Genomic DNA, 57,671 nt, shown 5'->3' on the forward strand with positions numbered 1-57,671 from the left:
TCGCTGTGCGTCGCGGCGCCTGTCCCCCCCCCGCCCCCGCGCGGCCCCGCGCGCGCCCCGCGGCGGCCGCCGGCCCCGCGGGGGCGGCGGGGGGCGGGGGGGGGGGGGGCGGCGCCTGGGCCGGGATCCGGTACGGTCACGGCCCCGGTGTACCGGATCAGTGCGCGGCGACGGCGGTTCGTGCAACCGGACGCACGCCGGGGTGCCGCGGTGCCGGCGCCGAAAGGCCGTGCCGGGCGCGAAGGGTCGCCCCGTTGCGGTCGCCCAGCGCCTCACGCAGGGCCCGCAGCGCGTTGTGGGTGCGCGACTTGACCGTGCCCTCCGGGACGTTGAGCACCTCGGCCGCGTGCCGCACCGGCTGGTGCAGGAAGTAGACCTGGGCCAGCACCGCGCGGTGGGTGGCGGACAGCTCGGCGAGCGCGGTGCGCAGCACCTGGCGGTCCAGGACCTGCTCCAGCGGCTCCGCCGCCACAGGTATCGACTCCAGCGGATCGTCCTCCACCTCGGTGGGGCGCGAGGAGCGGGCCCGCAGCATGTCGATCGCCAGCCGTCGCGAGACCGTCAGCAGCCAGGGCCGTACCGCGCGCGGGTCGTCGGGCAGGATGTCGAGATGGCGCCAGGCCCGGAGCATCGTCTCCTGGACGAGGTCCTCCGCCGTCTGCCGGTCGCCCTGGGTCCAGCCGAGCAGACTGCGCATCAGGGAACCCTTGTTGACGTCGTAGATCATCCGCATCTTCTGCTCCGCGGACCCCGGGGTGGGGTACGCCTGCGGTGCGGAAGTGTGTGCCTCGGGTGCCAGTGCCGTCGTCATGAGCTGCCCCATCTGTTGCCGACCGATGGAACGAGCCTGCGGCAGCGCGGATACGGAGACATCCGTGAGCCTCACTGAGATCCCGGAGGCTCCGGGGACCACCGACTCAGTGAGCCGGGGGAGCACCGAGTCGGTGAGCCGGGGGCGGCCGTGTGAGTGAGGCCGCAGTTTCCCCAGACGTCATCTGAATCGGAGTGGGACCTCACAGAAAGGCTCTAGAGTCATGAGCATGCTCGGGCAACAACTGCACCCGGTGATCGGGCGGGAAGCGGAGCGGGCCACGTTGGAGCGCTTGGTCTCCGACGTCGCCGCAGGTCGCGGCGGAAGTCTGCTGATCGAGGGTGAGCCGGGTATCGGCAAGTCGACGTTGCTTGCGCACGCCCTGGCCAAGGCCCGCGCGGCCGGTTGCGAGGTCTCGACCGGCCAGTGCGACGAGCTGGGCCGGCGGCTGCCGCTCTCCGTGATGACCCGGCTCCTCGGGGTCGAGGCCGGCTCGCCCGATCCCCGTCGCGCGGAGGCCGCGCTCGCCCTGGAGCAGCCCCAGCAGGCGCCGGGCTGGACGATGCGCCTGCTCGCCGGGGACCCGGTGGTGGCGGCGACCGAGCAACTGCTCGTCCTGGTGGACCGGTTGTGTACGACCGGCCCGCTGGTGCTGGCGGTGGAGGACCTGCACTGGGCCGACGAGGCGAGCCTGCTGATGTGGCGCCGGCTGTGCCGGGCCTCGGTCCAGCTGCCGCTGCTGGTCGTCGGCACCTGCCGTCCGGTACCGGGGCGTACCGAACTGGAGCCGCTGCGGCGCGATCTGCGGTCCCGGGGCGGGCAGTTGGTCTCCCTCGACCGGCTGCCCGAGGAGCGGGTCGCGGAGCTGACCGGGCTGCTGGCGCGCGGTGAACCCGGGCCGGTGCTCACCGAACGGCTGCGCTCCGCGGCGGGCAATCCGCTCTACGTGAGGGAGTTGCTGGACGCCCTGGCACGGGTCGGCGCTCTGCGGTCCGCGGACGGCCGGGTGGAGCTGACGGCGGGCGGCCGGGAGGTGGAGAAGCTCACCGAGCTGCGGGACGTGATCGCGGACCGGCTGGCCGGGCTCTCCGCCGACACCCAGGAGGCGCTGCGCGCCGCGTCGCTGCTCGGGCCGGAGTTCTCGGTGCGGGACGTGGCGGCGGCGGTGGGCCTCGGCACGGGATCCCTGTTGGCCGTGGTGGAGGAGGCGCTCGGCGCCGCCGTGCTGGAGTCCGCGGGGTCCCGGCTGCGCTTCCGGCACGGCCTGTTGAGGGAGGTGCTGTACGAGGCCATGCCGCCCGCCCTGCGGACCGCGTTCCTGCGGCGCGCGGCACAGGAGCTGATGACCTCCGGGGCCCCCGCCGAGCGGGTGGCCGAGCTGATCCTCCCGGTCCTGGACACGGCCGAGGACCGGGAGTGGGAGTGGCTCGCGGACAACGCCGAGCGACTGGTCGTACGGGCCCCGATCGCCGCCGCGGAACTCCTCGAACACGCCGTGCGCCAGGCGGGCCCGGACGATCCGCGGCTGCCCGTGCTCACCGTGCAACTGGCCGCGCTCTACTTCCGCATGGGCCCCCTGGACCGTGCCGAGGAGCTGGCCCGGACCGTGCTGCGGCAGACGTCCGACCCCGAGGTGCTGGGACGGGTCAGATGGCTGCTCAGCACCATCGGGATGCGCACCGGCCGCTACGAGATCGTGATCGACAACTGGCGCGCGGCCACCGCGGACCCCCGGATCGGACCGGTCTGGCGGGCCCGGCTGCTGGCCCTGGTGGCGCTGGCCCGGCACGTCCTCGGGCAGATCGGCCGGGCCCGGCTGGCGATGGCGGAGGCGCTGGACGAGGGCAGGAAACTGAGCGACCCGATGGCCGTCGGATACGCCCTGAACGCCGCCTCCGTCATCCGCAGCTGGCACGGCGACCAGGCCGGCGCCCTGGCCCTGAACGACGAGGCGCTGGCGGAGGTCGGCAACGACCCGGACCTCGTCGACCTGCGGCTCATCCTGCTCGGTCACCGGGCCACCGACCTGGACGGCGTCGACCGTCTCCAGGAGGCGGAGGAGGCGCTCACCCAGGCCCGCACCCTCGCCGAACGGGCCGGCGCGACCCGGCTGTCGATGACCCTCGTCCAGGGGGCCGAACGGTACTACGAGCACGGGCGCTGGGACGACGCGCTGGCGGTGCTGGACGAGGTCACCGACCTGCCGCCGCTGTGGCGGCTGGCCCGCCGGGGCCTGAAGGCGCTGATCAGCGCCCGCCGCGGGCAGTGGGAGAAGGCGGCCGGCTTCGTCGACGCCCCGGGCGGCGGCCGGACTCCGGGGCAGGGCCCCGTCGCCGCCGGACATCTGCTGCTGGCCCGCGGCCTGGTCGCCGAGCGGTCGGGCCGGCTCCCCGAGGCCCTCGAGGTGCTCACGGAGCTGATGACCGACACCTACGCACACGACCTCGGCAACCACCCGGAGTGGCTGCCCGCCCTGGTCCGGCTGGCGCTGGCCGCCGACGACCGGCAGGCCGCCGCGGCGGCCACGCTCGCCGCCCGCCAGGCCGCCGACCGCCGGCCGCGGCCGCGCACCCAGGCCGCCGCCGACTGGTGCTCCGGGCTGCTCGACCAGGACCCGGCCCCACTGCTCGCCGCCGTCGGCTACCACCGCAGCGCCGACCGGCAGCCGGATCTCGGCAACGCCCTGGAGGATCTGGCCGTGGTCCAGGCCGGGTCCGGGGCCCTCGACGCGGCCCGTGCCTCGTTCGGCGAGGCCCTCGCGGTCTACGGCGAACTGGGCGCCGACTGGGACGCCCGCCGGGCCGCCGCCCGGCTGCGCCCCTCGGGCGTGCGTGCCGGCAGCCGGGCCGCACACGTGCGTCCGTCCGTCGGCTGGGAGGCACTGACCGCGACCGAGCGGCGCGTCGCCGATCTGGTCGCCGAGGGTCTGTCCAACCCCGACATCGCCACCCGGCTGCTGCTCTCGCGGCGCACCGTGGAGACCCATGTCTCGCACATCCTCACCAAGTTGCAGGTACGTTCCCGGCGCGAGGTCGCCGCCCCGGGCACCGGCCCCGCAAGACCGGACCGGCGCGGCTGAGAATTCACGCCGTTGACGAGCGCACCACCGGCAGCTCGTGAACGCCGTAGATCATCTTGTCGTGGCGGAAGGCCAGCCTGTCGCGCGGGACGGCGAGCCGCAGGGACGGGACGCGCCGGTGCAGGGTGCCGAGGGCGATCCGGAGTTGGGTGCGGGCGAGGTGGTGGCCCAGGCACAGATGTCGGCCGAAGCCGAAGGAGAGATGACCGCGGGCGTCTCGCTCGAGGTCCAGCTGGTCCGCGTCCGGGAACACTTCCTCGTCTCGGTTCCCGATGTTGGTGGCCACGATGACCCCTTCACCGGTCCGTACCACCTCCCCGCCGACGGCGACGTCCTCCAACGCCACCCGCCGACGGCCGAAGTGAGATACCGTCAGATACCGGAGCAGCTCGTCCACCGCCCGCGTTCCGGCGGCCGGGTCGTCGTTCTCCCGCAACAGGGCCAGCTGGTCCGGGTGTTCCAGCAGTGCCATGGCGCTCAGGGCGATCATCTGCTCGGTGGTCTCGAACCCGGCGATCAGCAGGAGCATCAGCGTCATCACCGTCTCGTCCCGGTTCAGCGCCCCGGCCGCCATCCCGCCGTGCACCAGCCGGGAGGTGACGTCCGCACCGGGGCAGGCGGCCTTGGCGCCGATCAGCCCCTCCAGATACGTCATGACCTGCGCCTTCATCGAGGCACCCACCGTCTCCGAATGGCCGGCCGACTGCATCGTCAGCGCCGCGTCCCGCAGGAACGGATGGTCCTGGAACGGGACTCCGAGGACCTCGAAGAGCACCAGCAGGGTCACCGGAGTGGCGAAGTCCGTCACCAGATCGAACCGCTCGGGTCCGCCGAGGAGACCGTCGACGCGCTCGTCCACGACCCGCTGGATCATCGGCTGAAGGGCGTCGATCCGCCGCGCCGCGAAGTCCGGGATCACCAGACGGCGCATCCTGCCGTGATCGGGATCGTCCGTGTCGATGAAGGCCCGCTTCCGTGACCGCATGGCCTTCGAACTCGCGCTGCGATGCGGGAACCCCGGCAGATCGGTGTTGGAGCTGAACCGGTCGCTGTCCAGCAGCACGGCACGCTGATCCGCGTGCCGGGTCAGCAGCCAGGCGACGCTGCCGTCCCACAGCCGAACCCGGCACACGGGCGCCGCCCGCCGCAGCCGGTACAGCTCCGGCGGGGGATCGAAGGGCCGTCCCGGCGCCCGGGGCATCGGGAAGGACGGGACGACTCTGCCATCAGCAACCATGACCCACTCGTCGGCTCGGCACCGCACTACGTGTCGCGCCAACCGGCCGTCGCGCGGCCGCAGTTCGCACTCCACAAAAGGTAGGAACAGGGTCTGGCCGCCCGACAGGTCCCTGTTCGGGGATCTGTGCCTGTCCTCGCGGTGCGGCCGTACGGTGTCGATGCGTCAGAAAGGCCGACCGCGCGCTCATCGACACGGATGCCGTCCCCGCGCGGGTCCGAACTACGCGCGCGTGGCACGGACTTCGCGCTCCGTCCTCCCGAACCCGCCCGTCACGGCAAGGCGCTTCAGGCCCCTGCGGCACCGCCCCCCCCCGGAACCGTGCACGCTCTCGCCCGCAGTACCCGGCGTGTATCCACGCCGCGGCCCACACTCAGGAGGTACCGCGTGACCAGCCCCCACCCCGAGGCCGTGACCCTCGACAGCGACGGCGGCAGACGCCTGTACGAGCAGGCCGATGAACTCCGTGCCGCCGGCCCGGCCGTCCGCGTGCGCATGCCCGAGAACGTCGTCGCCTGGTCGGTCACCCGCGGCGACATCGCCAAGGAACTCCTCATCCACCCGCACGTCTCCAAGGACGCGCGCAAGTCCTGGCCCGGACACCAGCCCGGCGCCGTACCGTGGCTCTATCCGTGGGTCGACGTGGTCAGCATGTTCACCTCCGACGGCGGCGACCACGCGCGGCTGCGGCAGCTGCTCGGCAGGGCGTTCACCCCCCGCAGGATCGAGGCGCTGCGGCCCGCGATCGAGGCCGTCGTCACCGGCCTCCTGGACGCCCTGGCGGACCGCGGCGCCGACGCACGCGTCGACCTGCGCGCCGGGTTCGCGCACGGCGTGCCCACCCGGGTCATCTGCGACCTGTTCGGTGTCCCCGCCGACCAGCGGCCCGAGATGCTCCGGATCATGGCCACCGTGTTCGCCACCGACGTCACGCCCGAGCAGTCCGCGGCCGTGGCCAACGACCTCTACGGCGCGATGCGGACCCTTGTCGACGCCAAGCGCCGCGCACCCGCCGACGACATGACCAGCGCGCTTCTGGCCGCCCACGAGGAGGACGGTGACCGGCTCAGCGAGACGGAGCTCATCTCCACCCTGATCGCGGTGATCGGCGGCGGCAGCGAGACCACCGTCGCCGTGATCGACGCCGCCGTACGCGAACTCCTCACCCACCCCGACCAGCTCGCCGCCGTCCTCGCCGAGCCGGCCCGCTGGACCGACGTGATCGACGAGACGCTGCGGCTGCACCCGCCGATCATGCACATGCCGCTGCGGTACGCCACCGAGGACATCGACCTCGGCGAGGGCGTCACCGTGCGGGCCGGAGACGCCATCCTCATAGGCTTCGGCGCCCACGGCCGCGACCCGGGCGTCCACGACGACCCGGCCGCCTTCCACATCGACCGCGCCGACAAGCAGCACCTGGCCTTCGGTCACGGCATCCACTACTGCGTCGGCGCCCCGCTCGGCAGGCTCGAAGCAGAGATCGCCCTGCCGGCCCTGTTCGACCGCTTCCCCCGGCTGACCCTGTCCATCGCCCCGGACGAACTGGAGCCCCAGCACTCGTTCATCGGCAACGACGTCGCCGAACTGCCCGTGATCCTGGGCCCCGCCGCATAGCGGAGACGACCAGCACAGACCACAGCCGGTACAGAACGGCGCCACCCCGGCCGGGCTCCCCACGGCCGGGGTGGCGCCGTTCTGTCAGGCGACCCGCGCCTTCAAGGTGACGAAGCCGCGCAACGCGTTGTTCAGAGCCGGCTCGGCCTCGATCGGCGGGTCAGACCGCCTTCGCCTCGGCGATGCGCATGGTGCCGGAGGTCTCGGTCACGCCGGTGAAGCGGAAGCCGGCGCCGTCGAAGAGCGCGGACAGCTCGCCCTCCGTGCGTTCCCGGCCGGGAGTGAGGGCGAGCATGATGACGTCCATCGTGAGCGCCGCCGGGGTCGGGTGTGCGTCGGGCAGCACGTTCTCGATGACGAGCAGGGTGGCTCCCGGCGCGGCCGACTTCCTTACCGTGGTGAGGATTCGCGCCACGTGCTCGTCGCCCCAGTTGTGCAGGACGTGCATCAGGATGTAGGCGTCGGCGGCGGGCACCGTGTCGAAGAAGTCGCCGGCCCGCAGCGCCAGACGCGGGTGGTCGGGGAAGGTCAGGGCCTCGATGACGCTCGGCTGGTCGAACAGGACGCCCTCGGCGTCGGGCACGGCGTCAAGGACGGCGCGCAGCAGGTGCCCGCGGCCGCCGCCGATGTCGGCGATCACCCCGAACGGCGTGAAGTCGTAGGCGTCGACGACCGCGGGGACGTCGGCGGCCGCCTTGGAGGTCATGGCCCGGTTGAAGATCTCGGCCTGGTCGGGGTGCTCGTCGAGGTAGGCCCAGATCCCGTCGGGCCGGAGCGTCTCGATGGCGGGCTCCCCGGTCAGCACGGTGTGCTGGAGCAGCGAGAGGCTGTCCAGATGCATCGGCAGACCCGTCAGCCGGATCAGGGGGCGTGCGCTCATCGGGTGGTCGTCGCGCAGGAGGCGGGAGGCGACGGTGTGCGCGTAGCCGCCGTCCCGCTCCTCGAAGACGTCGAAGGAGGCGAGCAGGCGCAGGATCCGGGTGAGCGTGCCGGGGTCGGCACCGCAGGCCGCCGCGAGCTTGCCGACGGGCACCGGTTCGTCGTCGATCCGGTCGGCGACCCCGATCTCGCAGACGACCTGGAGACAGCGTGCCGGGTAGGCGCCGTAGGCGAGCGCGTGGATGGTTTCGACAGGTTGCTGTGTCATGACGGGCGGGGCTCCCTCTCGTGGGTGTGACACGCCACGTCGACCCGGGTGCGGGCTCGGCGGCCCGGCGGAGCGGCAAGGACTCCGCGGCCGGCCGCGTCCGGGTCGCGTGGGACAGAAAGGTAGGAGCACGGCCGTGGCGGCCGACAGGTCTTCGTTCGGGGATCTGTCGGTGTCCCCGTGGTCCGGCCGTACGGTGTCGACCGGCATCACCTAAGGGCCGCGGCACGCTTCCGGGCCCGGGTCCCGGACCGAGAGGCGGCCGATGAGCTCGCACCGCAACGGGTTCGACCGCGGCACGGCGACGACCGTGCCCGCCGGAGAACCACCCCTGCACGAACCGGAGTTGTCCGACCCCGTAGGCGGCCGCCGGCTCCCGCTGTCCGGGCGGGGGCCGGCCCGTGCCTGACGACGCCCGGGTCCTCTTCGTCCCCGGTGCCGCAGCTTGGGGGCCGTACAACGCGCTGCGGGCGATGGCCGAGGTGGTCCGTGACCGCGGCCAGCGGCCGGTGTTCGCGATGGAAGGCAGCTTCCGCGGGGTCGCCGCCGCGCACGGCTTCGACGAGAAGGTGTACGACGCCTCGCCCCCGCCCGCCGACCCGGCCGAGGCCGGACCGGAGATGTGGGCCGCCTGGGTGCGCGAGAACGCCGTGCACTTCCGCGGCACCACCCTGGAACAGCTCGGCACCGTGATCCGGCCGCAGTGGGCCGAGCTGGCGCGGGCCGCCGAGTACGCCCACCCCCGGCTGCGCGCCATCATCGACGAGGTCCGCCCCGACCTGATCGTGGTGGACGACGTCGGCGCGGACCCGTCGGTCGCCGCCTCCGGCATACCCTGGGTGCGGTCGATCTCGGCGAACCCGCTGGAGCTGCCCGACCCCGAGCTGCCGCCCGCCTTCTCCGGCTACCCGCTAAACGACCGCTCCGGCTGGGACGCCTTCCGCGCCGAGTACGCGGCCCTGCACACCGGCCTGCACGCCGAGTTCGACGCCTACTGCACGGCCCAGGGCGCCCCGCCGCTGGAACCGCTGCGGTTCTCCCACGACTCGCCCTGGCTCAACCTCTACACCTACCCGAGCGCCCTGGACTACCCGCGCCCGGCGGAGTTCACGCAGCGCTGGCACCGGCTCGACACCGTGGTCCGTACCGGCGAACGCAGGTTCCGGGTGGCCGACCACCTGCCCGGCACCGGACCCGTCATCTACCTGTCCCTGGGCTCCCTCGGGTCCCTGGACACCCCGCTCCTCCAGCACCTGGTGGACGTCGTGGCCCGCACCGGACACCGCACCGTCGTCTCCATGGGCCCCTGCCACCACGAGGTGACGCTCGGCCCGAACATGTACGGCGAGCCGTTCCTGCCGCAGCCCAGTGTGCTGTCCGACTGCGACCTCCTCATCACCCACGGCGGCAGCAACACCCTGGGCGAAGCCGTCCTCACGGGTCTGCCGATGATCGTCCTCCCGCTGTTCTGGGACCAGTACGACAACGCGCAACGCGTCGCCGATCTCGGGTTCGGCGTCCGGACGGACACCTACGGCTTCGACCCCGATGCCCTGGTGGACACCATCGAGGACCTGCTCGCCGACGACGACCGCCGGCAGCGCCTCGCGGAGGTCGGCGAGAACATCCGCCGCGCGCCGGGCCGCGAGACCGGCGGCACACTGATCGCCGACCTCGCCGCCTCGCTGCCCGGGGCACGGCGATGAGAGCACCCGTCCGCGAACGAACCGGCGCGTCCCGGTCCGTGCCGTGGCGTTCCCGCGGACCGACACCTGAGGAAACCACACCGCCATGTCCCTCCGACCGGTCGCGCCGCAGCGCCTGTTACGCCTGCACGGCTTCCGCATGCTGCTCCTCGACCGTCTCCTCGCCCCCGCCGCGACGGCCGTCTCGATGGTCGCCGTCTCCTTCGCCGTCCTCGGTCTCACCGGCTCCGTCACGGACCTCTCGCACGTCCTGGCGGCGCAGATCGCCCCCGCGCTGGTCTTCATGCCGGTCAGCGGAGTGGTCGCGGACCGGTTCGGTGCCCAGTACGTCATCGCCGCGTCCTGTCTGCTCACCGCCTGCTGCGAAGGCGCCCTCGCCCTCCTGCTGCTGACCGGGCAGGCCCAGGTGTGGCACATCATGCTGCTGGAGGCCGGCACCGGCACCGCCCTGGCCCTGTTCCTCCCGGCCTCGACCGCCCTGCTGCCCCGTCTGGTGCCGGACGCGGAGCTGCAGCGGGCCAACGCGCTCAGCCGGCTCGTGATGAACGCGGCGACGGTGGGCGGCGGGGCGTTCGCCGGCGTGGCCGTGGCGGCCTTCGGCCCCGGCTGGGCGCTGGCGGCGGACGCGGCCGGGATGCTCGCCGCGGTCGTGCCCAACCTGCTGATCCGCACCGCCCGCGCGGCGCCCGCCCGGTCCCCGGAACCGCTGCGCGAACTCCGCGAGGGCTGGCGGGAGTTCCGCTCCCACACCTGGCTGTGGGTCATCGTCCTGCAGTACTCGCTCGTCTTCATGGCCTGCTCCTGGGGATACAGCGTGCTCGGCCCCGTGGTCGCCAGGACGAGCCTGGGCGGTCCGGCGGCCTGGGGCGAGATCCTCGTCGCCGAGTCGCTCGGCCTGGTCGTCGGGGGCTGCGCCGCGACCCGCTTCGCCCCCAGGCGGCCCATGCGTTTCGTGGCGCTCTGCGGAGCCGCGGTCGCCGCCCCCACCCTCGCCATGGCGCTGCTGCTGCCCCTCTGGCTGATCTGCGCGTTCTCGTTCACGACGGGAGTGCTGGTGGAACTGATGATGGTCCAGTGGAACGTGGCCATGGCCCGGACCATCCCCGCCGACCGGCTCGCCCGGGTCGGCTCGTACGACATGCTCGGCACGGTGGTCGCGACACCCCTCGGGGCGCTGCTCGCGGGCCCGCTCGCGGCCACCGTCGGCATCCGCCCGGCCCAGTTCGCCGCGGTGTTCCTGGCCGTCTCGGTGTCGGTCCTCGCCCTGGCACCGAAGGAGGTCCGTACCGAGGTGGGCTGGGCCGGGGGCAACGCCTGACCGGAACGGACCGGGTCACGCACCCGCGTCGCCATTCCCAATTTCTGGAACACGTTCTACGGTGTGCGCCGTCAGGACCGCCCGTCGGGAGCCTGGAGGCGCCGTGCACCTCGACCACACGCCCGAGCAGCAACGGCTGCGCACCGAACTGCGCGCCTACTTCGCCGGCCTGGTGCCGGACAACGCCTACGCCCGCTACGCCGACCCGGCCGCGCAGAAACGCTTCTATCGGGAGACGATCCGCCGGCTGGGCACGGACGGCTGGCTCGGCGTCGGCTGGCCGAAGGAGTACGGCGGCCGTGGCCTGACCGCCATGGAACAGTTCATCTTCTTCGACGAGGCCGCCCAGGCGGGCGTACCGCTCCCGCTGATGGCACTGAACACGGTCGGCCCGACGATCATGCGGTACGGCACGGACGAGCAGAAGTCGTACTTCCTGCCCCGCATCCTCTCCGGCGAGATCGACTTCGCCATCGGCTACAGCGAGCCCGACGCCGGCACCGACCTGGCCGCCCTGAAGACCCGGGCCGTACGCGATGGCGACGAGTACGTGGTCGACGGCCAGAAGATCTGGACCACCAACGGCGACACCGCCGACTGGGTCTGGCTGGCCACCCGCACCGACCCCGGGGCCCCGCCGCACAAGGGCATCACCATGCTCCTGGTGCCGACCTCCGACCCCGGCTACTCCTGCACCGTGATCAACACCCTCGCCTCGCACGACACCACCGCCAGCTACTACGAGCACATCCGCGTCCCCGTCTCCCGCCGGGTCGGCGAGGAGAACCAGGGCTGGCGGCTGATCACCAACCAGCTCAACCACGAGCGGGTCACCCTCGCCGCCCACGGCACCATGGCGATCCGCGCCCTGCACGACGTCCAGCGCTGGGCCATGGAGACCAAGCTCGCCGACGGCCGCCGCGTCGTCGACCTGCCCTGGGTGCGCCGCAACCTCGCCCGCACCCACACCCGCCTCGACGCCATGAAGCTGCTGAACTGGCAGATGGTGACCGCCGTCCAGGAGGGCACCCTCACCCCGCAGGACGCCTCCGCCGTCAAGGTCTACGGCTCCGAGGCCCGGCGCGACGCCTACGCCTGGCTGATGGAGATCGCCGGTGCGGCGGGCCCGCTGAAGGAGGGCTCGGCCGGCGCGGTCCTCCACGGCGACCTGGAACGCGGCTACCGCTCGGCGGTCATCTTCACCTTCGGCGGCGGCAACAACGAGATCCAGCGGGAGATCATCTCGTGGATCGGACTGGGGATGCCACGGGTCCGGCGTTAGGCTGCTGAGACCACAGACGCCAGTTGTCACATGCAAGTCGGCACTTCGCCACGAGCACGGGAAGCGCCGTCGACCCGGACTCCGCGGCGAGTGTGCCCACGATTCAAGCTCGAGAACTTACTGCCTGCCCCGCCGCGAGTTCTCCGTCGGCGCCCCGTCGGAGGTTGCCCGTGGGCGTACACCACTCGACGCGCGCGGTGCCGTCCACCGCGAATGGGTCCAGACCGCTCCACAGCAATATCAGCATTAATGCCGTCCCCAAAGGTCCTACGCCACAACGGAGTTGATGGCCGGTCCCCCCACTCTCGCTCCGCTACGCTCGGCCGCGTTCGAACAGATGACCGTCGGCGGCCCTTCCGCGCCAGTGGGCGCTGGCCGGCACAGTCGTCCTCGCGGCTGGTGTCGTGGGCGGTCTCTTCCTCACCGGCATACTGCCGCCCGAGGACGGCCCGATGACGACGACCGTCAACCAGGTCGTCGAGTCGGCGACCGGCTGGCAGAAGGTGCCAGGAGCCTCGGTCGCCAAGGGCGACCAGGTCACGGTCCGGTTCGTCGCCGGGGAATGGACGGCCGACACCCGGAACATGCCCATGACCGGGCCGGCCGGGTACGACGCGGAGACCAACCAGCGGCTCGACGGGGCGCAGGACTGCAAGGTCAAGGCCTCGGCTCCGTTCGGCACCCTGGTGGCGCGTCTGGTGGGCGACAAGGGGTTCCCCATGTACACGGTAGGAACGAAGGCGACGTTCCGGGCCACCGGGAACGGTGACCTGGAGCTGGGGATGAACGACACGGCCGGTTCCTGCTCCGCGGACAACAGGGCCTCGCTGACCGTACGGGTGAGCGTCACCCACGGGTCCTGCCGACGACGGCCGGCCGACCCGACAGCCGGCAGGAGAACAGGTCGATGACGGTCGCCAAGTACAGCTTGCCCTGTGGATACGACGAGGCGTCTTCGCCGAGCTCAAGCGGATCGTGCTGGAGTACTACGACCGGATCGTCGGCCTCGTCATCGATCAGATCGCCGTGGACAGCTGCATCACGAAGGCCCCCGGAGGTGGCGAGGTGGCCGGACGTTCCCCGGCCGACCGCGGTAAACAGGGCCTGAAACGCTTTGGCATGACGGACGGTTACGGCTTCTCCCTGGGCCGCAGCCCGTGGCCGGAGCCGACCGGCACGACTCCCCGCTACTCGTCCCCACCCCGGGACGCCGACGCCGACGCGCCCGGACGCCGGCCGACGCGCCCCGGACACCCCGGTGCACAGCGCGCGGTGGCAGCCTGGTCAGAAGCGGGCCAGTACCGCCACCTCCCAGCCGAACCCCGCCACCAGCCGACCGTCCGGAGTGACGGCCACCGCGTGAATCGGAGCCGGGAACACCAACTTCTGCCCGACGGGCCGGCCGGTGGCCAGGTCCCACACCCGCACTGTCCCGTCCAGGCTGCCGGTGACGGCGACCGGACGGCCCCCCACGGCCCCCGTCGCCACCGCCCACACGCCGGTGTCGCTGGGCAGGGGTTCGCCGACGGGCCAGCCGATGACCAGGTCCCACATCCGCACTGTCCCGTCGTCGCTGCCGGTAACAGCGACCGGGCGGCCCTCCACCACCGCCACCGTCACCACCCGGCCCCAGCCGGTGTGGCGGGTGATGGGTTCGCTGACGGGCCGGCCGGTGGCCAGGTCCCATATCCGCATCGTCCCGTCCCGGCTGCCGGTGACGGCGACCATGCGGCCCTCCACCACCCCCGTCGCCACCGCGTTCACCTCGCCCGTGTGGCCGGTGAGGGGCTCGCTGACGGGCTGGCGGGTGATCAGGTCCCATACCCGCACCGTCCCGTCCCAACTGCCGGTGACCGCGACCGTACGGCCCTCCACCACCGCCGTCGCCACTGCCGGCACCTCGCCGGTGTGGCCGGTGAGTGGTTCGCTGAGGGGCTGGCCGGTGATCAGGTCCCACATCCGCACTGTCCCGTCGTCGCTGCCGGTGACGGCGACCGGACGGTCCTCCACCACCGCTGTCGCCATCGCCAACACCGTGCCGTCGTGGCCGGTGAGGAGTTGGTCGACGGCGTGGCCGGCGGCCAGGTCCCACACCAGCACCGTCCCGTCCAGGCTGCCGGTGACGGCGACCGGGCGGTCCTCCATCACCGCAGTCGCCACCGCCGACACCAAGTCGGTGTCGCCGGGGAGGAGTTCGTCGACTGGCTGGCCGGTGGCCAGATCCCCTACCAGCGCCGTCCCGTCCGAACAGCCGGTGACCGCGACCGTACGGCCCTCCACCGTCGCCGTCGCCACCGCCGACACGCCGGTGTCGCTGGTCAGGGGTTCGCCGACGGGCTGGCGGGTGACCAGGTCCCACATCCGCACCGTCCCGTCGTCGCTGCCGGTGACGGCGACCGGGCGGCCCTCCACCACCGCGCGTCGCCACGGCCAACACCGTGCCGTCGTGGCCGATGAGGGCCTGCCGGAAGCGGTGGTCGACCGTGGTGCCGGTAGCCCACTCCACCCCCCACCGCGCGGTCGTCTCCCCGTCCACCGGAACGGCGGTGATCCGCGCCGACAGCCCCAGGTCCCCATACCGGGCGGCATCCAACGCCAGCAGCTGCCGCCGCACCCCCGCCCCGGCATCACGATGCAGATGCGCTGACGCCCGATACACCGCCCCCGCCAACCGCGCCGCAGGCCCCCGACGCCGCGTCCGCCAGCCTCAGCACCTCCCGTGGGTCGGCATGCACCAGGAACTCCGGATCCGCCAATAGTCCATCCCCACCCGCAAGCACAGCCCCGCCGACGTGCAGATCATCAGACATACCCGCATCCAACCAGCCACCACCGACCCCGACCCATCCCCAGAACCGAACCCCCTCCTCACCGCACGATTACGCAACCACTCACGCACTGCTACTGACCAAGCCTCCCGAAGCCCTCAGCAACCCAGACCCGCCCATCCGCCCCGCTCCACCAATTCGCGCGGGCTCTTACTTCCGCAACCCGCAGGATGCCGACGTGCCGGTTGCCGGCAGCGGCAACCTCGGCATCACGCACGGCGCTCGATCTTCCGCAACGGTGCTTCCGACTACTTCGACGCCACGGCCGCGGACATTCATCGATTCGCGACCGCGCTGTGAGTTTGGGGCCGGTTCCGGTGCCGCAGATTCCAGGGGCGTCATCGGGACCGGCCTGTTCTGGTGCGGGTTCGGTCGGTCTTTCCCGAGATGGGCCGCAGTCGGCGGAACAGCCCCTCCAAGTCGCGTTCTGGTTCCGGAGCGCGAGGGCAGGTGGAGTGGGGTGGGGGTGGGGCGCGCCCCTGACTCCCTCGAGACGGCGGCGCCTCGGGGGAGTGCAAGGGGCGGCGATGTCGGGTGTCTTCCGCCGGGATGTCCTGGCTAGCCGCCTGGTTCAGAAGGCGTGCGCCATCAGCTCCGCGAACAGCCTGTGCTCGTCGACCTTGAGGCCCCGCGAGCGGAACCAGCCGCAGATGTTGGCGCAGTCGCGCTGGAGGAAGTTCATCCCGTTGAGGTTGCCGACCAGGTCGACGATCTGTGGCAGGTCGATGATGACCAGCCGCTCGCCCGCCGCCAGGATGTTGTATGCCGAGAGGTCGCCGTGCACGAAGCTGTTCTGCACCATCGTCGCGAGCGCGTCGGTGAGTTGCTCGAAGTACGAGGCCAGCAGCTCGGGGGAGGGTCGAGTCTGGGCGAGCCGGGGCGCGGTTGCGACGGTGCCGTCCTCGTCGACGACGGTGATCCACTCCATCAGGATCTCGGTGCCGTCGATCTGGACCGGGTAGGGAACGGGCAGCCCGAGGTTCCAGAGCCGCACCAGCGCGCCCCATTCGGACACCGCCCACTCGCCGGCCGCGACCTGCCGGCCGAAGGTGCTCTTCCGCTTGACGGCCCGCTCGTCACGTGAACGCTTCATCGAGCGGCCCTCGGTGTAGGACGCGGCGCGGTGGAAGGTCCGGTGCTCGGGAGAGCGGTACCGCTTGGCCGCCATGACCACGCCGGCTGCGGGGTCGAGCGGATCGGCGCGCTCGACGAGGTGTACGTCGGCCTCCTTGCCGGTCTTGAGGACGCCGAGCTCGGTGTCGATCGCGCCCTGCGAGGTCACCACCCAGTCCGGGAGCGGCTCGGGGCCTCGGCTGAGGGGTTCGACGCTGAGCCAGGTCGACCAGCGCTGGCCGTCCTCGAGGTCGTCGTAGGCATGGAAGTCGAAGACGAACCGGTCGTCGACGTCGCCCAGGTCGGCCGGCGGCGGGACGTCGCGGGAGGGGGCGGTGATGAAGGCGTCAGCAACTGCCGGGTGCTGAGGGTGCTGAGGGTGCTGCGAGAGATTGTCGTGAGACATCGCTGGAGGTGCTCCATGAGGTGAGAGGGAGGCGGTCGGCGGGCAGGCCGAGGACAGTCGTGGTCACGGTCGTGCCTCCTCTCGTGGAGCACCGGGCGGCTCCCGGTGTCCCGCCCATGGTGAGGGGCGGATACGGGGAGCGGCAACCGAATAAAGTCGGCCCGCGTCGAGTGACCCCAGCGGTGCCGTGGGCCTCCGGTGTGATCTCCGTACCGGGCTCGTCCCGGCCCTGCTTGGCTTGACGTTGGCCAGGTTGTTTCCGCCGCCCACCATGGAACACTGCCGTGGTAACCGCCTCGCCGATGTCCCCCGGCCAGGGACAATGCGTCCACCGAGCCCGCCGAGGATCTGCGCGCACTGCGTGAAACCCTCGTCACCCGCACGCCCGCGGCCAGTGTCGCCGAATTCGTCACCGACCAGGTGCGCGAACCGCGCAGCGCCCTGGTCCACGTCTGTGTCCTGCAGCTGACCGACACGGACGACGGGGGACGCTACTGGTGGCAGCACGCCGCTGACGCCGGACACCCCACAGCCGCGTACTGCCTGTACCTGCACCACCTGGCCCTGGGTGAGAGAGCGACAGCCGCGCGTGGTGGCACCGCCAGACCGACGACGTCCAGCCCCCGCCCGAAGTACCCGGGCGCGCGCCCGCCTCCATGGCGCGGCCTGTCCGCTCCTGATTCGGCACGGAAGCAGGGGTCTTCGCCGCCTCGATCCTGCGCGCCCTGCTCGCTGTCACCCGGGAGGCGGCTCGGCCACGGACTGCGGCGGTCATGGAACTCACGGCCTACGTTCCCCTGGCGGTCGCTGCCGGCTACCTGCGCCAGCCCGTTGTGGAACTGCCGCTGCCCGGGACCGGGTTCGCCCGCAAGATCCGTCCCCTGCTCGCTACCGCCGCCAACAAACCGTGCCCGCCCGGTACTGTCCCTGTCCACCCGACCACCCACGACCGCACAGGACAGGATTTCCATCAGCCCCTGCCCGCGACACACACCGCCGGGAACTCAACAGCGGTCCCCTCCCAGATGGGAAAGACCGCACCGCATTGGGCAGGTTCCCCCGGGGCCCGGCCGCTCGGCGGGGCCCCGACCGCCGCATTCGCGTTGCTCTCCGGCCCGGTCCTTTCTAGTTCACATGACGTTGATGGTGGTGGACGGTGAGGCGCGGTCGCCGAGGGTGAACTCCACGTTGGTGGGGCCTGTGGGGGCGTCGTCGGAGGCGCTGACGCAGACCCACATGACCGCCTGTGATCCGTTTTCGGGGATTTTGAGGTCGATATCGCTGAAGGTCAGCGTCTGGCCGTTGTCGGAGACGCGTCCCATGTAGGGGGTGGTGTTGCCGGTGGCGTCCATGACGGTGAGTTGGTGGTCGGGGTTCTGTGGTGTGCCGAACCGCAGGCCGGTGTCGGCGGGCAGTGCCGCGGTGACGGTTTGAAGCGGGATGGCGTGCGATCCGTTGTTGCGTACCTGCACGCCCGGGTACCGGGGTGCTCCTCCCCGCTCGGCGGTCACCGGGTCGCCGCCGGGCGAAAGGGTGAAGCCCGGTGTGACGACGATGGTTGTGGAGGGGGAGGTCTTTCCTCCGACGGTGAAGGTCAGGCTGGTGGTTCCGAGGGGGGCCTCGTGGCCGGCGCTGCCGGCTACCCACATCACCGTGGTGCCGGGCAGGCCCGGGTCGACGTTCGTGAAGGCGAGCGAGGTTCCGTCCTCGGACAAGGTTCCCGTGTACCGGGTGGCTGCCTGGCCAGCCGTTTGGACGGTCAGTTGGTAGTCGGCGAGGGTCTGCGTGCCGAAGAGTAGACCGCAGTCGACGGGCAGGGCCACCGTCACCGTCATCGGCTCGAACGCCACGTCGGCTTCGACCCGCACTCCGGGGTACCCAACAGGGCCACCCCGCCTCAGCTCCACATCCGGCGGCCCACCCGGCGTCAAGCTGAACTCCGACCACTGCAGCACCACCTGACCACGGTTGCCCGCGTCACCGACGGGAGACTGGTACAGAGGATCGTCCTTGCCGCCCGCTCGGTGGCCATTGCCGGGCAGGGTGTATCCGTCGGTGACACCGGGGCCATTCACAAAGCCGCTGCCACCGCCGCCGCCACTGGCCCAGCCGCCCTCCGAACTGTGGACGCTGATCCCTCCGCCGCCCCCCGCGTAGCCGGCGCCTCCGCCTGTACTGCCGCCGCCGTAGCCGCATCCCCCGCCTCCCCCCATACCCGGGATCGGCACCTGGCCTCCAGGGTTTCTGGCGGAATCAGGACTGCCGTTCCGGCCGGTGTTTCCGCCGTGCCCTCCATGATTGCCGGGATTGGTCGCACCAGCGCCGCCCGTCGAACCTGATGCTCCGCGCGCCGGTGTCCCTGTCCACCCGCTTCCCTTCATGTCGGCCTGTCCGTCGGAGCCGCTGGTGCCGCCGCCGGCCCCACCGCGCGGATTGGTTTGGATACCCGTGCCCCCTCCGCCTCCTCCGGCGATCAGAAGGGTTTGCCCCAGCCGCTGGCTGAACAGGCCGCTCATGCCGCCCCCGCCGTACGCGCCTCCTCCCAGATCGACGACGACCCGCAGGGTCTCTCCGGGCACGACGGCGATGTTCCCGGTGGTGAAGCCGCCCCCGCCCCCGGACCCGGCTCCAGCGCCCCCGCCGCCCCAGCAGCGGGCGTTGATCGTGGTGACGCCAGGGGGAACGGTGAAGTTCTCGACGCTGCCGGAGTAGTCGAAGCGCCGGACGTGGGTGTAGGGGGTGAGGGGTGCGCTTGCAGTTTGCGCAAAGGCCGCGCGGGGCTCGATACCGATGGCGGGTACGGGGGCGGAGTCAATGGTGGCCTGCGTCATCTCAGGGCGTCCTTTCGCTGCAGACTGAGGGATTCCGATGGCTCGCACTGCAGGCAGACAGTTCCGCGTGGCAAATACCCAGCGCATGCCCGGGGATCTTCCGCGGCTGCCACAGCGCAAGCGGGTAATTGTCTTCGTGGGCGTCAGATGACTTCGATGCCGGTGGACGGCGAGGTGCGGTCGCCGACCGTGAACTCCACGCTGGTGGGGCCAGGGGTCGTGACGTCGGAGGCGCTCACGCACACCCACATCACCGACTGTGATCCCGCTTGGGGGATCCCCAGGTCGATGTCGGAGAAGGTCAGGGATTGGCCATCATCGGAGATGATTCCCCTGTACACGGTGGTGTTTCCGCCGACGGGCCACACGGTCAACTGGTGATCGGGGTTTCCTTGCGTACCGAACCGCATGCCGGCGCCGGCGGGAAGCACCGCGGTGACCGTTTGCAAGGGGATGGCCTGCATTCCGTTGTTGCGCACCTCAACGCCCGGGTACACGGGCAGCCCTCCCCTCTTGGCAGTCACCGGTACGCCGCCGGGTGACACGGCAAAGCCCGGTGTGACGACGACCGTCGTGGAGGGGGAGGTCTTTCCTCCGACGGTGAAGGTCAGGCTGGTGGAGCCGAGCGGGGCATCATGGCCGGCGCTCACCCCGACCCACATCAATGTGGTCCCGGGCAGCTTCGGGTCGACGTTCGTGAAGACGAGCGACGATCCGTCCTCGGACAGGGTTCCCGTGTACGGGGTGGCTGCTTGGCCAGCCGTTTGGACGGTCAGTTGGTAGTCGGCGAGGGTCTGCGTGCCGAAGAGCAGGCCGCGGTCGGCGGGCAGGGCCACCGTCACCGTCATCGGCTCGAACGCCACGCCGGCTTCGACCCGCACTCCCGGGTACCCGACCCGTCCGCCTCGCCTCAGCTCCACATCGGGCGGCCCGCCGGGCGTCACCGTGAACTCCGCCCATTGCAGGACCACCTGGCCGCGGTTGCCCGCGTCACCGACGGGAGACTGGTACAGGGGATCGTCCTTGCCGCCTGCCCGAGTGCCGTTGCCGGCCATGGAACGTCCCCCGCTGACGCCAGGACCGTTCACAAAGCTGCTGCCACCAGCCCCGCCGCTGTAAAAGGCGTTGGGCGAGGCGCCGATCGCGAGGCCGCCACCGCCACCCGCATAGCCGGCGCCCCCACCCGTATGGCCGCCGTAGCCTGCGCCCCCGCCTCCACCCATGCCTGCGATCGGCACCTGGCCCCCAGGGCCTCCTTTCACATGAGCGCCGCCGTTCTGACCGGTGCTGCCGCCACGGCCCCCATAACTGCTGGACGTGGAAATGGCCCCGCCGGCGCCGCCGGTTGAGCCCGAAGCTCCACGCGCCGGCGTCCCTGTCCACCCGCCGCTAGCGCCCGTCCCTGCGTCGTAACCGTTGGTGGTGCCGCCTGCACCACCGCGCGCATCAGGATCCGTCTCGCCCGCTCCACCGCCTCCGGCGATCAGAAGGGTTTGCCCCAGCCTTTGGCTGAACAGGCCGCTCATCCCGCCCCCACCGGAAGGGCCTCCTCCCAGGTCAACAACGACCCGCAGTGTCTCCCCCGGCACGACGGCGATGTCCCCGGTGACGAAACCGCCCCCGCCCCCCTGGCTGGTTCTAGCGCCCCCGCCGCCCCAGCAGCGGGCGTTGATCGTGGTGACGCCAGGGGGGACGGTGAAGTTCTCGACGCCGCCGGAATAGTCGAAGCGCCGGACGTGGGTGTGGGGAGCGACGGGTGCGCTGTCGGTTCGCGCAATGGCCGCACGGGGCTCGATGCCGACGGCGGGTACGGAGTCAATGGTTGCGTGGGTCATGGTCTACCGTCCTTTCGTTTCAGTTCGGACAGAGGTAGTCGTGGATTGCCTGTGCTCCGTAGCGCCGCGACCGGCACGCGTTCGGCTAGCGTGCTGTTGCGCGCCCGGGAAGGATCCGACCGCGATCGGAGCGGCCGGTCACCTGTTCGCCCTGATCGTCGTTCGCCACCGGAGTCTTCTTCTCAGTGGTCCTGGGGATGGGGTGGCGGCCGTTGCGGGGGAGGACGGTGAGGTCGTGTCGGAGGGCTGCGGGTGGGTGAGGGCCGGTGGTACGTCGGCCTCAGGCAGTGGACACCGGATGGGTGCGCGCGGTGGTTCGATGGTGATGGGGGTCCGCCGGCGCGTGTTGTGGAGCGATTCGACGGCCTCGCACCAGAGTTCGAGGTCGCTGGTTGCGCTGAGTTCGGCGGAACGTGTCCTGGCGCGGCGGGATGCTTTTTCCCAGGTGGTGGGGTCGCTGAGGGATCTGAGGGCGTGGGTCCAGGCGTTGAGGTCGTCGCGGTAGGCGAAGATTCCTGCTTCGCCGAGGGATTCGACCAGTCCGGGGGTGGGGTGGGCGATGACGGGGATGCCGGATGCGAAGGCTTCGACGGCGACGCGGCCCCAGGACTCGTAGATGCTGGGCATGAGGATGACGCGTGAGCGGGCGTAGACGTGGGTGCGCATCTCGTTGCCGGGCACTCCGTCGACGACTTCGCAGTTGGGCATCCGGGCCGGAGGCGGGATCTGCTGGCCGTACGCGCCGCGGACGCCGAGGAATTTCCATTCCGGTGTCCATGCGGCGATCTGCCAGAAGATGTCGCCGCCCTTGTCGGGGTTGAGGTTGACCAGGGTGGCGCAGTCGCCGGGTTCGGTGCGGTACTCGTCCGCGATGACGGGAGGGCGGACCACGATGGTGCGCTGGGGAAGGAATTCCTGGGGGTAGTGGGCGTAGTGGATTTCGCCGTCACGGCGGATCCATTCGCTGTTGTAGACGACGAGGTCGGCTCCCGCCGCGTCGTGGAAGCTTCCTTCGAAGTTGTCGTGGCACAGCACGACGACGGGGATCTGGCGGGCTCTGGCCAGTCCCGCCACCAGGGGGACGTTTTCGAAGTGGGACAGCAGGACGTCCGCCTTTTGGGCCTCGGCGGCGAAGTCGGCGCCCTCCTGGTAGGGGATGACGCGTACTCCGTCGAGGTCGTAGGTCTGCTCGATGCTTCCCGGGTGTGAGAGCCAGACCGTCACGCGGTGGCCGCGGGCACTCAGCGGGCGGAGCATGGAGTGCAGCATCCATTCGGATCCTGCGTTGTGGGCGGGTGGATATCCGTAGACCCGGGCCGCGATGGACATGCTGCGCGACGGGGTGAGTGCGGTCAGCGGGGGCCGAGGCGAGCGGGGCGCTGCCGTATCCACGTGGATGGACTCCCTTCGGTCGGGACAGTGCGAGAACCTGGCGGACACGGGCGCAGCACGCCACGATGCGGCCCAACCGCACGAAGCCGGTCGCTGCGGCAGTGCCGCGGCTCTGGGTGCCTGGGCAGCCTGGACGCGTGTTGTCACTGCCCGGGGCGAGAAGCCACCGGATCGGCTGCACCCCGCTTCTCAGCTCTCAACATGGATGGGGGTGGAGGACGTGGTTTGGTCGCCCACCTGGAAGTTCAGGTGGGTCTCTCCCAGGGGGCGTTGTGGGAGGCCCTCACCGCGACCCACGCCTTGGACCGCCAGCAGGTAGCCGGGGTTGCCCTCGGCGACGAACTGCAGCCCCTTGCCTTCCGCAGGCTGACCCGGACGCTCTGCGCGGGGACGGTGCCGTCCCCGTCGGCGACCAGCCGCACGCCCGGGTAGCCGGTACCGCCGGCGCGGGTCGGCGTCACCTCCGGAGGCCCTCCCGGGAACACCGAGAGCGCGGAACTGTGGGGTGCGGTGTAGCGGTAGTAGTAGGAGTACTTGATCTGCTTGATTTTCACGCCCGCCGGGACACGGATCCGTCCGTCGTAGCGGAATTCGGAGTCCCAGACGGCGAAGCGGTTGGCGTGGCCGAGGGTCCGGATGCCCGTCCATTCCGGGTTCCCGATGGTGCAGTCGTCCCGGCACGCCACGGGATTGGTCATGCTTGGCTCCTTCTTGTCTGGAAGGCTCCGCGGGCCCGGCCCACGATCAGGCGCACGTCACCTCGGCAGTCGAGGCCACGACCGGGCAGCCCGTTGGACACCGGAATGCCTCATGCATATGCCGGTGGAAAGGAATTCATGTTCTAGTGCCCCACGGTCACTCGGCTGTCGCAAGAGATGCACACCCAAGCGAGCGAGCCCTGGAGCTCAGCCGTCGTCGAAGGCCACGTCGACCGAATCAGGATGCTCAGGCACCAGATGTTCGGCCGGGCCGGCTTCGCCCTCCTCCGCAAGCGCGTCCTGCTCTACTCGTGAAGCACAGGCCATATTCGCTTCGCCGGTCGCCCGACAGCCGGCTGACCAGGTGGGCGGCATCCTCCAGGACATTGACGGCATCGACCGGACCCATCTGCTCGGGTTCACTCAGCAGGGTCATGGCAGCAGAGTCCGGCCACCCACCACGCACCACTGACATCACCCTCAGTCAGCCCTCCGCGGAAAGCGCCATCTTGAGCCACTCATGCGACGAGGTCTGGACAGCCGGCCGCGAGCCACCGGGGCCACCGCGCCATTCTCGGTGGCCTCGGTGGCCCGGCGTTGCCGTCAGACTGTCTCGACGATGTGCATGGGGGTGGACGGGCTGGTCTGGTCGCCCACCGTGAAACTCAGGGAGGTGTCTCCCAACGGCGCAGTGGGCAAGGCTCTCACGGGGATCCACGCTCTGGATGTCGACCCCTTTCCCGGCAGGGCCAGGTCGACATTGGTGAAGGTGAGCGTCTGCCCGTCCGGCGACAGGTTCCCCGCGTACGACGTTGTGGCGCCGCCTGCGTCCTGGATGGTCAGCAGGTATCCGGGATTGCCCTCGGCGACGAACTCCAGACCTTTTCCTTCCGGCAGGCTGACGCGGACGGTCTGTTGATAGACGGTGCCTTCGGCATCCAGGCGCACACCCGGATAGCCGATCTCGCCGGCCGGTGTCAGCATCACGTCCGGCGGACCGCCCGGCGTCACCGCCACTGCAGCGCCACGGATCGCCATGCTGTGGTAGGCGCCGGCGGCGATGGCCGTGACTCCGCTGAGCGGTTCGCCGTCCAGGGCCAGCAGGACCAGCGCCGGTGTCCACTGGTCGGTGTTACCGCCGTCGCCGAGCTCGCCGTGTCCGTTGTATCCCCAGGCGCGCATCGTCTGGTCCTTCATCAGAGCAAGGCTGTGCCGTGCCCCGGCGGCTATGGCCGTCACCCCGGTCAGGGGGTCGCCGTCCTTGGTCCACCGCACCGTGACGGGCCTCTTCTGGTCGGTGCCGGTACCGTTTCCGAGCTGGCCGCGGTCGTTCCGCCCCCAGGCCCGTACCGTTCCGTCCTCCAGCAGGGCGAGGCTGAACCTGCCACCGGCCGCGATGGCCTTGACCCCGGTCAGAGGGTCACCGTTGTCATTGGCCGTCACCAGCGTCGCCATGTTCTTTGCGCTGGTGCTGCCAATGCCGAGCTGGCCCTGTTCGTTGCACCCCCACGCGCGGACCGTGCCGTCCTTCAGCAATGCCAGGGCGTGGTGGGCACCGGCCGCGATGGCCTTGACCTCCATGAGGGGCTGGCCTTTTCCGACCAGCACGGTGACGGGCATGTGCTGGACGTCCTTGGCGCCGTCGCCGAGCTGACCGTGCGCGTTGTACCCCCAGGCCCGCACGGTGCCGTCCTCCAGCAGCGCCAGGCTGAACATGCCGTCCCAGTCGCTGTACTCGACCATGGCCCCCGCGATGGCCTGGACGCCGGACAGCACCGTGTCCTTGTCGGCCTTCACGGCCACCGGCGTGTACTGGTTGCCGTTGCCGCCATTACCGAGTTGGCCGTAGCCGCCGTACCCCCAGGCCAGCACGGTGCCGTTCTCCAGCAGCGCCATGCTGTGACCCCACTGGTTGTAGCTACCCGTGGCGACGGACTTGACCTCACTGAGCCGCTCGCCGCGAGGCTGGGCCAGCACCGCCACCGGCGTGTTCCGGGTGCTGGTGCTGCCGTCACCCAGCGCTCCACGATCGTTGTTCCCCCAGGCCCGCACGGTGCCGTCCTCCAGCACTGCCAGGGTGTGGAAGTTGGAACGAGCGAGCGCCTTGACCCGGTCGAGGGGCGCACACTGGTTGAGCTTCACCTGCGAGGGCGTGCTCCGGTCCGCGCCAGGACCTGTGCCGAGCTGCGAACTCCCGTTCGCCCCCCATGTCAGTACCGTACCGGTCCGGACAGGCTGCTCGACCGGGACGATGCGCCACTGTTGGTTTTCCCCGCCCTTCCAGTCGCGTTGGAGGACGGGTGCCCCGTCCTTCTTGGACGACTTGCTGACGTCCATCGGCCTGTCGCTGTTGATGTTGTCGATGCGGTACTGACCGTCCGTCACCGGAACGATCCGCCACCGCTGGTTGGCCCCACCGTGCCACCCGTACTGGATGACCGGTGTGCCGTCGTCTTTGGATCCGCCGTCAAGAACGCTTCCGCTGTTCTCGTTCACGATGCGGTACTGGTCGCTTCCCAAGGGTTCGATCCGCCAGTGCTGGTGGCGGCAGTCGGGGTCCGCCGACTGAATGATGGCCGCCAGGTCGTCCCGAGAGCCGTTCGTCACGTCCAGCGCCAAGCCGCTCAGCGCACTGACGATCCGGACAGGCGTTTTCGGGAGCCGCTTTTTTACGGGCATCGTTGTCATGAGCTCTCCTGCCTGGGATTGGGCAGACCGCGGTCACCCCTGCCGTGAGACGGGCCCGATGGTCCTTGTGACAGCGGTCGGAGGCCGCCGAGACCTGACTCCAGGTGTCGATGGCCGTTTGTGTTTCAACCGTTGGTGGCTGTCGAATGCAGCCCGAACGACCCTCCGGGCGAACTCACCTTCGCAGCGCTCCGCCACTGCACTTGGCACACAGGAGGTGCGTCGGCTGAGTGAGGCCCTCACCTCCACACTCGCTCGACTACGGCATATCCGCATCTGGAGACCGCAACACCCGGCACGCTCGCATAGATGGCGTAAATGTGCTGTCCGACATGGGGGAGAAGAGCGCGTTCGCGCCGTGTTGTCAGCGCGCCGGGCTACCGTCGTGGGGGCGTGCCGGGCGCGGCCGTGATCGGCATTCGGCCACGCCCGCGGAGCACAAGTGCCTCCCTCGAGCCGCACGGGGCGATGAACTTGCTGACCGACCCCGACGGGCACGGGGCGCGCCTGCTGTCGCTTATCCCTCGTGACGCGCGCTGGGAGAATCCTGGAAGCGATGCGCTCATGGAGGAGGGTGGACCCGCGCGGGAGTTGTGGGAACGCCTGGCCGGCAGCGGGCAGTACCAAAGCAAGCTCGACGTTCCCGGTGACTCATCATGTGGAGTGCGTTGCCACCCCGGCCTGCCGGGGTGGCAGCTGACCCCCGTGCCGATCTCGATGCCGCGGGGCCGCGACCGGAACGGGGACCGTGCTGCCGGGCTGTGGCTCAGGCGTCGATGATGACGGGGATGATGAGGGGCTGGCGGCGGTGGGTGCGGAACGCCCAGTTCGCCACGGCTCGGGCGACGAGCTGTTCGAGTTGGCGCGCGTCCCCGACGCCTTCCTCGGCCGCGGTGGCCAGGGTCTTCTCGATGACGGGGATGACCGGCTCGAAGGTGGTGTCGTCGTGGACGAAGCCGCGGGCCAGGAAATCGGGGGCCTCGGCGAGGGCCCCGGTGTCTGCGTCGACGATCGCCACCACCGTGACCACGCCTTCGGCGGCGAGGGTGAGGCGGTCCTTGAGGGACGCTTCGGTGGCACCGCCGACTTCCATGCCGTCCACGTAGACGTTGCCGGCGGGGACCTTGCCGGTGATGGATGCGCGCCCGTCGACCAGGTCGACGACGACGCCGTCCTCGGCGATGACGACCCGCTCGGGGTCGACACCGGTACGGATGGCGAGGTCGCCGTTGGCCCGCAGGTGGCGCCATTCGCCGTGCACCGGCATGACGTTGCGCGGTTTGACGATGTTGTAGCAGTAGACGAGTTCGCCGGCGCTGGCATGCCCGGAGACGTGCACCTTGGCGTTGCCCTTGTGGACCACGTGAGCGCCCCACCGGGTGAGTCCGTTGATCACCCGGTAGATGGCGTTCTCGTTGCCGGGGATGAGGGAGCTGGCGAGCAGGACGGTGTCACCCTTGCCGATGCGGATCACGTGGTCGCGGTTGGCCATCCGGGACAGCGCGGCCATCGGTTCGCCCTGGGAGCCGGTGCACACCAGAGTGATCTTGTGGTCCGGGAGCTTCTCCAGCTCCTTCGTGCTCACGACCAGACCGGAGGGGACCTTCAGATAGCCCAGGTCACGGGCGATGCCCATGTTGCGGACCATCGACCGGCCGACGAAGGCGACCTTGCGGCCGTGCTGGTGGGCGGCGTCCAGGACCTGCTGGATGCGGTGCACGTGGCTGGCGAAGCTGGAGACGATGACCCGGCGCGGGGCGGTGCGCATCACCTGCTCGATCGCCGGGTTCAGCTCACGCTCGGAGGTGGTGAAGCCGGGTACTTCGGCGTTGGTGGAGTCGGTGAGGAACAGGTCCACGCCCTCCTCGCCGAGGCGGGCGAAGGCGCGCAGATCGGTGATGCGGTCGTCGAGGGGGAACTGGTCCATCTTGAAGTCGCCGGTGTGCAGCACCATCCCGGCCCGGGTGCGGATCGCGACCGCGAGACTGTCGGGGATGGAGTGGTTGACCGCCACGAACTCGCAGTCGAAGGGCCCGAAGCCGCGCCGGTCGCCCTCCCGCACCCGTACCGTGCGCGGCCGGATTCCGTGTTCCTTGAGTTTGGCCTCCAGGAACGCCAGCGTCAGCTTTGAGCCGACGACGGGAATGTCGGACCGCTCGCGCAGCAGGTACGGTACGCCGCCGATGTGGTCCTCGTGGCCGTGGGTGAGGACCATGGCCACGATGTCGTCCAGCCGGTCCCGGATCGAGGTGAAGTCCGGCAGGATCACGTCCACGCCGGGCTGGGTCTCCTCGGGGAACAGCACGCCGCAGTCGACGATGAGCAGCTTGCCCGCATGCTCGAAGACGGTCATGTTGCGGCCGATCTCACCTAGGCCGCCCAGGGCGATGACCCGCAGCCCTCCTTCGGGAAGGGGTGGGGCGGCTTTCAGTTCGGGGTGCGGATGACTCATACCCTGACGGTACCCGGAGAGCGGGACAGGATGATCCATTGCCTGTGTGATCTCCTTTTCCCGGATCACGCCGGCGGCCGGAACAGGGAGCGGTGAAGGCGGTACCACCTTCCGTGGCCGAACCGTTCGCCCGGTGCTGGAGAAGATCTCGTGCACTCTGTCGTGTGTTCCGGCGTTCGCTGCCTCCCGGTGGGCCTCGGCACTGATCCACAGCCGCCCTGGAAGCGGCAGCTGACGCAGTGAACCGGGCCCGCTCCCTGAGGCCTACGCCAGGCCCGATGCCTCTGACTGGCCTGAGTGGGGGGAATCGAAAGCCGCTCGAAGCGCGGTGGATGGAACTTGTCGGGTAGGTGACGCGGCACCGCGCGACGGGGGTTCCACCGACGACCGGTACGCGCCTCATGATGCGACTTGTGATCGTCTCGGCGCCATGTGGCCACCGCACGCCGCAGGTCAACCGGATGCGGGCCGCAGATTGTTCATGAGCAGGCCGAGGGCGAACTCGAACCGGTCGTGTCCGGTGCCGGAGATCAGCTCGGCGGCATGGCGTCGAGTCTGCGGGAATTTCTCGGCAGGCAGTGCGGTGAAGCGGTCCAGCAACTCCTCGCGGCTGAGCACCCATTCCTGATCCTGGTGCCGGCGCCGTTGCTGGACCAGCGACTGCTCCAGTGCGTAGGCGCTGACGTAGAGGGACATCGCGTCGCGGGCCCATCCGGCCGTCCTCGGTTCGATGCCGCCCGCGAGCAGGATCGCCAGGATTCCTTCGCCGACCCGCAGCGTTTCCAGGTTGGTCGACACCATGGCCAGCGCGGCGCGCGAGACTCCCGGGTATTTCAGGTACAGGTCGCGGACCTGTGTGTACACCCCGAGCAGCTGCTCGCGCCAGGCGGCCGGGTCCGGTTCGGGGAGCACGACCTCGGCGTAGAGCCTGCCGATCAGCAGATCGTCGATGTCGTCCTTGTTGACGATGTGCGCGTACAGCGACGACGGACCGGTGCCGAGCACGGCGGCGACCCGGCGGATGGTCAGCGCGTCGTACCCCTCGGCGGCGACGACTTCCAGGGCGGCGTCGGTGATCCGTTCGACGGTGATCGGCTTCTTGCGTGGTGCCGACGCGGCGACCTCCGCTGCGGGTTGGGCGTGGCGAGCTGCGCGGTGTTGGCGGGGATCGGCGGACATGCCGACCACTATAGCGCTTGACGCGAACTAAGTTCGTTGCATAGAACTTAGATCGTCAGAACGAACTAAGTTCGTATCGATGTCCCGGAGGTGTGTGATGCGAGTTTCCGTTGTCGGAGCCGGTCTCGGAGGTCTGGCTCTCGCGCAGGGTCTGCGTGGTGCCGGGATCGAGGCCGACGTGTTCGAGCGCGACCCGGGGATCACCGCACGGTTCCAGGGCTACCGGCTCGTGCTGAACCCGGCCGGTTTCCAGTCGGTGCGCGCCTGTCTGCCGACGCGCTGGCACCCGCTGCTGGACGAGATCGTCATGGAAGCCTCCGCCGAGCAGCTGATCCTGGACCCTCAACTGAACGAGATCGGCAGGCTCGGCGCGGGCCGGACCGGCATCGTGGTCGACCGCCAGGTGCTGCGACACCTGTTGCTGACCGGCCTCACCGTGCACACCGATGCCACACTGACCGGCTACGACGTGCTGGCCGACGGCAATGTCCAAGCCCGGTTCGCCCGCCGCGACCCGGCCACCGCCGACCTGCTCGTCGGCGCGGACGGTGTCACCTCCGCGGTCCGCGCGGTGTTGTCGCCGCAGACCACCTCGACCGACACCGGCGTACGGTTCGTCATCGGCCGCACCCCGCTGACCGACGAGTTCGCCGGCCTGTCCAAGGCCTACGGCTCGAAGATCACGGGCGACGGCGTCAGCCTGCTGCTCGGCGCGATGCGCTTCCGTACCCCGCCGAAGCAGGCCGCCGAGCAACTGGCCCCCGAAGTCACCCTGCCCGACATCGGCGACTACGTGCGCTGGGCCATGATCCTGCCGCCGAACGGCTCGCTGGAGGACCTGACCGCGCAGGACGCCGTGCTGTCCAGGATGGAAGGCTGGCACCCGGAGCTGCGCGCGCTGATCGAGCAGGCCGACCCGGACAACAGCACGCTGCTGTCCATCCGGGTGGTCAAGCCCGGTGAGCGCTGGGCGTCCGGCCCGGTCACGCTGCTCGGCGACGCGATCCACGCCACCTCCCCGACCGGCGGCAACGGCGCGAACACCGCGCTGCGCGACGCCGACCTGCTGCGCCGCTGCCTGATCGAGGCCGGCGAAGGCCGCCAGGATCTGCTCAGCGCGGTCGACGACTACGAGCGGCAGATGTTCGAGTACGGCGCCGACGCCGTGCGCAGCAGTCTCGACAAGCTGCCCGCCTTCGCCCCCGAGGCGAAACTGTCCTGAGGTCGAAATTCACCTTGTGCGCTTGACCGGACTCGTCGCTGGTGGCGGCGTCGGGCCGCAGTCAGTGGGAGACGTCCACGGCCGGGACCAGCCGGCCATCCGCAGCCCGCGGCAGCGACACCCCGGCCAAGGAGCGCCGTAGCCGGCCGATCTCGATGAGGTCCCGGTTCAGGCCGCCGTGCAGGGCGCTGTGCTCGCGCCGATGCTCGGGCGCCAACGCCAATCCGACCAGCGTCTTCACCGGTCCCCTCCGAGCACAGCAGCGCACTCGCCATGGGCCGTCCCCCTCGCCTCAGCGTGGGAGGACGCCATCTCGTTCCACTGACATTTCATGGATCTGCCGGAGGCGACTCGGCGGCGAACTACGGCGACGGCGGGCGGCACCCGCTCAACGGGCCGTGCCGAAGTCCTGGGTCCAGTAGCTGCCCGGCTGTGCGAGACCCACGCCGATCTCCTTGAACGCGCAGTTGAGGATGTTGGCCTTGTGGCCGGGGCTGGCCATCCAGCCCGCCATGACCTGCTCGGGAGAGGCGTAACCGTAGGCCACGTTCTCGCCGTAGGTGCTCCAGGTGTATCCGGCGCTGGTGATCCGGTCTCCGGGGGAGGAACCGTCGGACCCGGAGTGCGACATGTTCTGGTGAAGCGCCATGTCCGCACTGTGTGCCTGGGCGACCTTGGACAGGGTCGTGTTCAGGGTCAGGGCCGAACATCCGACCTTGCCGCGCTCGGCATTGACGAGTTCCACGATGCGAGCGGCGACTCCGGACGCCGTGGGGGTGGCCTTCGGGGTGCTCGACGGCTTGGGGGCCGCGGACGTGGTGGTGGTGTTCCGGGTGCTGGGCGACGCGGTGGTGCTGGGCTTGGGAGCGGTGGTCCGTGCGGTGTGCCGAGACGCTGTGGCCTTCGGCCTCGGCGCGGTGGTCTTCCCGGCGCTCGCGGGGGAGTGAGGAGTCTTCGTGGCGCTCGGCGCCGCCGATGCCGTCCACGAGGGCTCGCCGGCCTGGTCGGCGTCCCAGGGGCGGCCCCAGTTCGCGTCGCTCCACCAGTCCTTCTTGTTCCACGAGTCCTTCGTGGCGCTGTTCTCGGCGCTGTTGGACCGGTGTCCGCCGCTGTCGGGCCAGTTGGTACAGGCCATGGCGGCGGACGGTATGCCCACGGTGCCCACGGCGACGGCGGCGATGACTATCCGCCGGTATTGCGTGTTCTTGCGATGTCTACCCATGCGTAACCCGCTCCTGAGCTGCGGCGGTCTCCTGCGGGTCGTCATTCTTAGGAAGCCTTCACATGGAACGCAAAGGGCCTTGGTACTAACTCGCTTCGTAGGCTCGAGCGGCCCTTGTCGTGGGAGTGGGGCGCGCTGGTCCGGTTGTCGGGACCTCAGCGGAATTCTGTCGCCCCGTCAGAACCCCTACGGGTGTGCAGAACGGATGAAGGTGGCTCGCGGGCGGAGAGCCGTGAATCCGGGCGCCACGCATGCGCTCCCCAAGCCGGACAAATCCCATATGTCGTCAGAGCGGCCTCTACTATCCGGCACGCCTAGGTCCAGGAGCAGCTGTGACGGATGTCACGGAATCATGCATTCCGGTTCTGGCCCGACCTGGATGCCGCGGGTCAGAGTGCGGGTGGGTGAAGCTCGTCGGGTAAGCCTCGTACAGCAGGGATACGGCGGCACGGCTGGGCGGGCCTCGCGCGCCAGGCATGTACGAGCGCACGGGGCGAGGGATGAGCAAGGGAACGCCGGGCCCAGGAAGCGCGACTCGACGAGAACGGGTCCGATGCACCCAGCACCGGCAGGACGAGGGTGCCCGCGAAGACCACCAGTGGCAGGGGCGCACGGTCCGCGTACGGCCCTGCCCCCTCCCACGGCGGCCGCTTCGTCTACCCGACGACTCTGGCGATCATCGCGGTCGGCCTCAGGGAGACAGTCACACTCCGAACAGGAACCCTGTTCGACTGATCAAGCTCGCAGAGCGGCAAGCGGATGGCGTCTCGGACGGTCGTGTTCGCTGCGGCCGGACCGGGAGTCGTTTCGCCGTGGTCAGACGACCGGGGTGACCGGGCCGATGAACCGGCTCGCATCGCCCCCCAGGAGCCTCTCGCGGATCGTCGCGTTGATCCCGTGCGGGGCACCCAGTTCGACGGCGCTGACCTTGTCGAGCCGCGTGTACTGCTCATCGGTGAGCGTCACTTCGAGTGCGCCGAGGTAGTCGTCCAGCTGGGCAAGCGTGCGCGGTCCGACGATCGGGATGAGCGTCGCGGAGGACCTCTCGCCCCGTTCACGCAGCCAGGCCATCGACACCTGCGCGGCGTTCGCGCCCGTCTCCTCCGCGACAGCCAGGACCGTGTCGATGACAGCGGTTCGCTGGTTGGTGGATTCAGGCGTCACGAACCGGACGGGATCGGTGACCCGGCCCTCGCCGCCGGTGCGGTACTTGCCGGTCAGCAGTCCGCCGGACAGCGGCGACCATAGGTTCACGGCCAGCCCGAGTCCTTCGGCCATCGGCAGCAGCTCTCGCTCGGCGGTCCGCTCGATGAGGCTGTACTCCGTCTGGATACCGGCGATCGGCGCCCAGCCGCGCAGATCCGCCAGGGTCGCCGCGGCCGACACCTGCCACGCCGGGAAGTTCGAGAGCGCGACGTGGTGGACCTTCCCTGAGCGCACCAGGTCGTCCATCCCGCGGACGATCTCGTCGATCGGCGTGACGCCGTCTGGGAAGTGGACCCACAACAGGTCGAGGTAGTCCGTGCGCAGCCGCTTCAGGCTCGCCTCCACCGACGCGACGAGGTTCTTCCGCCCGCTGCCCGTCAGCGAGACGTGCGGCTGTGCTGTGTCGTTCGCGGCGTACTTCGTCGAGACGACGAAGTGATCGCGATCGACTGCCAGCAGGTCCCCGAGGATCGCTTCGGACTCTCCCGCCTGGTACATGCCCGCGGTGTCCAGGAACGTGCCGCCGGCCTCGGCGAACCGGTCGAAGATCGCGCGGGCGCCGCCGGCGTCCGTGCCGCTGGCCCAGACCGTCCCGAAGTTCCCTGTGCCGAGGGCGTACTCGGAGACCCGCAAACCCGATCGTCGTCCGAATGTCGTGTAGCGCATGAAGCACTTCCTCATGGTGAGTGGATTGTCCTGGCCTGGCGGCAAAGGGTCAGAGGTTGGTGATGCAGGTGTCGGACCGGTGTCTCAAGGACGGAGCGGACGACGTTGCCGTTCGCGTCGGCGACCTCGGCAAGTGCCCCATACCGGCCTTCGGGGAGTTCTTTATCGGGGGCGGGAACCGCGCCGTCGGAGCGCATGAAGACCTTGACGTCCCGCAGCCCGGTCGAGTGCCTAGCGGGTCTTGCGCACCATCTGCCCGTCGGAGCACACCAGCCCGATCAGGTCGGCGAACCTCGCGGAGCTCGAGACCGAGCCGCGGGAGACTGGGCCGGTCACCTTGAGGGCCACGCGGAGTCCGACCGGTCGCGGCATCCTGCCCGCGGCGTGCACCGCGACCGCGTTGCTCGGCACGACGTCCCAGGCCGACGCCCGGCACGGGCATCACTCCGGCCGCCGCGGCGACCGCGGACCGCTCCTCGGCCAGTGCGAAGGGCGCGAACTCCGCGATCGTGTCGAGGTGTGTGGACACCTTCCGCGATGCACGCGTCGATGAGCTGCTCGGCGGTCCGGCTGAACGGGACCGCGACGTTCAGCAGGCACCGGACGCCCTGGAGCTCTCCCCGAACGGTCGCGGGGTCATCGAGCGCGCAAGTCCGGCCGGGGACACTGAGCCGTTCTGCGAGTGCCTCGACCCTGGCCCGGTGGCGGCCCGCGACGGCGACGTCCAGCCCAGCGCGAGCGGCTTTCTCGGCGATCAGCCGCCCGGTGTAACCGGTGGCGCCGTAGACGAGCAGAGCGGGTGGGGGGTCGGTTGCCATGCCTTCAACGTAACAGAACGGAGAGGGGCCCTCCGTGCGGAGAGTGGTAGTCCGTAAGGAGAGGGTACGTCCGCTGAGCTATAGTTCGGCACATGGTGGACAAAGTGACGGGCGAAGTGCCGAAGGAGCGGGCGGACTCGCGACGCAAACGCCTGCGCCTCATCGAGGCCGCCCGCGCGGCGATCGCCGAGCGCGGACTCCAGGCGTCGACGACCGACATCACGGAACGCGCCGAGGTCGGCGTCGGGACGCTCTACCGGCGCTTCGGGTCGAAGGAAGCCTTGGTCGCCGATGTGTTGATCGACGGAATATCGGAGATCCAGTCGTGGGCCGACGCCGCTCTCGAGGACCCCGACCCCTGGGCCGGCCTGTCCGGCTTCCTCTTCGCCTTCACCGAGGCGCAGCTGGCCAATCTCGGGCTCGCGGAGTTCACGAGTGGCAACGCGCGGGAGCTCCCCGCGGAGGTGGCAGAGCGCGGCTCGGTACTCGCGGACTCCATCGACCGGCTCGTGCGACGCGCGCAGGATCACGGCGTGTTGAGGGCCGATGTGACCTGGCGGGACCTGGTCCTCATCTCGATCGCTCCGATGGGCGGGACCGAGTGCCTCGGGGCCACGAGGGGCGAGGGCCAGTGGCGCCGGACGATCGCCATCGCGCTCGACGGACTCCGCAGCCCGGCGGCGAGCATCCTGCCCCCCGACTGAGTCCACAGAGCGGCCGCGCGACGACCGTCAGCCGGTACTCCAACCGGGCTTCGGTGTATGTCCACCGGTCCATCAGGATCGGTCGACGAGCTGCTGCCCGGTCTTGGGGACGGGGTGAGCCTCGTTCAGCGCCGCTCCGGCTTTCCCCTCGCCGACGCCCAGGCGGACCGCTCCGCCCTCCGACGCACCCGCTCCTGATACCGGCGCGCGAGGTGCTGTGGCGGCGCGTGGCCCACCTGGCGTACGCCTCTCTGCCGCCGTACGCCCACGAGCTGTACGGCAGACCGGCCCCGAACCCGCCGTCGTGACCCGGCGACTGCGCGCCACCCGCACCCTGCTGCGCTGTGTTCCCGCACGTCTGCGCCGGCAACTCCCGCCCAAACACATCCTGTGCGCCATGACGAGGCTCGGCCCGCACGCGCGCCCGGCACCGTACAAAGTCGGGCATTAGGCCGCCATACTGGACGACCAGGGGGTGTGTCACGGAACGGGCCGGTTCGGCGCGGCCGCGCCTTGACGGCATCCCCCTGGGGGCGGGGCTGTAGCGACGGGGGGCGACGGCGCGCGATGGGTGACACCAGGCTGGTCCAGGGGCGGTACCGGCTGCTCGACCTGATCGGACGGGGCGGGATGGGTGAGGTGTGGCGGGCCCGCGACGAGTCCCTCGGCCGGCAGGTTGCCGTGAAGTGCCTCAAACCGCTGGGCCCGCACCACGACCAGGCGTTCACCCGCGTCCTGCGCGAACGGTTCCGCCGTGAGGCGAGAGTGGCCGCCGCCCTCTCCCACCGCGGGGTGACCGTCGTGCACGACTTCGGCGAGCACGACGGCATCCTCTACCTCGTGATGGAGCTGCTGGACGGCCGCAACCTCAGCCAGCTCATGGAGGACAACAAGCACCATCCGCTGCCCGTCGGCGACGTCGTCGACATCGCCGAGCAGGTCGCCGCCGCCCTCGCCTACACCCACCGGCAGGGCATCGTGCACCGGGACCTGAAACCCGCCAACATCATGCGGCTCACCGACGGCACGGTGAAGCTCTGCGACTTCGGCATCGCCCGCCTCGGCCAGGACATCGGCCTCACCTCCCGGCTGACCGGAACCGGCATCGCCATGGGCACCCCGCACTACATGTCACCGGAACAGATCGGCGGCACCGAGGTCGACCAGCGCAGCGACCTGTACTCCCTGGGCTGCGTGCTGTACGAGATCGCCACCGGGGCACCGCCGTTCGACCTCGACGACGCCTGGGCGATCCTCATCGGCCACCGCGACACCCCACCCGCTCCGCCGCGCGACCACCGCGCCGAACTGCCGGGCTGGTTCGAGAAGGTCGTCCTGGACCTGCTGGCCAAACGGCCCGAGCAGCGACCCTACGACGCCATGGAGCTGGGCCGCCGGATCACCTCCGGGCGTACGACGCCCACCTACGTCCCCACCGTCATCACCGCGCAGCCCCAACTCGCGCCCCCGGAAGCGGCGTTCCGCGAGCCCCGGCTGCCGTCCTGGACCCGCGGCATGACCACCGGCCACAAGGCGGCCGGCGCCGGCCTGCGCACCACCCCGCCCGACCCCGCGGCCGGGCTCACCGGGGAGTGGATCGCCCGCCCCGTAAACGGCACCCCCGAACCCGTTCCCGCGGTCCCCGCCCCCGAGACCGTCGCCGCGCTCGCCGGCCGGCACAACGCCGGGCTCAGCCTCGGGCGGCTCGGGCGCTGGACCGAGGCCGGCGAGGTACACCGCGCGGTCGCCGCCGAGCGCGCCCGCCTCCTCGGCCCCGACCACCCGGACACCCTCGCCAGCCGTTACGAGATCGCCTTCACCCTGAGCCGCACCGGCCGTGCCGCCGACGCCCTGCGCGAGTACACCGAGGTCGCCGACGCCCGAGAGCGCCTGCTCGGCGCCGAGCACCCCGACACGCTCGCCGTCCGTCAGGAAACGGCCTACGTGCTGGGCCAGTTGGGCCGCCACTTCGAAGCCCACCAGGCGTACACGGCCGTACTGGCCGCCCGGCAGCGGCTGATGGGCCCGGACCATCCCGACACCCTGCGCTGCCGACACAACCTCGCCTTCAACCTCAGCAGGCTGGGCCGGCTGGAGGACTCGTACCGCATGGCCCACGACGTGGCCGTCGCCCGCACCCGCGTCCTCGGCCCGCAGCACCCCGACACCCTGGTCACCTGCTACGAAGTCGCCTATGCACTGGGCCAGTTGGGGCGCTGGGAAGAGGCCCTGGCGACCTACCGCGAGGTCGCCGAGGCACGCTCCCGCGCCCTCGGCCCCGACCACCCCGACACCCTCGCCGCCCGCTACGAAGTGGGCATCAGTCTCGGCCGCCTCGGCCGCAGCGCCGACGCACTCACCCTTTACCGTGCCCTGATCGACGACCGCGCCCGGGTCCAGGGCCCCGCCCACCCCGAGACGCTGCGCGCCCGCCACGGCCTCGGCGTCAACCTCGGCCGCCTCGCCCGCTGGGAGGAGGCCCTCGCGGAATCACGGGACGTGTGCGCCATCCGCGAACGGGTCCTCGGCCCCGACCACCCCGACACCCTGGTCAGCCGCCGCGAGGTCGCGGTCAGCCTGGGCTGGCTGGGCCGCTGGGCAGATGCGCTGACGGAGTACCGGCGGGTGGCCACCGCCCGGGAGCGAGTCCTCGGCCCGGACCACCCGGACACCCTGGCCAGCCGCAACGACGAGGCGCACTGTCTGGAGCAATTGGGCCGAGGAGCCGAGGCGGTCGAGCTGTATCGACGTGTGGCGGTACTGCGCCAGCAGCAGGCATCGGGCGGACGGCCGTGAAACGAGCACCCCACAGGGGCGCGGGGCTGTGCCGGCAGGCGGCTCCACCGCCTGGGCGCGACAAGTCCGCACAATCCGCACTGTCCGAACGGCCCTCCCCGCGGAGCGAACCGGCAAGCCTCTTACCCACCTAGATCATCATGTGTTACGAAGAACCATGCCCCCTGCCACCGAACCATCCAGGACCTACGACGCCATCATCGTCGGCGGCGGCCACAACGGCCTGGTCGCGGCGGCCTATCTGGCCCGGGCCGGGCGCACCGTACTGGTGCTGGAACGGCTGGGCCGCACCGGTGGCGCCGCCGTCTCGACCCGCCCCTTCGCCGGCGTCGACGCGCGGCTGTCACGCTATTCCTACCTGGTCAGCCTGCTGCCCAGGAAGATCGTCCGCGACCTGGGCCTGAACTTCCGCGTCCGCGGCCGCACCATCTCGTCGTACACGCCCGTGGAGCGCGCCGGCCGGCCCACCGGACTGCTGGTCGGCGGCGGCGAGCGGCGCATCCGCGAGGCGTTCGAACGGCTGACCGGGGGCAAGGAGGAGTACCAGGCCTGGCAGCGGTTCTACGGCATGACCGGCCGGGTCGCCGAGCGCGTCTTCCCGACGCTCACCGGGCCGCTGCCCTCGCGCGAGGAGCTGCGCCGCCGGATCGACGACAAGGAGGCCTGGCGGCTCCTGTTCGAGGAGCCCATCGGGGTCGCCATCGAGGAGAACTTCACGGACGATCTGGTGCGCGGGGTCGTCCTCACGGACGCGCTGATCGGCACGTTCGCCGACGCCCATGACACCTCGCTGCGGCAGAACCGCTGCTTCCTCTACCACGTCATCGGCGGCGGCACGGGCGCCTGGGACGTACCGGTCGGCGGCATGGGCGCCCTCACCGACGCCCTGGCCGCCGCCGCGCGCTCGGCGGGCGCGGTGCTCGCCACCGGACACGAGGCGGTACGGATCGAGACGGACGGCCGGTCCGCCGAGGTCGCCTACCGCACCGCCGACGGCGAGGGCGTCGTCGCCGCCCGGCACGTCCTGGTCAACGCCGCCCCGCAGGAACTCGCCGCCCTCACCGGCGACCCGGCCCCGGAGCCCGCCGAGGGCGCCCAGCTCAAGGTGAACATGCTGCTGAAGCGCCTGCCCCGGCTCCGGGACACCGCCGTCGACCCGCGCGAGGCGTTCTCCGGCACCTTCCACATCGCCGAGGGCTACGAGCAGCTGGCCACCGCCCACGCCCAGGCGGCGGCCGGCCGGCTCCCCGCCGCCCCGCCCTCGGAGATCTACTGCCACTCCCTGACCGACCCCACGATCCTCGGCCGTGACCTGGTCGAACGCGGCTACCAGACGCTCACCCTCTTCGGTCTGCACACCCCCGCCCGGCTCTTCGCCGCCGACAACGACGCCGTACGCGCGGAACTCCTCAAGTCCACCGTCGCCCAGCTCGACGCCCATCTCGCCGAGCCCCTCGTCGACTGTCTCGCCCTCGACGCGGACGGCCGCCCCTGCATCGAGGCGAAGACCCCCCTGGACCTCGAACGCGACCTCCGCCTCCCCGGCGGCAACATCTTCCACCGCGACCTCTCCTGGCCCTACGCCCAGGACGGCACCGGCCGCTGGGGCGTCGAGACCCGGCACGCCAACGTCCTGCTGTGCGGGGCGGGCGCGGTGCGCGGGGGAGGTGTGAGCGGGGTCCCCGGGCACAACGCGGCGATGGCGGTGCTGGAGGGGGAGTGACAGCCGGCCCGCCCGGGCAGGTGGCTGCCGGAGAATCCGACCGAGCAGAAATCTGACGGAGCATCAGAAAACCTCTTCCGTCGGCCGGTCGACTGCGGCATCCTGCGCCCATGCAGACGGAGCTGAGCAAGACCCTGGGAGTCGAGCACGCCGTCTTCGGCTTCACGCCGTTCCCCGCCGTCGCCGCGGCCATCAGCCGGGCCGGTGGGTTCGGGGTGCTCGGCGCGGTCCGCTACACCGCCCCCGACGACCTCAAACGCGACCTCGACTGGATCGAGGAGCACGTCGACGGGAAGCCGTACGGACTCGACGTCGTGATGCCCGCCAAGAAGGTGGAAGGCGTCAGCGAGGCCGAGGTCGAGGCGATGATCCCGGACGGCCATCGGCAGTTCGTGCGGGACACCCTCGCCAAGTACGGGGTGCCCGAGCTGGCCGAGGGCGAGGCGTCCGGATGGCGGATCACCGGCTGGATGGAGCAGGTCGCCCGCACCCAGCTCGACGTCGCCTTCGACTACCCGATCCGGCTGCTCGCCAACGCCCTCGGCTCGCCGCCCGCCGACGTCATCGACCGCGCCCACGACCAGGACGTCCTCGTCGCCGCCCTCGCGGGCAGCGCCCGGCACGCCGTCAAGCACCAGGACGCGGGCATCGACGTCGTCGTGGCGCAGGGCTACGAGGCCGGCGGCCACACCGGCGAGATCGCCACCATGGTGCTCACCCCGGAGGTCGTCGACGCCGTCGCCCCGCTGCCCGTGCTGGCCGCGGGCGGCATCGGCAGCGGCCGGCAGGCGGCGGCCGCACTCAGCCTCGGCGCCCAGGGTGTGTGGCTGGGCTCCCTGTGGCTGACCGTCACAGAGGCCGACCTCTCCTCGCCCGCCGTGACCCGCAAACTGCTCGCCGCCGGCTCCGGCGACACCGTCCGTTCCCGCGCCCTGACCGGGAAACCGGCACGTCAGCTGCGCACCGAGTGGACCGACGCCTGGGACGACCCGCACGGTCCCGGCACCCTCCCCATGCCGCTCCAGGGCCTGCTCGTCGCCGAGGCCGTCAGCCGCATCCAGAAGTACGAGGTCGAGCCCCTGCTCGGCACCCCCGTCGGCCAGATCGTCGGCCGCATGACCAGCGAACGCAGCGTCCAGGCCGTCTTCGACGACCTCACCCGCGGCTTCGAACAGGCCGTCGACCGCATCAACCGCATCGCCGGAAGGAGCGCCAAGTGACCAGCACACCCCCCGCCGGTTTCTGGGCCCAGGCCACCAGCGAACCCGACCGCACCGTGCTCGTCGCACCCGACGGCGAGGAATGGACCGCCGGCCGCCTGTACGCCGCCGCCAACAGACTCGTCCACGGACTGCGCGCCGCGGGCCTGGAACGCGGCGACGCCTTCGCGGTCGTGCTGCCCAACGGCCCCGAGTTCTTCGCCGCGTACCTGGCCGCCACCCAGGCCGGCCTCTACCTCGTCCCCGTCAACCACCACTTCGTCGGCCCGGAGATCGCCTGGATCGTCTCCGACTCCGGCGCCAAGGTGCTGCTCACCCACGAACGCTTCGCCGGCCCCGCCCGGCACGCCGCCGACGAGGCCGGCCTCCCGGCCACCCACCGGTACGCCGTCGGCGAGGTCGAGGGCTTCCGGCCGTACGCCGAACTCCTCGACGGACAGCCCGACTCGGCGCCCGCGGACCGCGAGCTCGGCTGGGTCATGAACTACACGTCGGGCACCACCGGCCGCCCCCGCGGCATCCGCCGCCCGCTGCCCGGCAGGCTCCCCGAGGCGGCCTACCTCGGCGGCTTCCTCGGCATCTTCGGCATCCAGCCCTTCGGCGACAACGTCCACCTGGTCTGCTCGCCGCTCTACCACACGGCCGTACTGCAGTTCGCGGGCGCGTCACTCCACATAGGCCACCGCCTGGTCCTGATGGACAAGTGGACCCCCGAGGAGATGCTCCGCCTGATCGACACACACCACTGCACCCACACCCATATGGTCCCCACCCAGTTCCACCGTCTGCTCGCCCTCCCCGAGCAGGTCCGCGCACGCTACGACGTCACCTCCATGCGGCACGCCATCCACGGCGCCGCCCCCTGCCCGGACCACGTCAAGCGGGCGATGCTCGACTGGTGGGGGCCCAGTGTCGAGGAGTACTACGCGGCCAGCGAGGGCGGCGGCGCCTTCGCGACCGCCGAGGACTGGCTGAAGAAGCCCGGTACGGTCGGCAAGGCCTGGCCGATCAGCGAACTCGCGGTCTTCGACGACGACGGCAACCGGCTGCCGCCCGGTGAACTCGGCACCGTCTACATGAAGATGAACACCGGCGGCTTCTCCTACCACAAGGACGAGGCCAAGACGAAGAAGAACCGCATCGGCGACTTCTTCACCGTCGGCGACCTCGGCTGCCTCGACGAGGACGGGTATCTCTTCCTCCGCGACCGCAAGATCGACATGATCATCTCCGGCGGGGTCAACATCTACCCCGCCGAGATCGAGTCCGCGCTCCTCTCCCACCCCGCCGTCGCCGACGCCGCCGCCTTCGGCATCCCGCACGACGACTGGGGTGAGGAGGTCAAGGCCGTCGTCGAACCCGCTCCGGGACACGAACCGGGCCCCGACCTCGCCGCCGCCCTGCTCGCCCACTGCGCGGAACAGCTCGCCGGCTACAAGCGGCCCAGGACCGTCGACTTCATCGCCGAGATGCCCCGCGACCCCAACGGCAAGCTGTACAAGCGGCGGCTGCGCGACCCCTACTGGGAGGGCCGCACCCGCCCGGTGTGAGCACCCTGCCGACGGCCTCAGTGGTGCCGGTGCGGACGGTCCTCCAGGAACCCGGCGAGGCCGGCGGCGTCGGTGCCGATCTTGCGGTAGACGCGGGACAGCAGCTGCCGTACGCCCTGCTCGGTGAGGCGCAGTTCCTTGGCTACGACGGCCACCGGGTGTCCCTGGACGGTCAGTTCGGCGGTCCGGAGTTCCGGGGCGGTCAGGGTGTCCGCCTGCACATAGCGCAACGGCAGCGGGCGCATCCCGGCCGCCGACAGCTCCCCCCTGGCCCGCGCGGCGAGCGCCTCGGCCCCGCAGTGGACGGCTCCTTCCAGCCCCTGGTACAGCCGGTCGGCGGCCTCCTGGAGCCGCCCGTTGCGGGACAGCGCGGCACCGTGGCCGACCTGGGCGCGGGCGAGTTCGTAGGCGGCGGGCGACTGTTCCAGGTGGTCGACAGCCTCCGCGTACAGATCGACGGCCGCGGGCCCGCCGGTCACCTCGGCGAGGGTGTGCAGGGCCTGGCCGATGGTGGAGGCGGCCCCGAACTCCCGGGCACGCCGCACGGCGTCCTGGGCGTGACCGATCGCCTCCTGGGGGGCGGTGGGGGCGAGTGCGGAGGCCAGATGCAGCTGCCAGGGGCACCAGGAGGGGTTGCGCCAGGCCCGGCCGTCCAGCCACTCCCCGACCGAGAACAGCAGCAGCGCCGCCTCGGCATGCCGTCCCTCCGCCAGGAGCAGCTCCGCGTACACGGTGCGCGGGTCGGGATAGATGACGGCGTTCGGGGTCGCCTCGCCGAAGTGGTGCTTGTCGGCGAGAGCACGCGCCTCGGTGACCCGCCCACGGGCGACCAGGGTCTGGATCAGGATGCCGACGGCGAACCACTGGGCGGGCACCGCCCCTTCCACCCGGTCGGCGATCCGCAGCCCTTGCAGTTCGAGGTCCTCGGCCTCGGCCAGGCAGCCGCGGCGGTAGCGGATGTAGCCGGCGAGAGTCTGGCCGAGGGCCAGATGGGAGCCGCACCATCCCTTGGCCACGCACTCGGCGATCCCCTTGTCGAACAACTCCTCGGCCTGGCGCGGCCGGTCGCCGTACATGAAGACCAGCGCGACCGAAGCGGGTACCTCGAAGCCCCGGTTCTCGTCGGTCCAGCTCATGCCGCCGTGCAGGGCCTTCTCGGCATACCCGAGGGCGGTCTGCCGCGATTCGCCGCGCATGACGGCGTCCCAGGCCCGCAGGCCCAGGATGTAGCGCTCCTCAAGACTGCGGCCGGGCAGGTGCTCTGCCAGCCGCGCCAGCCTCCGGGAGCGCGCGGGTGAGTCCCGGTCGTCGGTGCGGAACATGCCCCAGACGAACTGGTCGGCCTGCATCCGCAGTTTGACGCGCGGATTCGGGGCCTGACGGGCCTCTTCGGTGGCCACCCGCTCCGCCTCGGCCATCTGATCGGTGTGGGCCAGAGCCTGCGTCAGCCGGAAGACCACGGAGGCGCGCAGATCGGGGTCGACGTCGGGTTCCGCCAGCGCCTGGCGCAGATGCCTCACCGTGGCCGTGGGTTCCATCAGGAAGGTGGCGCAGGCGAGTTCGTGCAGGATCGCGGCGCGGTCCTCGGGAAGGGGCGGTTCCTGGAGCGCGCGGGTCAGCAGCCGCCCGGCCGCCTCGGTGGCCCCGGCGCGAAGGTATTCGCGAGCGGCCTCGCGCAGACATGCGACCGTCTCGGTACTGCCGTCGCAGGGGACCTCCAGCAGGTGGCGGGCGGCGGTGGCGGGACCGTATCCCGCGGCCAGCACCGCCTGCGCGGCGGCGTCGTGCAGACCCGCCCGGAAGTCCGTGCCGATGGACTCGTAGATCGTCGTGGCGATCAGCGGATGGACGAACTCCAGCTCGCCCTCGGGACCGTGGCCTTCCGCCAGGATCCGGGCCGCCCGCAGTTTCCGGGTCGCCTCCGCCGCGGCCTGCTCGCCGAGCACCGCGATGGTCGCGGCGAGCTGGGGTGCGAAGGGCGAACCCAGCACGGACGCGGTGTGCGCGAAGCGGACGGTCGCGGTGCCGAGCCGTTCCAGACGCGCGATCAGTCCCGGACCCGTGATCGCCGTGGCGAGTTCACGCATCGCCGGCAGGTCGTCGGCGGTGCCGCCCAGTTTCCGCTCGGCGAGTCGGATGGCGAGTTCCACCGCTTCGAAGGGGCTCCCGGTGGTGACCGACCAGCACTCCTTGCAGAACTGGTCCTCGGCCGTCTCCCCGATCTCGCTCCTGACGATCTGTGCCACGCCGTCGGCGGTCAGCGGCGCCAGGTCGTGCGGGCGGTCCCCGTGGTCCGCGACGAGGCCGCGGAGTTCGCCCGCTTCGGGCGGCAGCTCGTCGGGCCGGTAGGCGACCACGATCAGCAGCGGAAGGTCCTCGACCCGGGAGGCGAAGGAGGCGAGCCAGCTCAGGGACTCGGCGTCCGCCCAGTGCAGGTCGTCCAGGAGCAGGACGACGGGTGCCTGCTGCACCGTGAGCCGCGTCATGACCCAGTCGAGGCCCTCACGGACCCCGGTCGGATCCGGTGCCGGTGTGGCCCCGCGCGCTTCGAGGCCGAGCACGGCGGCGACGATGTCGTACCAGCTGCCGAGGAACGCATGGCGCTGCTCCTCGTCCATCCTCGCCAGCGAGGGCTGCATCAACTGGCGTACGACACGGAACGCCGAACCCTGCTCCGACTCACCGCCCCTGCCCGACAGCACGGTGAGTCCGGATGCCGCGGCCCGGGCACGGGCCTCCGTGATGAGTGCGGTCTTGCCCAGTCCGGCCCGCCCGGTCAGGGCGAGCAGCCCCCTGCGCCTCGCGCGGGACAGACCGTCCGTGGTGCACCGAAGCTCCCGAAACGCGGCGTCGAGGGCCTCCAGTTCCCGTTGGCGCTCGATCAACGTCCGGCGGTCGGTGATCGATTGCCGCGGCTCCGTCGCCATGTGCCGTACCGCTTTCTGTCGTTCGGCCCAGGGGAGCCGAGCGTACGCCCAGACCAGGTACGACAGGCCGGATTGAGCACCATAGGGTGAATCATGAACTGAGCGAGGGATAATCTCCGATCTCCGGGTAAGGGGCCCGGATGGTCAGGTCCCGCAGGCGCCGTCGCCGGGGCACGTCGGGTGCCCTACGAGACGGCGGGCACCGACACCACGTCCGCGTAGCGCGGCACGGTCCGGGACCAGTGGTAACACCCGCGGATCCAGCCGGTCATGCCCTCCACGTAGCCGACGCCCGCGAGGCTCAGCTCCGGCTCGACCTCCGCGTAGAGCCTCTGGAACTCCTCGATCGTGGCGTTGATCTGCTGGATGGCCAGGACGACGGCGGCCTGCAGGGAACACCGGTTTTCGCGCTGGTGGGCCAGGGCCAGATTGATCATTCCGCCCGAGCGCTGTTCCTTCACCGCGGAGAAGAGGTCGGGTATCCACACCGCCGCGTCGGCCGACAGCCGGCCCAGCCGCTGTACGACGGGGTGGTGGAGTTCGGCAGCGGACAGTTCGTGTGGCTGGGCCGCCTCGCACAGCGGGTAGAACGGCTCGACGCCCGCGGTCAGCGACCGTATCGAGGTGCAGTCCCTGGCCCGTACGAGGTAGGGCTGGGCCTGCGCCACCGCCTCGTACAGCAAGCCGTGTACGTACTCACGGCTCTTCTCGGCCCACCGCGTGGCCTGTGCGGGTGTGCACCGTTCCCGGACCTGCCGGTACAGGTCGGCCAGGGCCGCTCCGAGGGGGGTGCCGGCCGGCCGGCCGTCCCGCAGGATCGCGATGCTCTCGCACAGCATGGGCACCAGCCTGCCCGGAGAGCGTCGGCCGACGTCCTCGGCGCGATCGTCGAAGATGAACTGGTAGGCGATCTGGTTGGCCACGATCTGGAGGAGGGCGGAGTCCATGGTGGGACTGTTGTAGGACGCCAGCTCGGCCGGCCGAGTGTGGGCGATCATCGCCGCCACACCCGGTTCGCCGGTCAGACCCCACCTGCTCAGCCAGGCGTCGACGCCGGCGGCGGCCTCGGCTTCATGGGGGTTGCGCTGGAAGGGAAAGGGCATGTGGAGGTGGGTGTCGATCAGGTCGCGGAGGTTGGCGGCCGGGGTTTCGTCCAGTACACCGAGCGTGATGTCCTCATGTGTTGCCGACAACGTGATCACCTGCCGTTCGGGAGTCCGAGACGCGAGGGGTGGCCACGGCTCGGGGTGCGGGGGAGTCGGCGCGGGGCGTCGCGCCCGACGGCATGCGGGAACGGGCTTCGCAGGCCATGACCAGGGAACGCGGGCCCAGCGTGATCGCGGGGCGGGGTGTCTGTTCGACGGCGCCGGGCAGATGGCGCAGGCGCCGGCGGCCGGCGATGGTGGCGAGCGCCAGGGTGACCTCCACCATGGCGAACTCGTCGCCGAGACACTTGCGGTTGCCCGCGGAGAACGGCATCGTCGCGCGGCGCTGTGCGGCGGTGGGCCGCCCCGGCAGCCAGCGGTCGGGGTCGAAACGCTCGGGGTCGGGGAACCACGACGGATCGTGGTGCAGGAGGTAGGGGCTGTAGAGCACGGTGGCTCCCGCGGGCAGCCGGCGCCCGGCGAGTTCCGTCGCCCTCGTGGTGACGCGGGTGAAGAGCCAGCCGGGTGAGGAGTGGCGCAGCGTCTCGGAGACGACGCACCGGGTGTGCACGAGGTGCGGCAGATCGTCGGGGCCGGGCCGGCGGCCGTCGGGGAGGACGGCGTCGAGTTCGGCGTGCAGCCGGCGTTCCGCCTCAGGGTTGCGGGCCAGCAGACTGAAGGCTGCGGCCAGCGCCAGTGCCGAGGTCTCGGCGCCGGTGAGCAGCAGCGTGATCAGGTGGTCGTGGATCTCCTGGTCGGTGATCGCCGCGGCTGCGTCGGTGCCGCGTGCGGCCGCCAGCAGAGCGCCGAGCACGTCGTCGCGGTCGGCACCGAGCCGGCGCCCGGCGATCGCCGTGTCGATGATCGCGTGCAGGCGGGAGAGGGCGCGCCGATAGCGGCGGTTGGCGGGGGTCGGGACGCGGAAGAGGACGTCGACCGGGACGACCGTACGGAGGAACAGGCCGCGGACGACGTCCGCGAGACAGTCCCGCACCTCGGCGGTCGTCGTGTCGTCCAGCGAGTCGGAGAGCAGGACCCGGCTGATCACGCGGGTTGTGAGGGTCATCATCGCCTCGGAGACAGGCACGGTCCCGCCCGCCTGCCAGGCCTCGCACACCGACTCGGCCTCCTCGGTGACGAGGTCCGTGTAGGCGGCGACGTGGGAGGGACGGAAGGCGGGTTGCAGCAGCCTGCGTTTGTCGCGGTGGGTCGGCTGGCGGCAGGTGACGAGGCCGTCGCCCATCAGACTGCCGAGCCGGTCGTAGAGCGGGCCCCCTTTGTCGAAGGTGTGCGGATCCATGAGCACCTCGTGGGTCAGCTCCGGGTGGCACACCATCCAGGCACGCTGGGGGCCCAGGCGTATCTCGACCAGATCCCCGTGTGCGGGCAAAGAATTCAGAAACGCGAGCGGCCGACGGTAGAAGGCGATACCGTGGCCGAGGAGAGGGAATATGCCGGGAGCAGTACCTGTCGTCCATGTTCGTTTTTGTTCAGGCACAGCGCGGTTCATGGAAACCTCCTGCCCGGTGCTACACGTGAAATGAGTGAACCTGCCTCGGGTTGAACGTCCGAGACAAGTCCTGCCCAGGTTCCACGTTCCTCGGTTTCCCGAAACCTTTCTCCAAAGGGGCGCACGGGAGCACGTTGAAGCAGAATCCCCCTGGTCTGAACAACTGTTGATGCACTGCGCGTCGACAGGGGTTTCCCTGTGTCACTCACGTGCGGTCCCGCCCCACGAGGAACGGGACCGTACGCGCTCAGCTTTCGTGCACTCGGACGGATTTCAACGCCGCGGACGAAAGGATGTCCTTCTCGCAGAACCGCGCCGTCACCCATTTCTCGGCCGAGAACAGCCGGGTCTGGTCGCTGTGGTGGGGCGAGTTCGGGTTCGAGGACTGGGAGTACGTCAGCAGGGTGCGGGCCACCGGGCAGCGACTGCCGTCCCAGCCCACCGCCTGAATATGACTGGAGCCGAACGCGACGTCCGTGTAGCCGCCCTGGCCGGCGTTCCAGACCGGCTCGATCTTGTTCCAGACGCCCAGCGCCTCGGTGCCGCCCGGGACCGGGATGCGCTGCCCGCCGCGCACGACGAACTGGTGCTCGCCGAGCCGCGCGTCCAGCGGGATGCCCGCCGCGCGCAGTTCGGCCACGGCGTCGGCCAGGGCCGTGGCGAAGCCGGGTGCGGCGGTGTTGAGCGTGTTCGGGGTGTGCACCGGGTCGGCCGCCGAGAACGGCACCCGCCACTGCTGGGCCGTTGGCACCGCGGCCGTGAGCTTCCGCCAGAACCGGTCGAAGAGCAGGGCGCCCCTGCTGCCGGTGTCCATGGTGCGGTCCCAGGCCGCGAGCACCGGGCAGGCCGCGGCGACGTCGACCGCCGTGCCGTCGCTTCCCGAGGCCGTCCCGCCCGGCAGCGCGGCACAGGCCTTCGCCGCGTCGGCCGCCGTCAGGTCACCGACCGGCACCCGGTTGGCGAACTCCTGGTCCTGGAGGTCCCGGACGGTCAGCCCGCCCCGCTCCGCCATCGCCGCCACGTCCTCGATCGCGCCCTGGGTGCGTGGTGTGCGCTGTGTCCCGACGTCGCCGAAGATCCGTTCGTACCCGGTGAGCGGCCGGTCGGCGTTGGTCAGCCAGGCGCTGTCGTTGGAGTTCTCCACGTACGGGGCGTCCAGGAGGACGGGCATCCGGGCGGGCCCGAAGGTCCCGGGCTGCACGGCGTCGGCGTCACTGCCGGGCGTGCAGGCGGCGCGCGAGCCGTCGAGGACCGCGAGCCCCGCCTGCGGATAGGTGATCCTGCCGAGATCGGTGGAGCAGCGGGCCGCGAGGTCGTCGGTGATCCGGGGCAGCACCTGCGACTGGGTGAACAGGGTGTGCCCGGCGGAGTCCGCGGCGACGGTGTTCACCCACGGGAGCCCCTGGTGCCGGTCGAGGGACGCCCGGAGGTCCGCCGTGGAGCGCGCCCTGCCGAAGCCGAGCGAGGTGTCGGCGAACCGGAAGTTGGCGGCGTTGGGGTCGTTGAACGCGTACGCCGTCGTGGCGGTCCAGGGCAGCGGCGGATCGCCGTCCGGGTCGGCGACCACCGGGCCGTACCGGGTCCACCACTGGGTGCGGGTGACGGGGGCGCCCTCCTTGACCGCGACGGTCACGGTCCGCCTGGTCATCCGCTCCGGTTTGCCGTCCACCAGATAGACGGTGGGGTCGGACGGGTCGAGGGTGAGCCGGGTCAGGTTGAAGGGGACGCCGGTCGCGACGGTGTGGCTCCAGGCCACCCGGGAGTTGTAGCCGATGGCCACGGTCGGCGTGCCGAGCAGGGCTGCGCCGGCCACGTTCAGCTCGCCCGGAATGGTCTGCTGCGACTGCCAGAACCGGCGTCCGCCCTGCCACGGGTAGTGCGGGTTGCCCAGCAGCAGACCCCGGCCGTTCGCGGTGGTGGCGCCGCTGAAGGCGACCGCGTTCGATCCCATGTCGGAGGTGGCCGACCGGTCCTGTACGGCTTGGACGAGGGCCGCGGCGTCAACACCCCGTTCCGGGGCCGGGGCACCGGTGGGAGGAGTCGCCCCGGTGATCTCGTCCACGGCGCCGCCCTGGCCGCCGAGGACGGCGAGGGCGTAGTAACGGGTGGCCACGTCCAGCGTGGTGATCGGCCGTACCCAGGCGGCGCCCGTGCAGGCCGGGTCGGTGATCCGGTGCTTCGCGAGCCAGGTGTTGTACCCGGCGGCGAACCCCCGTATCAGGTCCTTCGCCTGCCGGCTCGGGCCCAGCGGCGCCGGTTCGGCGAGCAGCTTCGCCACCGTGCCGGACTGCCGTACGCCCCGGAAGTAGAGGTCGCTGGAGAGGTTGTCCCCCGCCGACGAGAGCGAGAGGTCGGTGGCCGCGGCGGGACCGAAGAAGCGCGAGCGGTCGCCGCGCACGGTCGTGAAGCCGTCGGCGAGGGTGCAGACCTGGTCGGCCGCCTGGGCCCAGCCGGTGCCGAACCCCAGGCCGGCGTAGTCCTCGGCGAGGATGTGCGGAATGCCGTACTCGGTGTAGCGGATGACGGCGGACAGACCGCCGTGCGAGGGACGGTCCTGACGGGCGGGCCGCTCGGCCGCGGCGGCCGGTAACGCGGCCGATGCGGTGAGCAGGGCGACGGCTGCGACGAGCAGCCGTCTCGCGCGGGTGGTACGCATCTGTGTTTCCCAACGTCGTTGCGGGACAAAGCGGTTGGGCGCCTGCGGGCGCGGGTGCGGTTCCGTGGTGCTTGACCTCTCCCGGCGACGGGCCGAGGATCATGAGTCATGACGCAGGGACAGGGCAGCACGGTTGACGGGGTGCTGCGGCGCAGCGCCCGGCGCACCCCCGCACGGGTGGCGCTGGAGTACGGCGAGCGCCGGTGGACGTACGGGGAACTCGACGACGCCGTCTCCCGGGCGGCGAGCGTCCTGCTCGACCAGGGCCTCACCCGCGGCGACCGGGTCGGCACCTACGGGCACAACTCGGACGCCTACCTGATCGCGTTCCTCGCCTGCGCCCGGGCCGGCCTGGTGCACGTGCCGGTCAACCAGAACCTGACCGGCGACGACCTCGCCTACATCGTCGGCCAGTCGGGCAGCTCACTGGTGCTCGCCGACCCGGACCTCGCCGGACGGCTCCCGGACGGCGTACGGGTGCTGCCGCTGCGGGACACCGACGGCTCGCTCCTGGCCCGGCTCGCGGACGCGCCGCCGTACGACGGTCCCGAACCGCGTACCGAGGACCTGGTGCAGTTGCTGTACACCTCGGGGACCACGGCCCTGCCCAAGGGCGCGATGATAACCCACCGGGCGCTGGTGCACGAGTACCTGAGCGCGATCGCCGCCCTCGACCTGAGCGCCGGGGACCGGCCCGCGCACGCGCTGCCGCTCTACCACTCCGCCCAGATGCACGTGTTCCTGCTGCCCTACCTGGCGGTCGGCGCCACCAACATCGTCCTGGACGGCCCGGACGGCGACACCCTCTTCGACCTGATCGAGGCCGGGCGCGTGGACAGCCTCTTCGCGCCGCCCACCGTGTGGATCGGGCTGTCCAACCGGCCCGACTTCGCCTCACGCGACCTGGGCGGACTGCGCAAGGCCTACTACGGGGCGTCGATCATGCCGGTGCCCGTCCTGGAACGGCTGCGCGCACGGCTGCCGAAACTGGCCCTGTTCAACTGCTTCGGGCAGAGCGAGATCGGGCCGCTGGCCACCGTACTGGCGCCCGAGGAGCACAAGGGGCGGCTGGACTCCTGCGGCCGTGCGGTGCTGTTCGTGGAGGCGAGGGTGGTCGACGAGGACGGCAAGGACGTGCCCGACGGCACGCCCGGTGAAATCGTCTACCGGTCACCGCAGTTGTGCGAGGGGTACTGGGAGAGGCCCGAGGAGACCCAGGAGGCCTTCCGGGACGGCTGGTTCCACTCCGGCGACCTCGCGGTGCGCGACGCCGACGGCTACTTCACCATCGTCGACCGGGTGAAGGACGTCATCAACTCCGGTGGCGTACTGGTCGCTTCACGGCAGGTCGAGGACGCGCTCTACACCCATGAGGCCGTCGCCGAGGCCGCCGTGATCGGCCTGCCCGACGAGCGGTGGATCGAGGCGGTCACGGCGGTCGTCGTGGCGCGCGGCGAGGTCGGCGAGGCCGAGCTGATCGCCCATGTGAAGGAGAAGATCCCCGCCTTCAAGGCACCCAAGCGGGTGCTGTTCGTGGACGCGCTGCCCCGCAACGCCAGCGGCAAGATCCTGAAGCGGGAGCTGCGGGAGCGGTTCGGTGAGGCCCCGTGAGGACCCAAGACGTCTGGTTCCATACCTTGCGCGGCTTCCGGTACCACGTCCGCCGTTCACCGGTGGCGTGCAGATAGCAGACATGCGCTGCTGCCTCCCCGTCCCCCTCGGCGCACTCGCGGGCATCCCCGGCCCCTGCGAGATGCTGCGCTCCGGTTTCCTGCTCGCACCCGCCCTTCTCAGGTCCGCCACCGCCCCCGCGCCCCGTCACCCCCGCTCCCTCGCCGCCGTCCACCTGGAACTGGTCACCCTCACCGAGGACCGTGCCGTCGTCACCTGGCACACCGCCCAGCCCGGCACCGACGACGGCACCGGCCGCATGCTGCCCGCCGTCACGGAGGGCGAGGTCGTCTACGGCACCCATCCGGCCCGCCTCAACCGCACCGCGGGCGAGGACCGGCCCACCGCCCACCACCACGTCGAACTCACCGGCCTGGAACCGGGCCAGACGTACTACTACCAGGCCCGCTCCCGGGGCGTGCCCGCCACACCCACCGCGCTGCACCTGGTGCGCGGCAACGCGGCCGGCACCTCCCGGCACGGCCTCGGCTCGCCCGGCGGCCCCTACTCCTTCACCACCCCGCAGCCCCCGCCCGGCCGCCATCTGCTCTCCCTCGCCCTCTGCAACGACCTGCACATCGGCGAGACCGTCGCCGGTCTGGTGGCCGGCGTGCCCTTCCTGCGCGGAGTGGCACAGCGCGCCGGGCGCACCGCCTACCCGGAGCTGATGAGCCGCGCCGTGGTGGACGAGGCCCGCAGCCGCGGAGCCGAACTGCTGCTGGCCGCCGGTGACATCTCCGCAGGCGGTCGACCGCGCGACCTGACGGAGGCCAGACGGATCCTGGACGGCTTCGGCACCCACCGGCGGGACTACTTCGTGGTCCGCGGCAACCACGACCGCGACGGGCAGGAGGGCGACACCTTCCGCGGCGCGTTCGGTACGCCGGACGGTCCCGGCTACTTCGAGCACGACGTGGGCGGGCTGCGGATCATCGGGCTCGACACCTACGACAAGCGCGGGAACGGCGGTGACGCGGGCGGTCTCGGCGCCGAGCAGCTGTCCTGGTTCCGCCGCCGGTTGCGGGCCCACCGGGAACAGCCCACCGTGGTCTTCGGACACCATCCGCTCACCGTCCGGGACGCCCTCTTCCCGGTGAGCCCCGGACAGCGCCTCGGCCGCCGCCAGGCCCGCGCGATCCTGCGGGCCTATGCCGCCGCCCCGGGCGTGTTCCTCCACCACGCCGGGCACACCCACCGCAACAAGCGCACCCAGGTGCCCCTCGCCCCCCAGGTGACCCTGCAGGAGGTCGGCGCCGCCAAGGAGTACCCCGGCGGGTTCTTCCTGCTGCGGATCCACTCCGGCGGCTACGCCCTCAACTTCTTCCGGGCCCGCCACGCCGAGGCCCTGGAGTGGAACGAGCGCAGCCGACGGCAGGCCGGGGGACTGTGGCCGTACCACGCGCTCGGCCGCACGGTCGCCGACCGCAACAGTGTGGCCGTCCGCGACCTGTCCGGCATCGGCCGTCCGGCACAGCCGTCCGCGCCGCCCCGTTCGCCCCAAGGGATGACGGCCGACCCGACCCCCCGCCTGGATGCGGCCTGAGGCACGGGCGCCTCCGTAGCGTGGGTGCATGGCGACCCTGTGGGAACTCATGCACGACTGCATCCCTGACGACCACGCCCGCCAGGTCACCTCCCGCTACTACCTCGACGAGGCCATGAGCTCGTCGCGGGCACCGGACCGGGTGGTCGACCTCGGATGCGGGCGCGGCACCTCGGCCGGGCTCTTCCGCCGGCACGCCCCGGACGTGCGATGGGTGGGGCTCGACATCCGCGACTCCCCGGAGGCCGCGCAGCGCTCGCCCGGAGGCGACCCGGTGGTGTACTTCGACGGCGTCAACATGCCGTTCCGCTCCGGCGCGCTGCCGCTGATCTACTCGCACCAGGTCTTCGAGCACGTCGCCCGGCCCAGAGAACTGCTCGCCGAGGTGGGCCGGGTGCTGCGTCCGGGCGGGCTGTTCATCGGCAGCACCTCCCAGTTCGAGCCCTACCACTCCTTCAGCCTGTGGAACTACACGCCGTACGGGTTCCGGATGCTGGTGGAGGAGGCCGGGCTGGCCCTGGAGGAGATCCGGCCCTCACTCGACGGCGTGACTCTGATCATGCGCACCTACCACTCCTCGCGGAAGAAGGAGTACGGCCGGTTCTGGCAGACGGAGTCGCCGCTCAACACGGAGATCGACACCTGGGCACGCAAGAGCGGGCGGCACACGGCCCTGGTGAACCTGCGCAAGCTCACGTTCTGCGGCCAGTTTGCGTTCCGGGTGACCAAGCCGGTCATGAGCGCCTGACCCCGCCGGCCGCCGGCCGTCGTCACCGCCGTGCCCGGCCTGGGCGGGCGGGGCCTTCGGCGGGGCTTCGGTGTCCGGCAGCGGAGGAGGCGTGAGGTGCGGCACCGAGGTGCTTCCGAGTGGCCGTCGTACCACTGTGCGCGTGATCCACATCGAATCGTGCGCACAGAGTACGGCCCCCGGACCGTCCCGCCGCGGTGGCACACCCGCGCGTCCTACCGGTCGGCGGCCACCGCCACCTCGCGTGCCCATCGGTAGTCCGCCTTGCCGCTCGGCGACCGCTGGATGGACTCGGCGATCACCAGCTGACGGGGGATCTTGTATCCGGCCAGCTGGGTACGGCAGTGGGTCTGGATGTCCGTGAGAGAGGGCCGGCCGGCGCCCTCGCGCAACTGCACCACGGCCGCCACATGGTTGCCCCACTTGGCGTCCGGCACCCCGGCCACCAGCGCGTCGTACACGTCCGGATGGGACTTCAGCGCCTGCTCGACCTCCTCCGGGTACACCTTCTCGCCCCCGGTGTTGATGCACTGCGAGCCCCGGCCGAGCACCGTGACGACCCCGTCCTCGTCGACCGTGCCCATGTCGCCGAGGAGCACCCAGCGCAGGCCGTCCTTCTCGAAGAAGGTCTCGGCCGTCTTCCGCGGGTCGTTGTAGTAGCCGAGCGGGACATGGCCGCTCTGCGCGACCCGGCCGATCTCGCCCACCGCGACCGGCTCATGGGTCGCCGGATCGACCACCTGCGTACGGGAGTTCACGCGGACGCGGAACCGGCTGCCGGCCCCGGAGTCGTTCGTCGCGGTGCCGTTGAAGCCGGACTCGGAGGACCCGAAGTTGTTCAGCAGCATGCAGTTCGGGACGAGTTCGCTGAACTGCCGGCGCACGGTCTCGGAGAGGATCGCACCGGAGGAGGAGACGCTGAACATGGAGGAGCAGTCGGTGTCCTTCATCGGCCCCTTCAGGGCGTCGATGAGCGGGCGCAGCATCGCGTCGCCGACCAGCGACATGCTGGTGACCTTCTCCTTCTCGACGGTCCGCAGCACCTCCTCGGGCACGAACCGGCGGTGGATCACCACCCGTTGCCCGAAGTTGAAGCCGATGAACGTCGTGAGGGTCGACGTGCCGTGCATCAGCGGGGGAGTGGGGAAGAAGGTGATCCCCGCGCCGCCCGCCGCGACCCGCTCGGCCAGCTCCTCCGGTCGCTTCACCGGCTCACCGGTCGGCGCTCCACCGCCCAACCCCGCGAAGAACAGGTCCTCCTGACGCCACATCACACCCTTGGGCATCCCGGTGGTGCCGCCGGTGTAGATGATGAACTGGTCGTCCGCCGAGCGTGCCGGGAAGCCTCGCTCGGGCGACCCCGCGGCCTCGGCCTCCGCGAAGGACACGGCCTTCGGGCCGGACTCCGGCTCGCCCACCCGCACCAGGTGCCGCAGCTTCGGCGCCCGCGGCAGCGCCGCGGCCACCCGGTCGTCGAACTCCGCGTCGAAGACCAGCGCGACCAGGTCGGCGTCCTGGTAGAGGTACGCCAACTCCTCTTCGACATAGCGGTAGTTGACGTTGACCGGCACGATCCGCGCCTTCAGGCAGCCGAGCACCGTCTGGAGGTATTCGACCCCGTTGTAGAGGTGCAGCCCGAGATGCTCGCCCGGGCGGATCCCGCTGTCGGCCAGATGGTGGCCGATGCGGTTGGCGGCCGCGTCCAGCTCCGCGTAGGTCAGCCGGCGTTCCGCGCCGGTGCCGGGGTGATCGAGGTAGACGAGCGCCTCGCGGTCCGCGGCCACGTCGACGACCGACTCGAACAGATCGGCAAGGTTGTACTCCACCGCTCCTCCTGACCCCGGCAACCATGGCGAAGAAAGGCGCACCTGTCGGTTCGCCGGTCATCAGAGCAAAGGGCGCGGCAAGTGGGAAGGGTTCGCGCGAAGAAATCTGACTGTCTGTCAGAAAACCCTTGAAGTGCCTCCCGCCCTACTGCAACCTGTTCTCGTTCCGGCAGAGGGGAGAGGTCCATGGGTGGGACGGAACACCTCACCGTACGGCGCGAGGGCGCCACACTGGTGCTCACGCTCAACAGGCCCGAGGCCAAGAACGCGCTCTCGATCTCCATGCTCGTCGGCCTGTACGACGGCTGGATCGAGGCCGACGAGGACGACACGGTCCGCTCGATCGTGCTCACGGGAGCCGGCGGCGCCTTCTGCGCCGGGATGGACCTCAAGGCGCTGGCCGGTCAGGGCATGGCGGGCGAGCACCTCCGCGACCGGCTGAAAGCAGACCCGGACCTGCACTGGAAGGCGATGCTGCGCCACCATCGCCCGCGCAAACCCGTGATCGCAGCCGTCGAGGGCTACTGCGTCGCGGGCGGCACCGAGATCCTCCAGGGCACCGACATCCGGGTCGCGGGCGAGTCCGCGACCTTCGGGCTCTTCGAGGTGAAACGCGGGCTCTTCCCGATCGGCGGCTCCACGGTCCGGCTGCAACGCCAGATCCCGCGCACCCACGCCCTGGAGATGCTGCTCACCGGACGGTCGTACACCGCCCGGGAGGCCGCCGGCATCGGGCTCGTCGGCCATGTCGTCCCGGACGGCACCGCGCTCGGCAAGGCCCTGGAGATCGCCGAACAGATCAACGCGTGCGGGCCGCTGGCCGTCGAGGCGGTCAAGGCGTCGGTGTACGGGACGGCGGAGATGACGGAGACGGACGGGCTCGCGGCAGAGCTGAAGCG

At 71.0% G+C, this 57,671-nt stretch carries 38 protein-coding genes and 2 pseudogenes (1 of these 40 only partly in view); 19 read left to right on the forward strand and 21 right to left on the reverse strand.

Features of this window, described 5'->3' with window-relative positions; genetic code table 11:
- Positions 1–157: 157 nt before the first annotated feature.
- On the reverse strand, positions 158–811 hold the full coding sequence (locus tag ACFWXC_RS08815) for a sigma-70 family RNA polymerase sigma factor (RefSeq protein WP_384475278.1): 654 nt from the start codon (positions 809–811) through the stop codon (positions 158–160).
- Positions 812–1,040: 229 nt separating this feature from the next.
- Here ACFWXC_RS08815 and ACFWXC_RS08820 point away from each other — a divergent pair, with 229 nt between their 5' ends.
- Positions 1,041–3,890, forward strand: coding sequence for an ATP-binding protein (locus tag ACFWXC_RS08820; protein ID WP_384475281.1), 2,850 nt, complete (start codon positions 1,041–1,043; stop codon positions 3,888–3,890).
- 4 nt (positions 3,891–3,894) lie between these two features.
- Here the strand turns inward: ACFWXC_RS08820 and ACFWXC_RS08825 are convergent, their stop codons facing one another.
- A complete protein-coding gene (locus ACFWXC_RS08825; RefSeq protein WP_384475284.1) occupies positions 3,895–5,127 on the reverse strand; it encodes a cytochrome P450 in 1,233 nt (410 codons plus the stop codon).
- Positions 5,128–5,514: 387 nt separating this feature from the next.
- On the opposite strand from ACFWXC_RS08825, the gene ACFWXC_RS08830 reads away from it, so the two are divergent.
- The gene (locus ACFWXC_RS08830; RefSeq protein WP_384475288.1) at positions 5,515–6,744 is read left to right on the forward strand and encodes a cytochrome P450; all 1,230 of its coding nucleotides are present in this window, start codon (positions 5,515–5,517) and stop codon (positions 6,742–6,744) included.
- A gap of 160 nt (positions 6,745–6,904) precedes the next feature.
- Here ACFWXC_RS08830 and ACFWXC_RS08835 read toward each other — a convergent pair whose 3' ends face one another.
- Positions 6,905–7,891, reverse strand: a complete 987-nt coding sequence (locus ACFWXC_RS08835) for a methyltransferase (RefSeq protein ID WP_384475291.1) — start codon at positions 7,889–7,891, stop codon at positions 6,905–6,907.
- 401 nt (positions 7,892–8,292) lie between these two features.
- On the opposite strand from ACFWXC_RS08835, the gene ACFWXC_RS08840 reads away from it, so the two are divergent.
- The 5 genes and pseudogenes from ACFWXC_RS08840 to ACFWXC_RS08860 form a co-directional block, all read left to right on the forward strand.
- Positions 8,293–9,597 (forward strand): nucleotide disphospho-sugar-binding domain-containing protein, encoded by a 1,305-nt coding sequence (locus ACFWXC_RS08840; protein WP_384475294.1) that lies wholly within the window; start codon positions 8,293–8,295, stop codon positions 9,595–9,597.
- A gap of 85 nt (positions 9,598–9,682) precedes the next feature.
- On the forward strand, positions 9,683–10,915 hold the full coding sequence (locus ACFWXC_RS08845; RefSeq protein ID WP_384475298.1) for an MFS transporter: 1,233 nt from the start codon (positions 9,683–9,685) through the stop codon (positions 10,913–10,915).
- Between the two features lie 103 nt (positions 10,916–11,018).
- On the forward strand, positions 11,019–12,197 hold the full coding sequence (locus ACFWXC_RS08850) for an acyl-CoA dehydrogenase family protein (protein ID WP_384475301.1): 1,179 nt from the start codon (positions 11,019–11,021) through the stop codon (positions 12,195–12,197).
- A gap of 452 nt (positions 12,198–12,649) precedes the next feature.
- On the forward strand, positions 12,650–13,108 hold the full coding sequence (locus tag ACFWXC_RS08855; RefSeq protein WP_384475304.1) for a hypothetical protein: 459 nt from the start codon (positions 12,650–12,652) through the stop codon (positions 13,106–13,108).
- Positions 13,109–13,133: 25 nt separating this feature from the next.
- Positions 13,134–13,399 (forward strand): annotated as a pseudogene (locus ACFWXC_RS08860) (IS5/IS1182 family transposase); the annotation flags it as partial.
- A gap of 82 nt (positions 13,400–13,481) precedes the next feature.
- Here the strand turns inward: ACFWXC_RS08860 and ACFWXC_RS08865 are convergent.
- The 6 genes from ACFWXC_RS08865 to ACFWXC_RS08890 form a co-directional block, all read right to left on the reverse strand.
- Positions 13,482–14,612 (reverse strand): WD40 repeat domain-containing protein, encoded by a 1,131-nt coding sequence (locus tag ACFWXC_RS08865; protein WP_384475309.1) that lies wholly within the window; start codon positions 14,610–14,612, stop codon positions 13,482–13,484.
- A gap of 984 nt (positions 14,613–15,596) precedes the next feature.
- Positions 15,597–16,544: a serine protein kinase RIO gene (locus ACFWXC_RS08870; protein ID WP_384475312.1), complete on the reverse strand. Its 948-nt coding sequence runs from the start codon at positions 16,542–16,544 to the stop codon at positions 15,597–15,599.
- 1,130 nt (positions 16,545–17,674) lie between these two features.
- On the reverse strand, positions 17,675–19,375 hold the full coding sequence (locus tag ACFWXC_RS08875) for a hypothetical protein (protein ID WP_384475315.1): 1,701 nt from the start codon (positions 19,373–19,375) through the stop codon (positions 17,675–17,677).
- Positions 19,376–19,518: 143 nt separating this feature from the next.
- Positions 19,519–21,210 carry a hypothetical protein gene (locus ACFWXC_RS08880; protein ID WP_384475318.1) on the reverse strand — a complete coding sequence of 564 codons (1,692 nt, stop codon included), beginning with the start codon at positions 21,208–21,210 and terminating at the stop codon, positions 19,519–19,521.
- 138 nt (positions 21,211–21,348) lie between these two features.
- Positions 21,349–22,602, reverse strand: a complete 1,254-nt coding sequence (locus ACFWXC_RS08885) for a glycosyltransferase family 4 protein (RefSeq protein ID WP_384475321.1) — start codon at positions 22,600–22,602, stop codon at positions 21,349–21,351.
- Between the two features lie 245 nt (positions 22,603–22,847).
- Positions 22,848–23,300, reverse strand: a complete 453-nt coding sequence (locus ACFWXC_RS08890) for a hypothetical protein (protein WP_384475324.1) — start codon at positions 23,298–23,300, stop codon at positions 22,848–22,850.
- Between the two features lie 177 nt (positions 23,301–23,477).
- Here ACFWXC_RS08890 and ACFWXC_RS08895 point away from each other — a divergent pair, with 177 nt between their 5' ends.
- Positions 23,478–23,615: a hypothetical protein gene (locus ACFWXC_RS08895; protein ID WP_384475527.1), complete on the forward strand. Its 138-nt coding sequence runs from the start codon at positions 23,478–23,480 to the stop codon at positions 23,613–23,615.
- Between the two features lie 288 nt (positions 23,616–23,903).
- On the opposite strand, the gene ACFWXC_RS08900 is transcribed toward ACFWXC_RS08895, so the two are convergent.
- The 3 genes from ACFWXC_RS08900 to ACFWXC_RS08910 form a co-directional block, all read right to left on the reverse strand.
- Positions 23,904–25,988 (reverse strand): RICIN domain-containing protein, encoded by a 2,085-nt coding sequence (locus ACFWXC_RS08900; RefSeq protein ID WP_384475327.1) that lies wholly within the window; start codon positions 25,986–25,988, stop codon positions 23,904–23,906.
- 766 nt (positions 25,989–26,754) lie between these two features.
- Positions 26,755–28,440 carry a ribonuclease J gene (locus tag ACFWXC_RS08905; RefSeq protein WP_384475330.1) on the reverse strand — a complete coding sequence of 562 codons (1,686 nt, stop codon included), beginning with the start codon at positions 28,438–28,440 and terminating at the stop codon, positions 26,755–26,757.
- 453 nt (positions 28,441–28,893) lie between these two features.
- Positions 28,894–29,619: a TetR/AcrR family transcriptional regulator gene (locus ACFWXC_RS08910; RefSeq protein ID WP_384475333.1), complete on the reverse strand. Its 726-nt coding sequence runs from the start codon at positions 29,617–29,619 to the stop codon at positions 28,894–28,896.
- Between the two features lie 97 nt (positions 29,620–29,716).
- On the opposite strand from ACFWXC_RS08910, the gene ACFWXC_RS08915 reads away from it, so the two are divergent.
- Entirely contained in the window at positions 29,717–30,841 is a 1,125-nt protein-coding gene (locus ACFWXC_RS08915) for an FAD-dependent oxidoreductase (RefSeq protein WP_384475336.1), read from the forward strand.
- Positions 30,842–30,902: 61 nt separating this feature from the next.
- Here the strand turns inward: ACFWXC_RS08915 and ACFWXC_RS08920 are convergent, their stop codons facing one another.
- The 4 genes from ACFWXC_RS08920 to ACFWXC_RS08935 form a co-directional block, all read right to left on the reverse strand.
- A complete protein-coding gene (locus tag ACFWXC_RS08920) occupies positions 30,903–31,082 on the reverse strand; it encodes a transposase (RefSeq protein ID WP_384475339.1) in 180 nt (59 codons plus the stop codon).
- 147 nt (positions 31,083–31,229) lie between these two features.
- Entirely contained in the window at positions 31,230–32,063 is an 834-nt protein-coding gene (locus ACFWXC_RS08925; RefSeq protein ID WP_384475342.1) for a CAP domain-containing protein, read from the reverse strand.
- Between the two features lie 816 nt (positions 32,064–32,879).
- Complete coding sequence (locus ACFWXC_RS08930) at positions 32,880–33,935, reverse strand: aldo/keto reductase (RefSeq protein WP_384475345.1); 1,056 nt, start codon at positions 33,933–33,935, stop codon at positions 32,880–32,882.
- Positions 33,936–34,267: 332 nt separating this feature from the next.
- Entirely contained in the window at positions 34,268–34,753 is a 486-nt protein-coding gene (locus tag ACFWXC_RS08935; RefSeq protein ID WP_384475348.1) for a saccharopine dehydrogenase NADP-binding domain-containing protein, read from the reverse strand.
- Between the two features lie 92 nt (positions 34,754–34,845).
- Here ACFWXC_RS08935 and ACFWXC_RS08940 point away from each other — a divergent pair, with 92 nt between their 5' ends.
- The 6 genes and pseudogenes from ACFWXC_RS08940 (at position 34,846) to ACFWXC_RS08965 (ending at position 42,746) form a co-directional block, all read left to right on the forward strand.
- On the forward strand, positions 34,846–35,457 hold the full coding sequence (locus ACFWXC_RS08940; protein WP_384475351.1) for a TetR/AcrR family transcriptional regulator: 612 nt from the start codon (positions 34,846–34,848) through the stop codon (positions 35,455–35,457).
- 170 nt (positions 35,458–35,627) lie between these two features.
- A pseudogene (locus tag ACFWXC_RS08945) lies at positions 35,628–35,908 on the forward strand (DUF2236 domain-containing protein); the annotation flags it as partial.
- Positions 35,909–36,024: 116 nt separating this feature from the next.
- The gene (locus ACFWXC_RS08950; protein WP_384475354.1) at positions 36,025–38,253 is read left to right on the forward strand and encodes a tetratricopeptide repeat protein; all 2,229 of its coding nucleotides are present in this window, start codon (positions 36,025–36,027) and stop codon (positions 38,251–38,253) included.
- Positions 38,254–38,410: 157 nt separating this feature from the next.
- On the forward strand, positions 38,411–39,976 hold the full coding sequence (locus tag ACFWXC_RS08955) for a phytoene desaturase family protein (RefSeq protein ID WP_384475357.1): 1,566 nt from the start codon (positions 38,411–38,413) through the stop codon (positions 39,974–39,976).
- 110 nt (positions 39,977–40,086) lie between these two features.
- Positions 40,087–41,196 (forward strand): nitronate monooxygenase, encoded by a 1,110-nt coding sequence (locus tag ACFWXC_RS08960; RefSeq protein WP_384475359.1) that lies wholly within the window; start codon positions 40,087–40,089, stop codon positions 41,194–41,196.
- Positions 41,193–42,746, forward strand: a complete 1,554-nt coding sequence (locus tag ACFWXC_RS08965; RefSeq protein ID WP_384475362.1) for an acyl-CoA synthetase — start codon at positions 41,193–41,195, stop codon at positions 42,744–42,746. Before ACFWXC_RS08960 ends, ACFWXC_RS08965 begins: the two co-directional genes overlap by 4 nt.
- A gap of 17 nt (positions 42,747–42,763) precedes the next feature.
- On the opposite strand, the gene ACFWXC_RS08970 is transcribed toward ACFWXC_RS08965, so the two are convergent.
- The 4 genes from ACFWXC_RS08970 to ACFWXC_RS08985 all read right to left on the reverse strand — a co-directional run bounded on the left by ACFWXC_RS08970 (position 42,764) and on the right by ACFWXC_RS08985 (position 50,984).
- On the reverse strand, positions 42,764–45,673 hold the full coding sequence (locus tag ACFWXC_RS08970) for an ATP-binding protein (RefSeq protein WP_384475365.1): 2,910 nt from the start codon (positions 45,671–45,673) through the stop codon (positions 42,764–42,766).
- Positions 45,674–45,858: 185 nt separating this feature from the next.
- On the reverse strand, positions 45,859–46,866 hold the full coding sequence (locus tag ACFWXC_RS08975; RefSeq protein ID WP_384475368.1) for a (-)-alpha-amorphene synthase: 1,008 nt from the start codon (positions 46,864–46,866) through the stop codon (positions 45,859–45,861).
- Complete coding sequence (locus ACFWXC_RS08980) at positions 46,850–48,328, reverse strand: cytochrome P450 (protein WP_384475371.1); 1,479 nt, start codon at positions 48,326–48,328, stop codon at positions 46,850–46,852. Before ACFWXC_RS08980 ends, ACFWXC_RS08975 begins: the two co-directional genes overlap by 17 nt.
- Before the next feature lie 247 nt (positions 48,329–48,575).
- On the reverse strand, positions 48,576–50,984 hold the full coding sequence (locus ACFWXC_RS08985) for a penicillin acylase family protein (protein ID WP_384475374.1): 2,409 nt from the start codon (positions 50,982–50,984) through the stop codon (positions 48,576–48,578).
- A gap of 108 nt (positions 50,985–51,092) precedes the next feature.
- Here ACFWXC_RS08985 and ACFWXC_RS08990 point away from each other — a divergent pair, with 108 nt between their 5' ends.
- From ACFWXC_RS08990 to ACFWXC_RS09000, 3 genes are all read left to right on the forward strand, one after another.
- Entirely contained in the window at positions 51,093–52,595 is a 1,503-nt protein-coding gene (locus ACFWXC_RS08990; protein WP_384475376.1) for an acyl-CoA synthetase, read from the forward strand.
- A 67-nt stretch (positions 52,596–52,662) separates the two neighbouring features.
- Complete coding sequence (locus ACFWXC_RS08995; protein WP_384475379.1) at positions 52,663–54,198, forward strand: metallophosphoesterase; 1,536 nt, start codon at positions 52,663–52,665, stop codon at positions 54,196–54,198.
- Between the two features lie 28 nt (positions 54,199–54,226).
- Positions 54,227–54,946: a class I SAM-dependent methyltransferase gene (locus tag ACFWXC_RS09000; protein WP_384475382.1), complete on the forward strand. Its 720-nt coding sequence runs from the start codon at positions 54,227–54,229 to the stop codon at positions 54,944–54,946.
- Between the two features lie 215 nt (positions 54,947–55,161).
- Here ACFWXC_RS09000 and ACFWXC_RS09005 read toward each other — a convergent pair whose 3' ends face one another.
- Positions 55,162–56,772, reverse strand: a complete 1,611-nt coding sequence (locus ACFWXC_RS09005; RefSeq protein ID WP_384475385.1) for an acyl-CoA synthetase — start codon at positions 56,770–56,772, stop codon at positions 55,162–55,164.
- A gap of 186 nt (positions 56,773–56,958) precedes the next feature.
- On the opposite strand from ACFWXC_RS09005, the gene ACFWXC_RS09010 reads away from it, so the two are divergent.
- Positions 56,959–57,671, forward strand: partial view of a crotonase/enoyl-CoA hydratase family protein gene (locus ACFWXC_RS09010; RefSeq protein ID WP_384475388.1) — the 5' portion only. 88 nt of this gene lie beyond the right edge of the window; the window shows 713 of its 801 coding nt (coding positions 1–713); it begins with the start codon at positions 56,959–56,961; the stop codon falls past the right edge of the window.

This window comes from Streptomyces sp. NPDC058683, assembly GCF_042716195.1.
In the GTDB taxonomy this organism is placed as follows: domain Bacteria; phylum Actinomycetota; class Actinomycetes; order Streptomycetales; family Streptomycetaceae; genus Streptomyces.

Coding starts and splice junctions, on each gene's coding strand:
- ACFWXC_RS08845 (WP_384475298.1), top strand. CDS start 9,683: ATGTCCCTCCGACCGGTCGCGCCGCAGCGCCTGTTACGCCTGCACGGC.
- ACFWXC_RS08935 (WP_384475348.1), bottom strand. CDS start 34,753: ATGGCAACCGACCCCCCACCCGCTCTGCTCGTCTACGGCGCCACCGGT.
- ACFWXC_RS08960 (WP_384475359.1), top strand. CDS start 40,087: ATGCAGACGGAGCTGAGCAAGACCCTGGGAGTCGAGCACGCCGTCTTC.
- ACFWXC_RS08855 (WP_384475304.1), top strand. CDS start 12,650: ATGACGACGACCGTCAACCAGGTCGTCGAGTCGGCGACCGGCTGGCAG.
- ACFWXC_RS08820 (WP_384475281.1), top strand. CDS start 1,041: ATGCTCGGGCAACAACTGCACCCGGTGATCGGGCGGGAAGCGGAGCGG.
- ACFWXC_RS08835 (WP_384475291.1), bottom strand. CDS start 7,891: ATGACACAGCAACCTGTCGAAACCATCCACGCGCTCGCCTACGGCGCC.
- ACFWXC_RS08815 (WP_384475278.1), bottom strand. CDS start 811: ATGACGACGGCACTGGCACCCGAGGCACACACTTCCGCACCGCAGGCG.
- ACFWXC_RS08880 (WP_384475318.1), bottom strand. CDS start 21,210: ATGACCCACGCAACCATTGACTCCGTACCCGCCGTCGGCATCGAGCCC.
- ACFWXC_RS08955 (WP_384475357.1), top strand. CDS start 38,411: ATGCCCCCTGCCACCGAACCATCCAGGACCTACGACGCCATCATCGTC.
- ACFWXC_RS08950 (WP_384475354.1), top strand. CDS start 36,025: ATGGGTGACACCAGGCTGGTCCAGGGGCGGTACCGGCTGCTCGACCTG.
- ACFWXC_RS08870 (WP_384475312.1), bottom strand. CDS start 16,544: ATGTCTCACGACAATCTCTCGCAGCACCCTCAGCACCCTCAGCACCCG.
- ACFWXC_RS08900 (WP_384475327.1), bottom strand. CDS start 25,988: ATGACAACGATGCCCGTAAAAAAGCGGCTCCCGAAAACGCCTGTCCGG.
- ACFWXC_RS08890 (WP_384475324.1), bottom strand. CDS start 23,300: ATGACCAATCCCGTGGCGTGCCGGGACGACTGCACCATCGGGAACCCG.
- ACFWXC_RS08925 (WP_384475342.1), bottom strand. CDS start 32,063: ATGGGTAGACATCGCAAGAACACGCAATACCGGCGGATAGTCATCGCC.
- ACFWXC_RS08985 (WP_384475374.1), bottom strand. CDS start 50,984: ATGCGTACCACCCGCGCGAGACGGCTGCTCGTCGCAGCCGTCGCCCTG.
- ACFWXC_RS08915 (WP_384475336.1), top strand. CDS start 29,717: ATGCGAGTTTCCGTTGTCGGAGCCGGTCTCGGAGGTCTGGCTCTCGCG.
- ACFWXC_RS09000 (WP_384475382.1), top strand. CDS start 54,227: ATGGCGACCCTGTGGGAACTCATGCACGACTGCATCCCTGACGACCAC.
- ACFWXC_RS08895 (WP_384475527.1), top strand. CDS start 23,478: ATGCACACCCAAGCGAGCGAGCCCTGGAGCTCAGCCGTCGTCGAAGGC.
- ACFWXC_RS08930 (WP_384475345.1), bottom strand. CDS start 33,935: ATGCGCTACACGACATTCGGACGACGATCGGGTTTGCGGGTCTCCGAG.
- ACFWXC_RS08905 (WP_384475330.1), bottom strand. CDS start 28,440: ATGAGTCATCCGCACCCCGAACTGAAAGCCGCCCCACCCCTTCCCGAA.
- ACFWXC_RS08990 (WP_384475376.1), top strand. CDS start 51,093: ATGACGCAGGGACAGGGCAGCACGGTTGACGGGGTGCTGCGGCGCAGC.
- ACFWXC_RS08940 (WP_384475351.1), top strand. CDS start 34,846: ATGGTGGACAAAGTGACGGGCGAAGTGCCGAAGGAGCGGGCGGACTCG.
- ACFWXC_RS08980 (WP_384475371.1), bottom strand. CDS start 48,328: ATGAACCGCGCTGTGCCTGAACAAAAACGAACATGGACGACAGGTACT.
- ACFWXC_RS08910 (WP_384475333.1), bottom strand. CDS start 29,619: ATGTCCGCCGATCCCCGCCAACACCGCGCAGCTCGCCACGCCCAACCC.
- ACFWXC_RS08825 (WP_384475284.1), bottom strand. CDS start 5,127: ATGGTTGCTGATGGCAGAGTCGTCCCGTCCTTCCCGATGCCCCGGGCG.
- ACFWXC_RS08875 (WP_384475315.1), bottom strand. CDS start 19,375: ATGACGCAGGCCACCATTGACTCCGCCCCCGTACCCGCCATCGGTATC.
- ACFWXC_RS08970 (WP_384475365.1), bottom strand. CDS start 45,673: ATGGCGACGGAGCCGCGGCAATCGATCACCGACCGCCGGACGTTGATC.